Origin of the sequence: uncultured Cocleimonas sp. (genome assembly GCF_947495625.1) — a bacterium.
Classification (GTDB): domain Bacteria; phylum Pseudomonadota; class Gammaproteobacteria; order Thiotrichales; family Thiotrichaceae; genus Cocleimonas.
The window spans coordinates 1-57,671 of record NZ_CANLZW010000027.1; the positions used below are offsets into that span (position 1 = coordinate 1).

General features: G+C 40.8%; 56 protein-coding genes (1 of these 56 running past the window's edge). 34 read left to right on the forward strand and 22 right to left on the reverse strand.

Annotation, left to right across the window (positions count from 1 at the left end):
- Positions 1 to 231: 231 nt before the first annotated feature.
- The gene (locus Q1A31_RS14690) at positions 232 to 1,851 is read left to right on the forward strand and encodes a hypothetical protein (protein ID WP_299878239.1); all 1,620 of its coding nucleotides are present in this window, start codon (positions 232 to 234) and stop codon (positions 1,849 to 1,851) included.
- Positions 1,852 to 1,935: 84 nt separating this feature from the next.
- Here the strand turns inward: Q1A31_RS14690 and ftsY are convergent, their stop codons facing one another.
- Complete coding sequence (gene ftsY / locus Q1A31_RS14695) at positions 1,936 to 2,928, reverse strand: signal recognition particle-docking protein FtsY (RefSeq protein WP_299878422.1); 993 nt, start codon at positions 2,926 to 2,928, stop codon at positions 1,936 to 1,938.
- Between the two features lie 373 nt (positions 2,929 to 3,301).
- Here ftsY and Q1A31_RS14700 point away from each other — a divergent pair, with 373 nt between their 5' ends.
- From Q1A31_RS14700 to rsmD, 3 genes are read left to right on the forward strand one after another with little or no spacing between them, the layout of a single operon-like run.
- The gene (locus tag Q1A31_RS14700; protein ID WP_299878242.1) at positions 3,302 to 4,711 is read left to right on the forward strand and encodes a pitrilysin family protein; all 1,410 of its coding nucleotides are present in this window, start codon (positions 3,302 to 3,304) and stop codon (positions 4,709 to 4,711) included.
- Positions 4,712 to 4,744: 33 nt separating this feature from the next.
- Complete coding sequence (locus Q1A31_RS14705) at positions 4,745 to 6,235, forward strand: pitrilysin family protein (protein WP_299878245.1); 1,491 nt, start codon at positions 4,745 to 4,747, stop codon at positions 6,233 to 6,235.
- Positions 6,213 to 6,833 (forward strand): 16S rRNA (guanine(966)-N(2))-methyltransferase RsmD, encoded by a 621-nt coding sequence (rsmD, locus tag Q1A31_RS14710; RefSeq protein ID WP_299878248.1) that lies wholly within the window; start codon positions 6,213 to 6,215, stop codon positions 6,831 to 6,833. The genes Q1A31_RS14705 and rsmD overlap by 23 nt, the downstream gene beginning before the upstream one ends.
- 42 nt (positions 6,834 to 6,875) lie before the next feature.
- On the opposite strand, the gene Q1A31_RS14715 is transcribed toward rsmD, so the two are convergent.
- The 3 genes from Q1A31_RS14715 to Q1A31_RS14725 all read right to left on the reverse strand — a co-directional run bounded on the left by Q1A31_RS14715 (position 6,876) and on the right by Q1A31_RS14725 (position 9,832).
- Positions 6,876 to 7,979, reverse strand: a complete 1,104-nt coding sequence (locus Q1A31_RS14715; RefSeq protein WP_299878251.1) for a hypothetical protein — start codon at positions 7,977 to 7,979, stop codon at positions 6,876 to 6,878.
- A gap of 149 nt (positions 7,980 to 8,128) precedes the next feature.
- Positions 8,129 to 9,178, reverse strand: coding sequence for a tRNA (5-methylaminomethyl-2-thiouridylate)-methyltransferase (locus tag Q1A31_RS14720; protein ID WP_299878254.1), 1,050 nt, complete (start codon positions 9,176 to 9,178; stop codon positions 8,129 to 8,131).
- A gap of 60 nt (positions 9,179 to 9,238) precedes the next feature.
- A complete protein-coding gene (locus Q1A31_RS14725) occupies positions 9,239 to 9,832 on the reverse strand; it encodes a YdcF family protein (protein ID WP_299878257.1) in 594 nt (197 codons plus the stop codon).
- A gap of 195 nt (positions 9,833 to 10,027) precedes the next feature.
- Here Q1A31_RS14725 and Q1A31_RS14730 point away from each other — a divergent pair, with 195 nt between their 5' ends.
- From Q1A31_RS14730 to Q1A31_RS14740, 3 genes are read left to right on the forward strand one after another with little or no spacing between them, the layout of a single operon-like run.
- Positions 10,028 to 10,369 (forward strand): helix-turn-helix transcriptional regulator, encoded by a 342-nt coding sequence (locus tag Q1A31_RS14730; RefSeq protein ID WP_299878260.1) that lies wholly within the window; start codon positions 10,028 to 10,030, stop codon positions 10,367 to 10,369.
- 12 nt (positions 10,370 to 10,381) lie between these two features.
- Complete coding sequence (locus Q1A31_RS14735) at positions 10,382 to 10,840, forward strand: SRPBCC domain-containing protein (protein WP_299878263.1); 459 nt, start codon at positions 10,382 to 10,384, stop codon at positions 10,838 to 10,840.
- A gap of 11 nt (positions 10,841 to 10,851) precedes the next feature.
- Positions 10,852 to 11,538 (forward strand): DUF899 domain-containing protein, encoded by a 687-nt coding sequence (locus Q1A31_RS14740; RefSeq protein WP_299878266.1) that lies wholly within the window; start codon positions 10,852 to 10,854, stop codon positions 11,536 to 11,538.
- Positions 11,539 to 11,635: 97 nt separating this feature from the next.
- Here Q1A31_RS14740 and fadA read toward each other — a convergent pair whose 3' ends face one another.
- Together fadA and fadB are read right to left on the reverse strand one after the other, a co-directional pair.
- Positions 11,636 to 12,826 (reverse strand): acetyl-CoA C-acyltransferase FadA, encoded by a 1,191-nt coding sequence (gene fadA, locus Q1A31_RS14745; protein ID WP_299878269.1) that lies wholly within the window; start codon positions 12,824 to 12,826, stop codon positions 11,636 to 11,638.
- Positions 12,823 to 14,991 carry a fatty acid oxidation complex subunit alpha FadB gene (fadB, locus tag Q1A31_RS14750; protein WP_299878273.1) on the reverse strand — a complete coding sequence of 723 codons (2,169 nt, stop codon included), beginning with the start codon at positions 14,989 to 14,991 and terminating at the stop codon, positions 12,823 to 12,825. The genes fadA and fadB overlap by 4 nt, the downstream gene beginning before the upstream one ends.
- Before the next feature lie 219 nt (positions 14,992 to 15,210).
- On the opposite strand from fadB, the gene Q1A31_RS14755 reads away from it, so the two are divergent.
- Positions 15,211 to 15,675, forward strand: coding sequence for a PaaI family thioesterase (locus tag Q1A31_RS14755; protein ID WP_299878276.1), 465 nt, complete (start codon positions 15,211 to 15,213; stop codon positions 15,673 to 15,675).
- Between the two features lie 171 nt (positions 15,676 to 15,846).
- Here Q1A31_RS14755 and Q1A31_RS14760 read toward each other — a convergent pair whose 3' ends face one another.
- A complete protein-coding gene (locus tag Q1A31_RS14760) occupies positions 15,847 to 16,287 on the reverse strand; it encodes an Lrp/AsnC family transcriptional regulator (RefSeq protein ID WP_299878279.1) in 441 nt (146 codons plus the stop codon).
- 162 nt (positions 16,288 to 16,449) lie between these two features.
- On the opposite strand from Q1A31_RS14760, the gene Q1A31_RS14765 reads away from it, so the two are divergent.
- The 6 genes from Q1A31_RS14765 to Q1A31_RS14790 all read left to right on the forward strand — a co-directional run bounded on the left by Q1A31_RS14765 (position 16,450) and on the right by Q1A31_RS14790 (position 23,911).
- Positions 16,450 to 17,538, forward strand: coding sequence for an ornithine cyclodeaminase (locus Q1A31_RS14765; protein WP_299878282.1), 1,089 nt, complete (start codon positions 16,450 to 16,452; stop codon positions 17,536 to 17,538).
- A gap of 1 nt (position 17,539) precedes the next feature.
- Positions 17,540 to 18,466: a citrulline utilization hydrolase CtlX gene (ctlX, locus tag Q1A31_RS14770; protein WP_299878285.1), complete on the forward strand. Its 927-nt coding sequence runs from the start codon at positions 17,540 to 17,542 to the stop codon at positions 18,464 to 18,466.
- Positions 18,467 to 18,555: 89 nt separating this feature from the next.
- Positions 18,556 to 19,602: a histone deacetylase family protein gene (locus Q1A31_RS14775; protein ID WP_299878288.1), complete on the forward strand. Its 1,047-nt coding sequence runs from the start codon at positions 18,556 to 18,558 to the stop codon at positions 19,600 to 19,602.
- A 268-nt stretch (positions 19,603 to 19,870) separates the two neighbouring features.
- Complete coding sequence (glyQ, locus tag Q1A31_RS14780) at positions 19,871 to 20,836, forward strand: glycine--tRNA ligase subunit alpha (protein WP_299878291.1); 966 nt, start codon at positions 19,871 to 19,873, stop codon at positions 20,834 to 20,836.
- On the forward strand, positions 20,836 to 22,905 hold the full coding sequence (gene glyS, locus Q1A31_RS14785; RefSeq protein ID WP_299878294.1) for a glycine--tRNA ligase subunit beta: 2,070 nt from the start codon (positions 20,836 to 20,838) through the stop codon (positions 22,903 to 22,905). Before glyQ ends, glyS begins: the two co-directional genes overlap by 1 nt.
- An 850-nt stretch (positions 22,906 to 23,755) precedes the next feature.
- Entirely contained in the window at positions 23,756 to 23,911 is a 156-nt protein-coding gene (locus Q1A31_RS14790) for an entericidin A/B family lipoprotein (protein ID WP_299878297.1), read from the forward strand.
- 96 nt (positions 23,912 to 24,007) lie between these two features.
- On the opposite strand, the gene Q1A31_RS14795 is transcribed toward Q1A31_RS14790, so the two are convergent.
- Positions 24,008 to 24,778 carry an enhanced serine sensitivity protein SseB C-terminal domain-containing protein gene (locus tag Q1A31_RS14795; RefSeq protein ID WP_299878300.1) on the reverse strand — a complete coding sequence of 257 codons (771 nt, stop codon included), beginning with the start codon at positions 24,776 to 24,778 and terminating at the stop codon, positions 24,008 to 24,010.
- 399 nt (positions 24,779 to 25,177) lie between these two features.
- Between Q1A31_RS14795 and Q1A31_RS14800 the strand changes: the two genes are divergently transcribed.
- Entirely contained in the window at positions 25,178 to 26,059 is an 882-nt protein-coding gene (locus tag Q1A31_RS14800) for a Dyp-type peroxidase (RefSeq protein WP_299878303.1), read from the forward strand.
- Between the two features lie 117 nt (positions 26,060 to 26,176).
- Here the strand turns inward: Q1A31_RS14800 and msrA are convergent, their stop codons facing one another.
- Positions 26,177 to 26,671: a peptide-methionine (S)-S-oxide reductase MsrA gene (msrA, locus tag Q1A31_RS14805; protein WP_299878306.1), complete on the reverse strand. Its 495-nt coding sequence runs from the start codon at positions 26,669 to 26,671 to the stop codon at positions 26,177 to 26,179.
- A 349-nt stretch (positions 26,672 to 27,020) separates the two neighbouring features.
- Here msrA and Q1A31_RS14810 point away from each other — a divergent pair, with 349 nt between their 5' ends.
- The 7 genes from Q1A31_RS14810 to Q1A31_RS14840 all read left to right on the forward strand — a co-directional run bounded on the left by Q1A31_RS14810 (position 27,021) and on the right by Q1A31_RS14840 (position 31,508).
- Positions 27,021 to 27,395: a DUF302 domain-containing protein gene (locus Q1A31_RS14810; protein WP_299878309.1), complete on the forward strand. Its 375-nt coding sequence runs from the start codon at positions 27,021 to 27,023 to the stop codon at positions 27,393 to 27,395.
- A 36-nt stretch (positions 27,396 to 27,431) separates the two neighbouring features.
- A complete protein-coding gene (locus tag Q1A31_RS14815) occupies positions 27,432 to 27,785 on the forward strand; it encodes a TraR/DksA C4-type zinc finger protein (protein ID WP_299878312.1) in 354 nt (117 codons plus the stop codon).
- A gap of 129 nt (positions 27,786 to 27,914) precedes the next feature.
- Positions 27,915 to 28,523 (forward strand): rhodanese-like domain-containing protein, encoded by a 609-nt coding sequence (locus Q1A31_RS14820; protein ID WP_299878315.1) that lies wholly within the window; start codon positions 27,915 to 27,917, stop codon positions 28,521 to 28,523.
- A gap of 141 nt (positions 28,524 to 28,664) precedes the next feature.
- Positions 28,665 to 29,156, forward strand: a complete 492-nt coding sequence (locus Q1A31_RS14825) for a DUF302 domain-containing protein (protein ID WP_299878318.1) — start codon at positions 28,665 to 28,667, stop codon at positions 29,154 to 29,156.
- Between the two features lie 157 nt (positions 29,157 to 29,313).
- Positions 29,314 to 30,060: a Crp/Fnr family transcriptional regulator gene (locus Q1A31_RS14830; protein ID WP_299878321.1), complete on the forward strand. Its 747-nt coding sequence runs from the start codon at positions 29,314 to 29,316 to the stop codon at positions 30,058 to 30,060.
- A 225-nt stretch (positions 30,061 to 30,285) separates the two neighbouring features.
- Positions 30,286 to 30,699 carry a phosphate-starvation-inducible protein PsiE gene (locus Q1A31_RS14835; protein ID WP_299878324.1) on the forward strand — a complete coding sequence of 138 codons (414 nt, stop codon included), beginning with the start codon at positions 30,286 to 30,288 and terminating at the stop codon, positions 30,697 to 30,699.
- A gap of 2 nt (positions 30,700 to 30,701) precedes the next feature.
- Entirely contained in the window at positions 30,702 to 31,508 is an 807-nt protein-coding gene (locus tag Q1A31_RS14840; RefSeq protein WP_299878327.1) for a Pycsar system effector family protein, read from the forward strand.
- Between the two features lie 167 nt (positions 31,509 to 31,675).
- On the opposite strand, the gene Q1A31_RS14845 is transcribed toward Q1A31_RS14840, so the two are convergent.
- The 8 genes from Q1A31_RS14845 to Q1A31_RS14880 form a co-directional block, all read right to left on the reverse strand.
- A complete protein-coding gene (locus tag Q1A31_RS14845; RefSeq protein WP_299878330.1) occupies positions 31,676 to 34,294 on the reverse strand; it encodes a heavy metal translocating P-type ATPase in 2,619 nt (872 codons plus the stop codon).
- Positions 34,295 to 34,396: 102 nt separating this feature from the next.
- Positions 34,397 to 35,188, reverse strand: a complete 792-nt coding sequence (locus Q1A31_RS14850) for a c-type cytochrome (protein WP_299878333.1) — start codon at positions 35,186 to 35,188, stop codon at positions 34,397 to 34,399.
- A 2-nt stretch (positions 35,189 to 35,190) separates the two neighbouring features.
- Positions 35,191 to 36,876: a cbb3-type cytochrome c oxidase subunit I gene (locus tag Q1A31_RS14855; protein WP_299878336.1), complete on the reverse strand. Its 1,686-nt coding sequence runs from the start codon at positions 36,874 to 36,876 to the stop codon at positions 35,191 to 35,193.
- A complete protein-coding gene (locus Q1A31_RS14860; RefSeq protein ID WP_299878339.1) occupies positions 36,876 to 37,388 on the reverse strand; it encodes a hypothetical protein in 513 nt (170 codons plus the stop codon). The genes Q1A31_RS14855 and Q1A31_RS14860 overlap by 1 nt, the downstream gene beginning before the upstream one ends.
- Before the next feature lie 12 nt (positions 37,389 to 37,400).
- Positions 37,401 to 37,553, reverse strand: a complete 153-nt coding sequence (locus Q1A31_RS14865; RefSeq protein WP_299878342.1) for a hypothetical protein — start codon at positions 37,551 to 37,553, stop codon at positions 37,401 to 37,403.
- A gap of 370 nt (positions 37,554 to 37,923) precedes the next feature.
- Positions 37,924 to 39,216: an NAD(P)/FAD-dependent oxidoreductase gene (locus tag Q1A31_RS14870; protein ID WP_299878345.1), complete on the reverse strand. Its 1,293-nt coding sequence runs from the start codon at positions 39,214 to 39,216 to the stop codon at positions 37,924 to 37,926.
- A gap of 21 nt (positions 39,217 to 39,237) precedes the next feature.
- Entirely contained in the window at positions 39,238 to 39,858 is a 621-nt protein-coding gene (locus Q1A31_RS14875) for a cytochrome c4 (protein ID WP_299878348.1), read from the reverse strand.
- A 212-nt stretch (positions 39,859 to 40,070) separates the two neighbouring features.
- Positions 40,071 to 40,847 carry a Crp/Fnr family transcriptional regulator gene (locus Q1A31_RS14880; RefSeq protein ID WP_299878351.1) on the reverse strand — a complete coding sequence of 259 codons (777 nt, stop codon included), beginning with the start codon at positions 40,845 to 40,847 and terminating at the stop codon, positions 40,071 to 40,073.
- A gap of 284 nt (positions 40,848 to 41,131) precedes the next feature.
- On the opposite strand from Q1A31_RS14880, the gene Q1A31_RS14885 reads away from it, so the two are divergent.
- The 6 genes from Q1A31_RS14885 (at position 41,132) to Q1A31_RS14910 (ending at position 46,837) form a co-directional block, all read left to right on the forward strand.
- Entirely contained in the window at positions 41,132 to 42,601 is a 1,470-nt protein-coding gene (locus Q1A31_RS14885; RefSeq protein WP_299878354.1) for a multiheme c-type cytochrome, read from the forward strand.
- Positions 42,602 to 42,685: 84 nt separating this feature from the next.
- Positions 42,686 to 43,225 (forward strand): hypothetical protein, encoded by a 540-nt coding sequence (locus tag Q1A31_RS14890; protein ID WP_299878357.1) that lies wholly within the window; start codon positions 42,686 to 42,688, stop codon positions 43,223 to 43,225.
- A gap of 23 nt (positions 43,226 to 43,248) precedes the next feature.
- A complete protein-coding gene (locus tag Q1A31_RS14895; protein WP_299878360.1) occupies positions 43,249 to 43,593 on the forward strand; it encodes a hypothetical protein in 345 nt (114 codons plus the stop codon).
- Between the two features lie 218 nt (positions 43,594 to 43,811).
- Positions 43,812 to 44,900 (forward strand): formate dehydrogenase subunit gamma, encoded by a 1,089-nt coding sequence (locus tag Q1A31_RS14900; protein ID WP_299878363.1) that lies wholly within the window; start codon positions 43,812 to 43,814, stop codon positions 44,898 to 44,900.
- On the forward strand, positions 44,897 to 45,538 hold the full coding sequence (locus Q1A31_RS14905; protein WP_299878367.1) for a hypothetical protein: 642 nt from the start codon (positions 44,897 to 44,899) through the stop codon (positions 45,536 to 45,538). Before Q1A31_RS14900 ends, Q1A31_RS14905 begins: the two co-directional genes overlap by 4 nt.
- A gap of 21 nt (positions 45,539 to 45,559) precedes the next feature.
- Positions 45,560 to 46,837 (forward strand): (Fe-S)-binding protein, encoded by a 1,278-nt coding sequence (locus Q1A31_RS14910; protein WP_299878370.1) that lies wholly within the window; start codon positions 45,560 to 45,562, stop codon positions 46,835 to 46,837.
- A gap of 112 nt (positions 46,838 to 46,949) precedes the next feature.
- Here Q1A31_RS14910 and Q1A31_RS14915 read toward each other — a convergent pair whose 3' ends face one another.
- The 5 genes from Q1A31_RS14915 to cynS form a co-directional block, all read right to left on the reverse strand.
- Positions 46,950 to 47,444 (reverse strand): Spy/CpxP family protein refolding chaperone, encoded by a 495-nt coding sequence (locus Q1A31_RS14915; RefSeq protein WP_299878373.1) that lies wholly within the window; start codon positions 47,442 to 47,444, stop codon positions 46,950 to 46,952.
- A gap of 184 nt (positions 47,445 to 47,628) precedes the next feature.
- A complete protein-coding gene (locus Q1A31_RS14920; RefSeq protein ID WP_299878375.1) occupies positions 47,629 to 48,969 on the reverse strand; it encodes an ATP-binding protein in 1,341 nt (446 codons plus the stop codon).
- 7 nt (positions 48,970 to 48,976) lie between these two features.
- Complete coding sequence (locus Q1A31_RS14925) at positions 48,977 to 49,654, reverse strand: response regulator transcription factor (protein ID WP_299878378.1); 678 nt, start codon at positions 49,652 to 49,654, stop codon at positions 48,977 to 48,979.
- Between the two features lie 279 nt (positions 49,655 to 49,933).
- Positions 49,934 to 50,800: a sulfurtransferase gene (locus Q1A31_RS14930; protein WP_299878381.1), complete on the reverse strand. Its 867-nt coding sequence runs from the start codon at positions 50,798 to 50,800 to the stop codon at positions 49,934 to 49,936.
- Positions 50,801 to 50,854: 54 nt separating this feature from the next.
- On the reverse strand, positions 50,855 to 51,295 hold the full coding sequence (gene cynS, locus Q1A31_RS14935; protein ID WP_299878383.1) for a cyanase: 441 nt from the start codon (positions 51,293 to 51,295) through the stop codon (positions 50,855 to 50,857).
- A 362-nt stretch (positions 51,296 to 51,657) separates the two neighbouring features.
- Here cynS and Q1A31_RS14940 point away from each other — a divergent pair, with 362 nt between their 5' ends.
- The 6 genes from Q1A31_RS14940 to Q1A31_RS14965 form a co-directional block, all read left to right on the forward strand.
- Positions 51,658 to 52,470 (forward strand): ABC transporter ATP-binding protein, encoded by an 813-nt coding sequence (locus Q1A31_RS14940; protein WP_299878386.1) that lies wholly within the window; start codon positions 51,658 to 51,660, stop codon positions 52,468 to 52,470.
- 83 nt (positions 52,471 to 52,553) lie between these two features.
- A complete protein-coding gene (locus Q1A31_RS14945) occupies positions 52,554 to 53,798 on the forward strand; it encodes an ABC transporter substrate-binding protein (RefSeq protein WP_299878389.1) in 1,245 nt (414 codons plus the stop codon).
- A complete protein-coding gene (locus tag Q1A31_RS14950; protein WP_299878394.1) occupies positions 53,795 to 54,637 on the forward strand; it encodes an ABC transporter permease in 843 nt (280 codons plus the stop codon). The genes Q1A31_RS14945 and Q1A31_RS14950 overlap by 4 nt, the downstream gene beginning before the upstream one ends.
- Positions 54,638 to 54,816: 179 nt before the next feature.
- Complete coding sequence (locus Q1A31_RS14955) at positions 54,817 to 56,427, forward strand: sigma 54-interacting transcriptional regulator (protein ID WP_299878397.1); 1,611 nt, start codon at positions 54,817 to 54,819, stop codon at positions 56,425 to 56,427.
- A gap of 182 nt (positions 56,428 to 56,609) precedes the next feature.
- Positions 56,610 to 57,158 (forward strand): OsmC family protein, encoded by a 549-nt coding sequence (locus Q1A31_RS14960; RefSeq protein WP_299878400.1) that lies wholly within the window; start codon positions 56,610 to 56,612, stop codon positions 57,156 to 57,158.
- A gap of 18 nt (positions 57,159 to 57,176) precedes the next feature.
- Positions 57,177 to 57,671 carry the start of an acyl-CoA dehydrogenase family protein gene (locus Q1A31_RS14965; RefSeq protein ID WP_299878403.1) on the forward strand. 639 nt of this gene lie beyond the right edge of the window, so the window shows 495 of its 1,134 coding nt (coding positions 1-495); it begins with the start codon at positions 57,177 to 57,179; the stop codon falls past the right edge of the window.

The following is a 57,671-nucleotide window of genomic DNA, read 5'->3' on the forward strand; positions in this document are numbered from 1 at the left end:
ATGTTAGAACACCGAATGAGGTATTCTACAAAGGAACGAATATTGCATTTAATAGTTGAATTCACCCCCCCCTACTTCAAGGCACTTTTTATATCCCCTTTTTTTCTTTAAAAGATTAAATTAATTTAACTTCTAAAACCCAATACAACCGCTCATCATAAAACTTTCTGATTATTCAAGGTATGCTCTATAGTAAACAATGGTCGAAAATTTATTAAGGAAACTTCAGTCATGGTGAGTGATCCCCCCGTCACACCATTAACTTTTACTAAAGAATATACCCAATTGGTAAACAACCAATTAAAACGTATTCTCGAAAGTAAGCAATTTAGTTCTGCAAAACAAATGCGGAACTTTCTATCCTATGTCGTAAAAAAAGTATTGTCTGGTGAAGGTAGCTCCCTTAAACAATTCACTATTGCTGTTGAAGCACTTGAATTTCCAGATGATTTTGACCCGAACCATAGCCCTGTAGTTCGAATTTTAGGTGGACGTGTGAGAAGTCGTCTAAAAGAATATTATGAAGAGGAAGGAAGCGATGACAAGCTTATCATCAGCATTCCGACAGGCTCTTATTCTCCAGATTTTTGTGAAGCAACTGCTAAACCAGCTTCTTTAGATAATGAACAGAAGAAAAAAATATATAAAAAACATCAACAAGTTGTTGAGTCGTCTGGCCCTTTATTAGCATTAGCTTGCTACTCAGATCAAACGCAAAGTAATGATGTTAATAAAACACTTTTTTTAATTAGCGATAATATTGCCACCAAACTAAGTCATTTTGTATTTTCCAAGCTTTCTGTGTCCATACCTTTTGCTGATAAAAGTAATTCAGAAGGCTCTTTGAAAAAGATTAAAAACAAATACCATTCAGATTATGCTTTAACGATATTTCTTCAAGAGTTGCCAGATAACAAAAACAATCTGATTTACAGATTATACGAATCTAATTCTGAAGAAGTTTTATGGTCAGAAAATTATAAAATTAACGCAAAACTATCGACTGACGAACTGTGCAAAATTAGCGGAAAGATTACGGCTGAAATTGCCGATATTTATCAAGGAATTATGCAAGTTCACTGGTCTAGAAACTTGCTTAAAAAACCTGAAACCATTCCTTTAGAAAATCAGGCTCTCGCTTACTATCGCTATTATTCAAGTCATCTAAATAAACGTTCAATGGCCAAAGCCATTCAAGCCTGTGAAGCTATTCTTATACAAAATCCGGGGGATTTGATAGCTAATACATTATTCGCTGAATATTGCCGTAGAGACTTTGTATATAATTACAAATTAATTAAACAGCCTTTGCAAAGAGGTAAACTTTGCGCAGAAAAAGCCATACGCATTAGACCTAATTCTCATGAAGCACATTACGCTCTGGGGCAAATTTTATTTTGTTTGAATGAGTGGCCACATGCTGCCGAAGAGTTTTCTAAAGCGCGTAATATTTGTAAAAATCATCCGGTTGTTGAATATGGCACAGGCTTTCATCTTTGCATGATGGGAAAGTGGGAAGAAGGGATGACGCTCGTTAATACGACAATGGAATTACCCTATATTCCAAGCTGGTTTCATACCACCCCTTTCCTCAACTACTTTAGACAGGAAAAGTATCAGGAAGCATTAGCAGAAGCTAAGAAGATTACTTCACCTGGCATCATCCATGGTCCTTTAGCTCGAAGTGTTGCTTTTGCTAAATTAGGATTCAAAGAAGAAGCAAAACTGGAACTTGATGAAGTAATTTCAAGATACCCGAATTTTTTGGAAAACGGTAAAAAAGGGTTAGTGCGTTTTTTGGGTTCCGATGAATTGGCAGAAAAAATTTGGGAGACAGTTAAACTGATCTAGCTATTCAACCAAGATCAATCAAACCCAAGCAATACTTTAAAATTCCCTGACCTCAAAATTATGCCGAGATAAGAACGAAAATTACTATTCATCTTCCGCTAATAAAGCACCTGCGAATTCATAAGCATCGAATTCTTGCAAATCATCAATAGACTCACCAACACCAATAAACCTGACGGGAATACCTGTCTTTTCCGCCATTGCAAACAAGATTCCGCCTTTCGCTGTGCCGTCTAACTTAGTAACTGTTATACCTGTCACGCCCAAAGCAGCATTAAACTCGGTAGCCTGTGCCAGTGCATTTTGCCCAATACTTGCATCAACGATTAACATGACTTCGTGCGGTGCATTTGCATCGATTTTTTGCATCACTCGTTTAACTTTCTTAAGCTCTTCCATCAAGTTAGTCTGAGTGTGTAATCTCCCCGCAGTATCAGCGAGGAGGATATCAATGTTTTTGGCTTTAGCGGATTCCATTGCATCATAGATTACCGATGCACTATCTGCTCCAGTACCTTGAGCAATTACTGGAATATCATTTCTCTGGCCCCAAACCTGCAATTGCTCTACGGCAGCCGCTCTAAAGGTATCACCCGCCGCCAGCATCACTGATTTTCCTTCATTCTGGAATTGTTTTGCCATTTTACCGATGGTTGTCGTTTTCCCTGCGCCATTAATTCCCACTAGCAAAATTACGGCTGGCCCATCAATATCTTCTACATCTAAAGGCTTGGCAACTGGGCGTAATATTTTCACCATCTCTTCATACAATGCGGTCATTAGTGCATCATAATCACTTAATTCATTGCGAGAAGTACGCTTGGTTAAGTCATCGATAATTCTTTGAGTGGCTTCGATACCCACGTCCGACATTAAAAGTCGGGTTTCTAATTCTTCAAGAACATCGTCATCGATTTTCTTTTTGCCTAAGACAAGTGCGCCCATTCCTTCTGTTAAGGTGTTACCTGTTTTAGATAAACCTGATTTTAGGCGATCAAATAACCCTTCTTTTTTAGGCTTTTCTTTAGGGGTTTCTAAAACTTTTTCTTCAGGCTTGGAAGCGACTTCATCAGGAATAGTGTTATCTATTTCCGCGACTACTTTTTCTTCGATAACTTGTTGTTGTTCAGGAACTTTTTCAGCAATTACTTGCTCTAAGTTTTCTGTTTCTTGTTGATTTTGGCTTATCGTTTCCGCAGCTTCAGCCGATAACGTTGAAGTATTTGGGTCCTGACCGGTTTCCTCTGCGTTTAAACTAGAGTCGACATTTGATTCTATGAGAGAATCTGTAGATTCTGGCTCAATTGGCTGATTTGCATTTTGCTGATCTTGCCCCTTGTCCTGATCAATTTTACTTTGATCACTAGAAGTTTCTTCAACTGGCTTTTTTTTCTTAAATAGTCGGAACATTGTTATACTTTAACTTTTTTGGGTTTATATGCGAAAAATAATGAATAGAAGTTTATCACCTGCGACACCAGCTCGTATTAGTTTTTTATCTATCCTATTGTTGTCATTCCTAAGTCTTGCTCAACCAGCGTTAGCAGAAAATGAAAACCCTGTTCATGAGTATGAACTCGATAACGGTTTAAAGGTTTTAGTTAAGCAAGATAAACGCGCCCCTGTTGCCGTTATCCAAGTCTGGTACAGAATTGGTACAAGCTATGAATACGAAGGGATTACCGGCTTATCTCATGCTCTTGAGCACATGATGTTTAAAGGCACTAAAAAGTATAAATCCGGCGAATTCGAAAAAATGGTATCTGCCATCGGTGCTCGTAACAACGCATTTACATCTCAGGATTACACTGCATATTACGAAGTTCTGGCTAACGACAAACTCGAAGATGCGATGGAAATTGAAGCAGACCGCATGAGAAACCTGGTTTTTGATCCAGCAGAATTCAAAAAAGAGATCGAAGTGGTCAAAGAAGAACGTCGTTGGAGAACCGATGACAAACCCAGCTCACTAACACGTGAACAGTTTAACGCAGTAGCATTCTTGAACAGCCCATACCGTGCACCTGTAATAGGTTGGATGGTAGACCTTGAAGGCATGAAACTGAAAGATGCCAAAGAATGGTATAAAAAGTGGTACACACCGAATAACGCAACATTAGTTGTTGTAGGTGATGTTGAACCTGAGAAAGTATTCAATATGGCGAAGAAGTATTTCAGCGTTTACGCCAGCAATGATTTACCTGAAGTTAAAGCCAGAACAGAAGTTGCACAGAAAGGTAAGAGAAACATCGAATTAAAGCTACCGGCAAAATTAGCAAGTTTGCGCATGGGCTTCAAAACACCCGGAATGATCAGTGCCAAAAAAGGCAAAGTCCCAGCCTGGGAGCCTTATGCACTGGAAGTACTTGCCAACATTCTTGACGGTGGCGACAGCGCAAGATTTGCCAAAAACCTGGTTCGTGGTAAAGAAATTGCCGCTTCTGCAGGCGCTGGATATTACGGCTACGGCAGATTAGACAATCTATTAGTGGTTTCAGGCGTTCCTGCCAATGGCGTCAAAACCAGCGATTTGAAAAAATCACTCTTGGATGAAATCAACATCTTAAAAACTGAATTAGTGAGCGAAGCAGAACTTAAACGCGTAAAAGCTCAAGTAATTGCTGGTGAGGTTTTTGAACGCGATTCAATTCAACATATGGCAACCTTACTAGGTTCTTTAGAATCAGTGGGGCTTGGTCATAAATACATCGACCAATACGTACCTGGTGTTCTTGCCGTGACCGCAAAACAAATTCAGGAAGTGGCAAATAAGTACTTGATTGAAGACACATTGACTGTCGCAGAGCTTATTCCACTTCCCTTAAATGCTGCTAAAAAATCTGCATTTAAAGTCAACTAACAAGTGAAAAATATTCAAGAGAGCAACAAGCTAATGACAATAAAAATCATGACTAAAATTCTTTTCACTGGGCTAGCACTGTTATTCGTACAGTTGAGTTTTGCTGCACCAAAGATTGAAAATTGGACAACAGATTCTGGATTACGTGTCTATTACGTTAATGTACCAGAATTACCAATGCTAGATTTACGCTTAACCTTCGCAGCTGGTAGCGGCTACGATGGCGAGAAAATGGGAATTTCAGGCATGACCACCAGCATGCTAAGCAAAGGAGCGGCAGGTTTAAATGCTGACCAGATTGCAGAAGCATTTGAAACCGTGGGCGCTGAGTTCTCAACCGGTAATGGTTTAGACTCTGCATGGATAAACTTACGTTCTTTAACCTTTGAAGAGCAATTAGAACCTGCTTTACAAAACTGGTTAAAGGTCATCCAGAAACCTAATTTTCCAGAAGCCGATTTCGCACGCTTAAAGAAACAGGCACTGGTTGGTTTAGAGGCTGAGAAACAAGACCCTGGCTCCATCGCCAGTAAAGCGTTTTACGCTAATCTGTTCGCGGGGCATCCATACTCTCAACCTCAAAATGGTAATGAGAAAACCATTGATGCTCTTACTATCGATGAACTAAAAGCATTTTTTAAGCAGTACTTTGTGAATAAAAACGGGCAACTGGCATTAGTCGGCTCAATCAGCAAAGAGCAAGCCAAGAAGATCGCACTACAAGTATCAAACGCACTTCTGGATGGTGACAGAGGCGTTGGCGAAAAAGCCGCTGATATCCCACCAGTTAAACCATTATCAGAAGCGAAAGTCGTGCATATTCCTTTCCCTTCATCACAAGCACACGTAATGATCGGTCAACCAGGCAATAAGCGTGGTGACAAAGATTACTTTTCGCTTTATTTAGGTAATCATGGTTTAGGTGGCAGTGGCTTTACATCACGTTTAATGAAAGAAATTCGCGTTAAACGCGGCCTTTCATACAGCGTATACAGTTACTTCATCCCGATGAAAGAGAATGGTCCATTCATGCTAGGGCTACAGACAAAACTTTCTCAAACAGATGAAGCCATTAAAGTCGCAAGAGACGTACTAAACACCTTTCAGAAAGATGGCCCATCTGAAGAAGATCTTGCTGCCTCTAAACTGAATATTACGGGTGGTTTTCCTTTACGCACCGCAAGCAATAGCGACATCATTGGCTATATTGATATGATTGGTTTCTATGGTTTACCGCTTGATTACTTAGATACGTTTACTAAAACCATCAACGACATCACTAGAGATCAGGTTGTCGATGCATTTAAACGCAGACTAGATACCGATAAACTGCTTACTGTTATTGTGGGTGGCGAAGCGAAAGATAAAGAATCTTCTGCAAGCAAAGATACCGCTGAAAAAGCACCTGATCTTACAAAAGCCCCAATCCAACTTGCTGCTAATAATGTAACTGCTGAAGAAAAAAGCAAAGATAAGGCCGAAGAAACAAGTGCTGAAGAAGATGAAGAGCCGGACTGCGACTAAAAAATCCGGCAACCGTAAATCTCCTCACTCTAATAAAAAAGGGCCTAACACCCTAAGAATTATTGGCGGAGAATGGCGCAGTAGAAAGCTTCAATTTCTAGATGCGCCGGGTTTACGCCCTACTCCTGATCGCATCCGTGAAACCTTGTTCAATTGGTTACAAGGCTCCATCTATGATTCCAACTGCCTCGATTTATTTGCAGGCAGTGGCGCTATTGGCTTAGAAGCACTTTCCCGAGGTGCGAAGTCAGTAGATTTTATTGAGAAAAACGCCGCAGCCAGCGAGCAGTTAAACGCGAATCTACAACTCTTAAAAAGTGATTCGAGCGTATTCAAAATGGATGCTTTAAGCTTTTTAGATAAACATTCGGCTGAACAACCCTATGATATTATTTTTCTAGACCCGCCTTATCGACAAGGCTTACTGGATAAGTCCTTAGAATTACTCATTGCTAAAGCGTTGATAAATAAAAATACGTTGATTTATCTAGAGCACGAATCTGAAGAGTCATTCGACTTTACCAAGTATGGCCTTGAAGAAATTAAACAAGCATCAGCAGGTCAAGTGCAAAGCTACCTATTACAAACCATTCAATAAAAAGTGCCCAAAAGGTGGGGGGTGACTTACAGTCTTACTCTATCAATCCACAGTACGATTAATGCGATAACTCTGGTCAATCACAATACGTTGCTTCAGTCCTTTTCCAACAATGGCAGGGATATTATTATATAAACTCTTATGCATCGCCTTTATCGCTGGGCTTTCAATTGATAAACCTAATTTTACCGCAACGTATTCAGCCTCTAGCGCAAACAGAATCTGTTCGAGACTGTCATTACTGGAATCTTCCAGTGCTTTCCAGTCACTGATAATTTTAGTCAATGGCTTTTCGAGATCACGGTTTTTGTACAAATGATCCTTCAATATTGCTTCCTGTTGTGCAGACAAACGAATCAACTGTTGAAGCGTTTCTACTTCATTTTTAAGACGTTCATCCAGGGTCGCCAAAAAATTCATCAACTCACTGATAGCAAAATTATTGAACGGTTTTATGCTCTCGCGTAGGGCTTCATTCAAGGCCATTTGTTTTTTGGATTTTGGCGGATTTCTATTCGCATCTAATAACTTTCGCGACTGATCGAGACTTTTAACCATCACATCCTGCACACTATAAATATGCGCCTGATAGTTTTGTTCTGCTTTTTTTAGCTGGGATTCTATCTGAACCGCCTGCTTGGAAAACTTAACCAGCACATCCTGACTATCCATCGTATTGTGCGCAATCCACGCGCGCCTAACTTCCTTATCGGATTCAAGATAGGCCTGATGAAGATTTTTATAGGCAACACCCCATTGATCTTTGACATGCCTGATAACATCCGCATGATTGGGGTGTTCAATCTCCATGTTTTCCACATTACGAATCAAACCATTCATTGAGGAAAGCTTATTCAATAAAGAATGTCTAGATTTGGTAAGTGGCTCGTAAACACTCGTCACGAAAGACTCTAATTTGATTTGATTATTTTCTTGCTGAATATCCGCACGCCAGCTTGATATCCCTTTAAAGATAAGCGCGAAAATAATGATGCTGGGGATGAATAAAATCCCCGCAAGTGTAGACATTTTATCCGGAGGTAAGCGACCATCCTTCTTGATTTGTCGCATTAGCATCACTAAAACGGCAAAAACCAAAAGCGATAACAGCAGGAAAATAACTAAAATGAAATTAGCAAATGTCAAAAAATAACACCCATATTTGTCGAATTACTAACGTGATGAATTACTGGCTAGAATAAGGCTATGAAAATTTGATCATAAGGTTATTCTTTAAATAACTCAAAGATTAATCATCGAACAAGACTAACGTTGCCAGTTTATGATTTTCCAGACTAAAGCATCCACTCTTTATTGATTTCATTATCTTTCAATGGCTTCACTTTAAACTCTCTTTCTTCTTCACCTATCAAGCCCACACCAAATGTAACTTCTTCAGCATCTTTGCCTTTTCCATATCGTGCCGCAATAGACGCAGCTAAATGGATATCTTCCGCAGAAATATCACTACCATCAATTAACGTTAATGGGCCACCATGGCTTAATGTAGAAAGGTAAGTGAACTGCTTTTTATAACCTTGCAAGAAGCGAGATTCGCCTTCTTCACGCGCTATGATGATTTTAAAATTATCACGCGGACGGAAATGACGACCAATCTTAAGCATCATCACATCATCAAGCTCATAGGTCTTGCCTTCTGCACGATGCCCTAATAAATCCTTCATCTTTTTAGAATAGTTTGGATCCGTAAGGAAACAACAACCACCCGCTGGTTGTGCGTAATCATCAAGCTTCCATGTTTGAGCAAGTGCAATTTGTGGTTTACGATTACGTCCGGAGAAGCCGAAGAGTTGTTCGCGGTCTACCCATCCTTCTTTTTCTGGCTTAGTTAGTGGTAGATTTTTTGCACACAGAGGACGCAGCAATAATTCATCAGCACCAGACTCATTAGCGATAATAGGCATAGTTTGTTTGCGCTGAGACATCGGGCGTTGCCCCATGACTTCACCCGTTATGATAAAGTCAAAGTCGTTTTCTTTAATCCATTCATGGGCTTTTTTAACCATGAAGATCTTACAATCCAGACAAGGGTTAATATGCGCGCCATAACCGTGCTTGGGATTGATCACAACATCTTTGTATTCTTCCACAATGTCAACGATATGCAGTTTTATACCTAATTGTTCTGCCACCCATAACGCATTGTTTCTTTTTGGCTTCGAGGTCTTCTTCTTGCGGATAGCATGAGTATGCCCTTCCACACAAAACCCGGTGAAGAAATTTACCCCTTCAACATGAATACCCTGTTCAATCATAGCTTTGGTCGCTAATAAAGAATCTAGACCACCAGAAATGAGTGATACTGCTTTGCGTTGTTCTGACATATCAATAAATATAGTGCATAAAACGCGGGATTATTACAGCGTTACCCCTATTTGTCACATTTACTCATTAAAAACCAAGTAATGTAGATAAAAATAGACTTCTCGCAGTAAAAACGGGACTTTAGTCTTCAGACTTTGATAGCGAGTGGTGGGTGTAGCAGAGGGCTTAACCTCAACCAAGCCAATGTCTTTCGCCATCATCATGGCGCGTTTGCTATGCAACGGGTCACTGACGATCAAAGTACTGGCTAACCCGGTTGTTATTAATAACTGTTGCGCCTCAAGTAAATTATCCCGTGTGGTGTCAGATTCGATTTCCGTCAATATATCTGTTTCCGGAATACCTAAGCTCATTGCATATTTTTTAGCGACTAACGATTCGGCGACTGTTTCACCTTCACCCAATCCACCGGTGAAAATTATTTTCTGGATATTCCCTGCCTGATATAAGTTTATCGCGTGATTAATGCGCTCCTTAAATACGGGAGAAGGCTTATCAGCATTTACCGCCGCACCTAAAACTATCGCTACATCGGCTTTATCAGTCAGCTTCCCCAATGGAAACGTAGCTATCTGAAAACCAAGAAATAATATCCATAATAAGAATAAGAAGGTTAACCACTGGGTGATTTTTAATAATCGAGAAAGAAACATGAGCGCTAGTTTAAACGAATTATTAACCCATAGAAAAAGTGCTTCGCAAAGCATAAATTCTATTTACGTTTTCAAAAAACAAAAACGTAATATCATTCAAAGGTAGGGGGTGACCTTCACATTTAACAAGGCACTATTGACAAGATACCAAAAGGTATCATATATTATAGTACCATTTGGTATTACATTAAGAATATGACTGACAACTTACAACAATCTTTTAAAGCACTTGCCGATCCTTCTCGACGTGAGATTTTGATGCATTTAAGCAAACAGGATATGACCATCAAAGAAGTTTCTGAGCACTTTGATATGACTCGTGCAGCGGTAAAAAAGCATTTAACGATTTTGCAACAGGGAAACCTTATAAACATTCAGAAAAATGGACGAGAACGAATCAACTCACTAAAACCTGAAGGTTTACAAACAATCACTGAATGGATGGATTACTTTAATAAGTTCTGGGATCAGAAACTCAATAACTTACAAACCGCAGTTGCGAACTATACCGAAAAAGATGATGTCAAAAATAAATAGAAGGAAAAAACAATGAGTAAAAGCACACTTCATAAAACAGCTTTTTTTGCTGCACCTCGAGAAACACTTTGGGCCTTCCTAACGGAAGCAGACAAGCTCGGTCATTGGTATCACCCTGCCCGTGAAGACTTAGAGGAAAACCAGGATTACGAGTTATTTGATGCCGAAGATGATGACGGTGAAACAGCGATGATCTGGGGTAGTGTTCTCGAATGGCAACCCGTTTCAAAACTCGTCTATACCTTCAATATATTTCCACTTGAAGGCGTTAGCACCACCGTGACCTGGCAACTGGAAGAAGCCTATGGCGGAACATTACTTACCCTCACACATGAAGGTGTCGGCGACATTACTGAAAACCCACTAAACTTATTAATGGCTCTCGATGATGGCTGGGATGAGCATATCGGTAAACTAAGAGCACAATTGAAAAACAAAGAGCATCAGACCCCGAGTTGCTCGGATCATTAAAGGATTCGATCATGAATAAAATTAACAGTGTTACTCGTGAAGAATGGCTAAAAGCCCGAAAAGACTTCCTGATTAAGGAAAAAGAATTCACTTACGCCCGCGAAAAGTTAAGCGAAGAGCGTCGCAATCTACCGATGGTGAAAATCGAAAAAGATTATCAATTTAACGCTGAAAGTGGCAGACAGACTTTGAGTGAGTTATTCGGCGATCACCAGCAACTCATTATTTACCATTTTATGTATGGTGCTGATTGGGAACAAGGTTGCCCGAGCTGTTCTTTCTGGGCAGATAATTTCGACGGAATAGATACTCATCTAGCTGCTAGAAATACATCTTTTGCCGTGACATCAAACGCGCCATTAGACGCTTTACTTAAATATAAAAAACGCCTTGGCTGGAACTTCAACTGGGTATCTTCAACAGACCTTGAGTTCGGTACAGATTTTGGCGTGAGCTTCTATGATGAGGAAAATGATGGAGGTTATAACTATAGCGACTGGACACCAGAAGGAGAAATGCCGGGAATAAGTGTTTTCATTAAGCAAGACGGCGATATCTATCATAGTTATTCCACGTATGGACGAGGACTAGACATGTTAAATGGCGCTTATCATTACCTAGATTTGACACCCATTGGGCGAAATGAAAAAGACCTTGAATATACTCAGGCGTGGGTCAAACGGCATGATGAGTACTAGAAAAACCATGAAATATAAGACACCCCCCTACTTTAGGGCACTTTTTTAAAAAAGTGCCCTAAAGTAGGGGGGTGTCAAATTAATGCTAAATGATTAACTAAACCCTTTCAAAGACCGTCGCAATACCCTGACCATGACCAATACACATTGTCGCTAAGCCAAAGGTTGCGTCTTTCTGCTGCATGACATTCATCAAGGTTGTGGAGATTCTTGAACCAGAACAACCCAGTGGATGCCCGAGTGCAATTGCGCCACCGTGGAGATTCACCTTCTCGTCCATCACATCCATAATGCCTAAGTCTTTCAGGACTGGCAGTGATTGCGCGGCGAATGCTTCATTGAGTTCGAACACGTCAATATCCGCTACCGTTAAACCTGCTCTTTTTAGTGCTTTGAGCGAGGCTGGTACTGGGCCGTAACCCATAATAGCTGGATCAACTCCTGCTAATCCCATTGAAACAACGCGTGCGATTGGCGTTAGCCCAGCCGCTTGTGCTGCTTCTGCCGACATAATCACCATTGCTGATGCGCCATCGGATAATGCGGAAGATGTTCCTGCCGTAACCGTTCCGCCTTTGGGATTAAACACTGGGCGTAGTGCAGAAAGTGTTTCTACTGTGGTTTCTGGACGAATGACTTCATCAGTATTAGCCATCATCGGTACGCCTAAAGCATCGTGGCCTGGTGTTGGGACGATTTCATTGGCGAATTTCCCGTCAAGCGTGGCTTGCTGTGCGAGCCTGTGCGATCTTGCGCCAAACTCATCTTGTGCTTCGCGCGTGATACCGTGTTGTACTGCCAGCATTTCAGCGGTCATGCCCATCATATTCGATGCCATTGCTGCGTGCTTTGCAAAACCGGGATTGATATCGATACCGTGATTCATCGGTACATGACCCATGTGCTCTACGCCGCCAATAATGTAACAATCACCCTGCCCTGACATAATGCTTTGAGCCGCTGTTTGTAATGCCTGCATTGATGAGCCACAAAGACGATTGACTGTTTGCGCCGGTACTTCATGAGGCAAACGCGTTAACAAGGCCATGGTTCTGGCAATATTTAAACCTTGTTCCATGGTTTGATAAACACAGCCCCAGATCACATCATCTACTTTTGCCGGATTGAGGTTTTCATTGCGATCGAATAAGGCTTCAACCAAATGCGCGGATAGCGTTTCGGCGCGTGTGACTTTATATATACCGTTTTTAGATTTGCCCATTGGCGTTCTAACGCAATCGACGATTACGGCATCTCTCGGATTACATTTATTACTCAAAGTACTCATGCTTCACCTCCAAAGAACTGGACATTATTAACAGCCATATCGGCCAATAGTTTTGGTACTTCGTAAGCCGCACCTAAATCAGAATATTTATTTGCCATTGCGACAAACTCTGCGGTTCCGATCGAATCGATATAGCGCAACGCACCTCCTCTGAATGGTGGGAAGCCGATACCCCAGATCAAGCTCATGTCTGCCGCTTCTGGTGAATCAACAATCTTATCTTCAAGACAACGAACCACTTCTAAACACAATGACAGCATCATGCGTTCGGTGATTTCTTCATCGCTGAAGTCATCTGCGGCACGTTTGTTGGTGGAGGACTTTGCTACCAGCGCAATCGCCTCTTTATCCACTTTCTTTTTCGGTTTACCACGTTTATCAGGTTCGTATTGATAGTAACCACTGCCAGATTTTTGACCTAAGCGACCTAGTTTGTACATTTCTTCTGTGGCAGCTTCAAAATCGATTTTCATGCGATCGGGGAAACCTTCTGCCATTACCGCAGAACCATGACAAGCAACATCCAGTCCCACAACATCCAGCAAATACGCAGGACCCATTGGCCAACCGAAACGTTCCATGACTTTATCGATATGCATAAAGTCTGCACCATCGCTAACCAGTTTTTCAAACGCATTTAAATACGGGAATAATACGCGGTTTACCATGAAGCCCGGGCAGTCATTAACCACAATCGGCTTTTTACCAATCGCCAATGCATACGCGACTGTTGTTGCGATGGTTTCATCAGAGGTTTTTTCGCCACGGATGATTTCAACCAACGGCATTAACGGCACAGGGTTGAAAAAGTGCATGCCACAAACGCGTTCTGGTTTTTTCGTTGCTGTTGCAAGTTCTGTAATGGAGATAGTGGAAGTGTTTGATGCGAGAACGGTATCTTCATCGACGATATCTTCCAGCTCTGCGAGTACCATTTTCTTGATTTTTACGTTTTCGACAACGGCTTCAACCACGATATCGGTATTCGCTACATCACCATAAGTCAGCGTTGTATTGATGCGAGCTAGCGTATCTGCCATCACGTCAGTCGTCATAATGCCGCGACCCACACGTTTAGCCAGAAGCTTTTTCGCTTCTTTCATGCCTAATTCCAGGGCTTCGTTGTTGATGTCTTTCATGATAATCGGCGTGCCTTTCAGCGCACTTTGGTAAGCGATACCGCCACCCATAACGCCTGCACCCAAGACAGCTGCGGATTCAATTTTTGCCGCAGTTTTTGTGAGTTTTCTCGCCTGGCGATTCAACGCCTGATCATTCAGGAATAAACCAACCAGATTCGCCGCAACTTCGGTTTTGGCTGCTTTAACAAAGCCTTTAACTTCGACAACCATCGCTTCGTCACGATGCATATTGGCGTGAGTTTGCATCGCATCTAGTGCAATTTTTGGTGCAGGATAATGGGGTCCTGCTTTTGCCAGAATCATGCCTCTCGCTGTTTCGAATGACATGAGTTGTTCGATTTTATTCAGTTTTATACCGTTACGTTTTTCTTCGCGACGCGCTTCATAATCCATCGAACCATCAATGCATCGTTTCAATAAGGTCATCGCTGCATCATGTAACTGATCAGGCTCTACAACGGCATCAACCGCCCCTTTTTTCAGTGCATCATCAGGGCGTTGTGGCTTACCTGTCGCAATCCATTCCAGTGCATTATCCAAACCAATCAAACGCGGCAGGCGGAAACTGCCACCCCAGCCCGGGAATATGCCCAAACTAATTTCTGGCAGACCGACTTTGGATTTAGTGGTGATTACGCGATAGTCTGTTGATAGTGGTAATTCAAACCCACCACCTAATGCTACGCCATTAATGGCACAGACTGTTGGGAACGGTAAGTCTTCAATCTCTGCGAATGCTTTTTGTATATCGAGCAAGCGCTGTTCGAAATCTTCATCTGGCAGGGCGAACCAACCTAGGAATTCAAAGATATCTGCGCCGACAATAAAGTCTCTTTTACTACTGGTAAACAGTAAGCCTTTGATTTCAGATGCTTTCGCCGTAATAGTGGCAACCGCTTCGATCACTTCAGAAATGGTGGCGAGATTTAGTTTATTAACCGACGAATCTTGCAGATCAAAATTTAGCTCTGCTATTCCATCGGTATTTAGTTTAACGGTTAGGCATTTGCCTTCGTAAATCATGCTTGCTCCTTTTTTTGTTATAACGTGCAATGCGTTTTAGATTAGAAACCACACCCCCTACCTTTACGCTCTTTTTTATTAGATAAATAGGTAGAGAAGTTGAATTTAATTTAACCTCTGAGTGTAGTTCATCTGAGGAAATAGTTATGTAAGATAAATGAAATTTAATGTTACTCTTTCTCAAAAAAATATAATTCATATACAAAAGACGAGGTAAAAATGACAGATACAGCTTTTCAAGATGCATACCCAGAGCCACTCAAACATTGTTATGGTTGCGGCAGTAATAATGATCACGGTTTACAACTAAAAAGTTATTGGGATGGTGATGAGACTATCGCTAGATACAATCCACGCCCTGAACACACTGCGATTCCTAATTTTGTCTATGGTGGCTTGTTAGCATCTATTATTGATTGTCACGGCACCGGCTCTGCATCGGCTGCGGCAACCAAAGAATACGGCAGCGAAGGCGAACCTGCTTTGCGTTTTGTGACGGCTAATTTGAATGTGGATTTCCTCGCACCGACACCAATGGGGGTTGAATTAGAAGCACGCGGAACTATTCGTGAACTCAAGGAAAAGAAAGTAATTGTGGATATCGTGGTTTCTGCAGATGGCAAACCTTGCGCAAAGGGATCTGTGATTGCGGTGAGAATGCCAGATTCGATGATGCCAGATTAAAGAATTTCAGATCAAGACTGGAATTTTCGGTGGCACTTAATAGCACTTAATAGCAGTCATCGAACATAGTCCCATATAGAGTTGCATAATACTTCAACTGTACTTTAAAAGTGACCACTGAGTATTAGGGTTTTGCCTAATAACAAACACCCTAATCTCTTCAGAACCTTTCTATACTGTAGTCAGTAATATACTCGTTTCACTATTTAGTACGCCATCAATGATACGCACACTACCTAGTACACGATCAAATTCGGCCAAGCTGGAGGTTTGTATCTCTGCCACCAAATCCCAAGCACCATTCGTCGAGTGCAAAGCCACCAACTCCGGAAATCCTCTTAATTCTCGAATAACTTGAGATGCTGACTTACCAACCACCTCAATCATCATGATCGCGCGGATAGTATCTAGACCTTGGTCTTCCCTTATTCTTACGGTAAACCCCAACAATACTCCTGAGGCCTGTAATCTATCCAATCTATTTTGCACGGTTCCACGAGATACTTTCAGTTTTTCCGCCAGATGCGTTAACGAAGCTCGACCATCCTTGCGCAGCAAAGAAATAAGTTCTCTATCAAGGTTGTCATAAGTATGTGTATTTGTTGGTGTCATATTTCTCACTAAATTGTCATTTTGTACAATAACAGCTAGCACTATGATAATTCATTGCTAAATATTTGTATACTTTTGCTATTTTGATTGAAATTTCTTTTCTTTATACTTTTTCTATACCGAAGAACTATCCCTACTTGAAAGAAATTGGAGAGCATTAAAATGTCTGACAACGAATTACAACTTAATAAAGATTTGAATATTGTCCCTTTTGTTAGTGTTGATCACATGATGAAAATAGTTGGACGTCTTGGCATGGAAAACATGCTTGAAGGAATGGCTGCGTATATTGAAGAGGACTTCAAACGCTGGGAGTTATTTGATAAAACCCCTCGCGTTGCGGCACATTCTGATGAAGGTGTTATTGAATTAATGCCAACTAGCGATGGTGAACATTATGGATTCAAATATGTAAATGGCCACCCTAAGAACATGAAAGAGGGCTTACAAACTGTAACAGCGTTTGGCGTACTATCAAAAGTGTATACCGGTTACCCTATTTTATTCTCAGAGATGACTATCTTGACAGCATTGCGCACCGCTGCCACTTCAGTGGTAGCGGCCAGATACCTTGCTCGTAAAAATTCACGCTGCATGGCGCTCATTGGAAATGGCGCACAATCTGAATTTCAGGCACTGGCGTTCAAAACCATGCTGGGTATTGATCAATTAAGACTTTACGATATTGATCCTGTCGCTACTGAAAAATTTATAGGCAATATGCAAGGTTACGGCTTTGAGATCGTTACTTGCAACTCAGCTCGTGAAGCAGCCAAGGGCGCAGATATCATTACAACCGCTACTGCAGACAAACAAAATGCCACAATCCTGACTGATGATATGGTCGAAGCGGGTGTTCATATAAATGCTGTGGGTGGTGATTGCCCTGGCAAAACAGAGTTGGAAAAAGCACTCGTTTTACGCTCTAGCCTTTTTGTCGAGTACCCACCACAAACACGTATCGAAGGTGAGTTGCAGCAATTAGATGCTGATTACCCAGTGAATGAAATGTGGCGGGTGATTCGCGGTGAACTAGTAGGCCGTAAAAATGATGAGGAAGTCACATTGTTCGACAGTGTTGGCTTCGCCACAGAAGATTTTTCGGCGTTACGTTATATCCGTGATATGTTGGATCGCCCGGGAATGACTGGCATGTATGAAAATCTCGACATGATTGCCGACCCTGATGAGCCACGCGATCTTTTTGGTATGGTTCGCCGTTCTGGTGCTATGTCTAAAGTAGCTGCCTAAAATGTCTACATCAAGTATTCAAGCTCCTGCTGCGGTCGTGATGATTCGGCCTCACCATTTTAGAGTTAATCCGGAAACCGCTGGTGATAATGTATATCAACAAGATACTGTCGCTATGGATCAAACCAAACTTGCACGGTTAGCTTTTCAAGAGCTAACCGTTGCAGCGAAGCTTTTAGAAGAGGCTGGTATTCGCGTTCATATATTTGAAGACGAGGGGACCGATACACCAGATTCCGTTTTCCCCAATAACTGGTTTTCAACACATTCAGGTGGACACATAGCACTGTACCCAATGTTCTCTGAGGCACGTCGTAAAGAGCGCCGCCCAGATGTAATTAACATGCTGAAAAGCAGCTATAGGGTACAGGATGTTATTGATTATTCAGGACTAGAACCTGACGGATTATTCCTTGAAGGCACAGGAGCTATGGTTCTGGACCATATAGATCGAGTCGCTTATGCGGTCAAATCGAATCGTACTGATCCAATTGCACTGGAACGGTTTTGTACTCACTTTAATTATGAACCGATGGTATTTGAAGCCGAAGATGAAAATGGTGTCCCCGTTTATCACACCAATGTATTAATGTGTATCGCTACATCGTTTGTAATGATCAGCCTGGACATGATAAAAAACCTGCAGCGCCGGAATGAAATCGTCAAACGCTTTGAAGCTTCAGGCCGCACGGTGATTGATTTAAGTCCTTCACAAATTGCAGATTTCGCCGGCAACGCAATAGAATTACATGGCGCAGAGCAAAATATTCTTGCATTATCGTCTAGGGCATTAGCCGCGCTAACTACCGAACAAATCAATATAATTGAGCAATCTGTAAACATCTTAGGGTTGGATATTCCCAGTATAGAATTAGCAGGTGGATCTGTTAGATGCACACTTGCCGGAATTCATCTTACGCCGCGCTAACTTTAGTATGACTAAAATTAACCTATAAATATTACAAACCCAGATTCATCAGTGATCAGCACAGATAATAAAAAACAGGGAGTTGTATCGTGAAAATTATTTATTCAGACAAACATTATCATCAAAGTCCAAAGCTAGAGTTAGCAGGCGGTGACTTAGTTCCTTCTTTTGAAAATCCTTCACGCGCTGAACACGTTTTAGAACGTGCTAGAACTGTTGGTTTAGATGAAATTATTTCACCAGACGAGTTTGGCATAGAACCTCTTTTAGCTGTGCATGATTCTGGGTATATCCAGTTTTTACAAACAGCTTGGCAGCAATGGATAGAAGCTGGATTTAAGGGAGAGATAATTCCATTGTGTTGGCCTGCTGGAAAAGCATCCGATATTTTACCTCAACATATTAAAGGAAAGGTAGGTTATTACGCTCAAGGTACCGACAGCAATATTACAGAAGGTACCTGGACTGCCGCGTTGGCTGCTGCACAATCTGCATTAACGGGTGCTTCTCTAATTTGCAAATCAGTAAAAAGTGGTAATAAGGCCAGAGCATTTTCACTAGGTCGACCACCAGGGCACCATGCCGCAAAAGCTTCTTACGGTGGCTATTCGTTCTTAAATAATGCCGCCATTACTGCACAATATTGCCGCGATCAAGGTATTGCTAAAGTGGCTGTGCTGGATGTCGATTTTCATCACGGGAATGGCACTCAGGATATATTCTATGATCGTGATGATGTGTTTTTTGCTTCCATCCATGGTGATCCAATGGATAACTTTCCATACTTTTGGGGACATGCATCAGAACAAGGTGAAGGGATCGGTGAAGGTTTTAATTTGAATTTTCCATTAAGCAATGGCACAACATTCGCGGTATGGAGAGAAGCGTTAAAATCCAGTCTTTCTGCAATTAATGAGTTTGGAGCTGAAGTATTAATTGTTTCTTTAGGCGTAGACACATTTGAAGATGACCCGATCAGCTCTTTTAAGTTAAAAACTCCGGATTATCTGGTCATGGGCGCAGACATTGCCGACTTAGGCATCCCCACACTATTCGTGATGGAAGGTGGGTATAACGTAGAAGCACTTGGCATAAATATGGTAAATGTATTACAAGGCTATGAAGCCTCTTTATAACTAAGCCAAACGACTCACCATTACTGAAATACTTAATGTTAGTGGATCTGATTTAAGTATCTATAGTCTTGGTAAAGGCAACCCAGTTCCTGCTATAGAGAGACTATTACTTAATTGAGCAAAAACAGAATGAGGTGTTAAGGGTGAAGGGCTGCGTTTAATCTATGAACCAATCAAATTACACTATGATTTGGTAGTGCAAGTCATCGCGCTATTACAGTATACTTTCCGCCTTTAAATAATCACTACTTATAGGCGTTCGTAGAACATGTCGCAGCAAAATATACAACAGTACGACACATCAACATTCCAAGGTTTAATTTTTGCCCTACAGGATTACTGGGCAAAGCAAGGCTGTGCGATTTTACAGCCTTACGATATGCCGATGGGTGCGGGCACTGATAACCCAAATACGTTTTTACGTGCGATTGGCCCTGAGCCATGGAATGCAGCGTTCGTTCAACCTTCGCGACGCCCTACTGATGGTCGCTATGGTGAAAACCCAAACCGCCTGCAACGCTATTACCAATTTCAGGTATTGATGAAGCCATCTCCACTAGAGATTCAGGATTTATATCTGGGTTCTTTAAAAGCATTAGGCTTCGATCCGCTAGAGCACGATATTCGTTTCGTTGAAGACAACTGGGAATCACCCACACTTGGCGCTTGGGGTTTAGGCTGGGAAGTTTGGCTAAATGGTATGGAGGTGACTCAGTTCACCTACTTCCAACAGCTCGGTGGTTTGGATTGTAAGCCAGTTACGGGCGAGATTGCTTACGGTTTAGAACGCCTTGCGATGTATTTGCAGGATGTTGAAGTGGTTTACGATTTGGTTTGGACGATCGATCCTGCTGGTAACAAAGTCACTTATGGTGATGTTTATCATCGTAATGAAGTTGAGCAATCAACCTACAACTTTGAAGTGGCAAATGTTGAAGAGTTATTCCATCACTTTGACGCGGCAGAAAAAGAAAGTCAGGTACTTATCGAAAAAGGATTGCCATTACCGGCATACGAACAAATGCTAACGGCTTCGCACGCGTTTAATCTACTGGATTCTCGTAATGCGATTTCGGTAACAGAGCGTCAGCGTTATATGCTGCGCGTTAGATCATTATCACGTGCTATTGCAGAAGCTTATTATGCGTCTCGTGAGGCATTAGGTTTCCCTCTGGTGAAAGACAAACCTGATTCAGATGCTGCAAACGATGTCGAACAAAAGGAGGGCGCGTAATGTCAGATACAGCAAATCTACTGATTGAAATCGGTACTGAAGAACTTCCTCCAAAAGCACTGAAAAAATTATCAGAAGCATTCACTTCTGGCGTAGTTGCTGGTCTAAAAGAAGCCTCTTTAGAAGCTAGCGAAGTAATTTCCTATGCTGCGCCTAGACGTCTAGCGGTATTACTAAAAAATATTCCGGTTAAACAGGAAGATCAATCGGTTGAACGCAAAGGCCCTGCGAAAAAAGCCGCATTCGATGCCGATGGCAACCCGACTAAAGCCGTTGAAGGTTTCGCACGATCTTGTGGCATCAGCCCACATGACCTAGAAGAGATTGAAACACCTAAAGGCATCTGGCTAGTATTCCGCCAAGATGTTGCGGGCAAAACAACCAGCGAATTAGTACCAGAAATCGTCAGTAAATCACTGGCTAAACTGCCTATTCCAAAGCGTATGCGTTGGGGTAGTAGTGATATCGAATTCGTTCGTCCGGTACACTGGATTGTGATGATGCTCGGTAGCGATGTTATCAACGGTGAAGTGCTTGGCATTCAATCAGGCAAGCAAACCTTCGGCCATCGTTTCCATCACCCTGAAGCTATTACGATTAATTCTGCCGAAAGCTACGCGCAACAGTTACACGATGAAGGTTATGTGATTGCGTCGTTCGAAGATCGTCGCGCTGAAGTGCGTAAACAAGCCGAAGAAAGTGCTCAAAAGTTGGGGGGTGTCGCGCATATTGAAGATGGATTACTCGACGAAGTCACGGCTTTGATCGAATTACCTATTGCAGTCAGCGGCAGCTTTGGCGAAGAGTTCTTGGAAGTGCCTCAGGAATGTTTGATCACCAGCATGCAAGATCATCAGAAATACTTCCCTGTGGTTGATAGTAACGGCACATTGATGCCTTACTTTATAACAACCAGTAATATCAAAAGCTCGAATCCAGCTGCGGTTAGTCAGGGTAATGAGCGTGTCATACGTCCCCGTTTTGCAGATGCTAAATTCTTCTGGGATCAGGACTTAAAAGTAAAACTTGAATCACGCAGAGATGCGACCAAGAAAATCGTGTTCCAGCAAAAATTGGGAACGCTTTATGAAAAAACCGATCGTGTCTCTAAACTTGCGGGCTATATCGCTGGAGAAATCGGTACTGATCAGCAACTAGCAATGCGCGCTGCTGAATTATCTAAATGTGATCTACTCAGCAATATGGTTCAGGAATTCGCTGAACTTCAAGGCATTATGGGCAGCTACTATGCAAAACACGATGGTGAAGATGCTGGCGTGGCTGCGGCAATGCAGGAGCAATACCAGCCCGGTTTCGCGGGAGATGTGATTCCAGCAGGCGAAGTCGGCAAAGTGCTGTCACTGGCCGATAGAACAGATACATTGATGGGTATATTCGCTATCGACATGAAGCCAACGGGCAGTAAAGATCCGTTCTCTTTACGTCGTGCGGCGTTGGGTTTGCTTAGAATCATTATCGAAGGTGATCTAAATCTAGACCTGAAATCGATGCTGACTGAAGCGGCTAAAGGCCTGTCGGATAAAGTCGATGCAACACTAGCAATTGACGATACCTTTGCCTTCATCATGGAGCGTTTGAAAGCGTATTATCAGGATCAGGGGATTAGCGCCGATACAGTAAACGCGGTTGCCAGCTTGAGCCCAAGTCATCCATTAGATTTTGATCAGCGCGTTAAAGCAGTTGCTGAATTTGCGAAAATGCCAGAATCAGAATCGTTGGCTGCGGCAAACAAACGTATCAGTAACATCTTGAAGAAAGTTGAAACAGAGATACCTGCTGAAGTCGATCAGTCATTACTCAACGAACCGCAGGAAAAGGCATTGTTTGATGCTATCAGCGCACAGCAAATGATCGTACAGCCATTATTTGCCAATGGTGATTACTCAGAAGCACTGTCATCGCTTGCGGTATTGCGCGAAGACGTCGATAACTTCTTCGACAACATTATGGTTATGGATGATAACGAAGCGCTAAAGAAAAACCGATTAGCGTTGTTATCGCAGTTACGTAATTTGTTTTTAGACGTTGCCGATCTGTCTAGACTTTAATTAGAGAAGAAATTTCTAACGCTGTTTTGAAGAATCTACATAAGTCATAATCATTACTTATGTAGATTCTGATTTATTCGGTCGATGATTTTTGACCGTTCATTTCAAATCGACACTTTATAGCCTAGATCGCACGCACTATCTTTTTGGTGTTGGCAAATTTCTGATTGAGTTGCTATGATTCTTCCAAGTTAAGATAATAATTAAAATTAAGACAGATACTCTACACCTCAGGATTACCTTGCTAAGTTAACTGAACTAGCGTCTTATAAATTAATTAAGTTTTTTTAAATATCTTACTGAAATGTTTGTCAGGTTTTGTACGTTTGGGGAAATGTATTTTGACTGGATGAACGCTTATGCAGAAAAACGCATAGGCCAAATAAAGTTGTACCCCTCTGCCGGGGAAAGCAGAGAGGTACGGGGTAGAGACTGGTAGTTATTTTATTTTTATTTATTAACTAAACTACTCTTCGCCTCAGGGGCTTGCTAAAAAATTCCATTCGAGCTTTATTAAGCTTCTTTGTTTTCTGTTTGAATTATTATTAATCCATTTTGTTATGCCTAATATAATGCAAACACAATGCCAACTTTTCAAAAAAACACCTAAGTAACTGTTTTAATTACAAACAATTAATTATAATTTGCGCGCAATATTATATTTTAGATGCCAAAGCACTGTCACATGCTGACAATTTAACGGCATAAATGTCACTAATGTCATGTTTAAACGTGTCACTTGAATCAAGTATCAGCATCGTAGGAAAACAATTAAAAAATAACGATTTGCAATTCATACCAAACTCATTTAAAACGCAGTTGTCTAAACGATAAACAGAGGGCCAAAAATATGAAGAAATTATTAGTAGTGACGCTTATCACAGCATTTAGTTTATTAACGTTAAATGCCTGTAGCACCATAGCCGGGGCTGGCAAAGATATTCAGGATGTAGGCGGAGCGATTACAGATAAAGCTGAGAAAGCCAAAAAGAAAGACAAAGAATAACGATTTAGCATTTATTTCACGCATAAAAAAAGCCCTTTTATAAAGGGCTTTTTTTATGCGTTTAAACTGGTCTTAGATTATTTATCGAATCAAAAATTAGTGCATAACTCTCGCTTCAGCCGTATAGAAAGGCACGATGTTCTCAACCATAAACTGACTGATATCTGGGTCATCCTGATCTACCACATAGAAGTCGACAGTCTCGTACATCATGTCATCTTCAAGTAATGATATTTTCTGGATAGCGGTATCGATGATTTTATCGAACTTACCTTTACCTTGAATACCCACCATTAAATGCTCTTTGTCATCGTCATCTGGAATTTGAATGGTTCCCAGGTAAGCAGCTTCCACTTCTTTTTGACGCGAGAAGTATTCTGTCAAAACACCTGTAAAGCTATCAGAGACATTCTCAGGCACTCCCAGTAGCACTTCTGTATGCTCATCCAGCGTCAATTCATTATTCTGCATTAGATCGGTATCCAGCAACACAGCGATATCTTCAGGATCAAACTCCATGCCAAATTCAGAATTAGGATTCAAAACCAAGGGTGCACCCATAGTTAACTGAAACAAATCAACCGTTGTTAATTCAAGATATGGCTCATCGGTGTCGATTGCCTGTTGCAACATCTGTAACGATGTAAAGAAGGGTACAACGGGGCTTTGGTCCGTTTCACGCTCCCAATGCTGGATGATGACGGCTTGTTCTTCTTCTAAAGTGAAGTTACCCGTGTCTTCCTCTTCTGGTTTACCCAAAACGAATATTTTAGATTCCATAAGTGCTTCGTAAAAAGCAGGAGCTTCATTATGATCTGCAGCTGCTTTATGTAATGCTTTTTCAAGATCGTTAGTTGGAAGTAACATCTATTTTCTCTTTTATTAGTAGTGTTTCAGTCAAAATTATACAGTTAAATAGCAAGAGTCAACCGATTCAAGATAAATGCTCAGAGCAATCTGATCATAGTCATGAGCGGGCTATTAATTGCATGCAAAGATTATTCTGTAGGGCATTTTGATAACTCTGCTTATTTATTATACACCCCCCTACTTTAAGTGACTTTTCATTTTGTTGTTTAAAATGAGCTAAGGAACTTATGCAGAGCTCAGTCACTTTTTTTAATCACAGTAACCGAAAGTAAATTTTTTATAAAGTTCTCTGTCATTACACTTCTCTTATTATCTATCTCTTATAAACAGTCGATCAGCACTGCTTTAATTTTTAGCTTTTGATATGATCTAGTTTTACGCATTATGGAGCAATGAATGACTTATCAAACTGGTATTATCGATGAAATCCCTCTACTTGCCCGTTATCAATACTATCGTTTGAAACCAGGCGCAAACGCCAAAGAGGTTTTACAAGAGCTTGCCGATATTGCGGTCGAAAAGAATATTGTCGTTGGTTTAGGCCAGTCATTAATTTTAGCCATCGATGCTGAAATTCCTAATATGAGAAAAATGCCTGAATTTAGCGGCAAGGGCATTGAAATCCCAACCACACCTCACGCTTTATGGTGCTGGATTCGTGGAGAAGATCGTGGTGATCTATTACACAAAGCCCGCTTGATAAGAAACACGCTGGCACCAGCTTTTGTACTCGATAAAGTAACCGATGCCTTTAGATACGATAAATTCCGTGATTTATCAGGCTATGAAGATGGCACTGAAAACCCACAAGGCGATGATGCACTGGCAGCAGCAATCTTAGAATCAGACCAAGCCAATTTAAACGGGTCGAGCTTTGTTGCGGTTCAACAATGGACACACGATCTGGATACATTTCAGGGGATGTCTCGTCTGCAGCAAGACCATACCTTCGGTAGAGATCAGGTCAGCAATGAAGAGCTTGATGACGCGCCAGAATCAGCACATGTAAAACGCACGGCACAGGAAGATTTCGAGCCAGAAGCATTTGTCATTAGACGTTCAATGCCGTGGGCTAATGAAACGGAAGAAGGCTTAGTATTCGTCGCTTTCGGAAAATCCTTCGATGCTTATGAAGCGTTGATGCACCGTATGATTGGCAATGACGACGGCATTATTGATGGATTATTTAGTTTCACCAGACCCGTCACTGGAAGTTATTTTTGGTGTCCACCAGTGACTGATGGAAAACTTGATTTAAGCGCTGTATTAAAAGACTAGACTTACCCTATTAAAGGTAAGTTTCCTAGTTAGACAAGTAGCTAGCCGAGGTTACCCAAGAGGCTAACTACTTGTCTAAATTACGCTGCGAAAAAAGAGCATCTAGCGATTAGAGGACTAGCTTGGTAATTTCCAATCTGGTCTGATCGCATGGCAAGTGTAGCCAGTCGGGTAACGCTCTAGATAATCCTGATGATCTGCTTCTGCCTCCCAGAAATCTCCCGCTGGCTTAAGTTCTGTAACAACCGTACCTGGCCATATTCCTGAGTTATTCACATCTGCAATAGTCTGTTCTGCCACCGCTTTTTGTTCATCGCTGGTGTAGTAAATGCCCGAACGATAGGATGTGCCACGATCATTACCTTGTTGATTTAAGGTCGATGGATCGTGAATCTGAAAGAAGAATTCCAATAGAGTGCGATAACTAATCACTTCGGGATCAAATTCAATTTCAATACCTTCTGCATGTGTTCCATGATTGCGGTAAGTCGCGTTCTCTACATCACCGCCGGTATAACCAACGCGTGTAGCGATAACACCTGGACGTTTACGGATAAGATCCTGCATTCCCCAAAAACACCCACCTGCTAGTATTGCTAATTCTGTACTCATGGTTCACTCCTGTTATTCTAGTCTGTTATTCCTAGTCTCTATTTCCAAGAAATGTTTCTAAGAAATAATAATATGGTTAAGTCACCCCCCTACTTATAGGCTATTTTTTCTATATCAATGACGCTGGGGGCTATTGATAATTACAAGCACATCATATCCAAATTAATAATCAACGCGTAATACAGTTGATACGCAGCTAGATTACAAAAAGATGAAATAAATTTGATAAACAATAGTGCTAATATAAAACACCTCTATAAAACGTTAAAAACATTTACACTAGTCTCATTTAGCTGAAATAAGACACTTCACTGTAATAAGATATTTAACTCATTCTGGATATATAACGATGAAAAAAACAACCATTAAACACAGCGTAGCAGAAGCTGCAGATCTCGTAGTAAACTCCTTAAAAGAAAAAGGTTTTACCATTTTTGCCGATATCGACCATCAAGCGAATGCTAAATCTGTTGATCTTGAAATGCCTGCATCACGAGCAATTATTTTCGGCAACCCACTGTCTGGTACAAAGCTGATGCAGACGGATATTATGATGAGTCTGGATTTGCCTTTACGGCTGGCGATCGTCGAGAACGAGGGTGAAACACAACTCATTCATCAAACTCTGGATGATTATACGCCGAATTATCAAGTCAAAGATCATCCGGTTCTGATAAAGATTAAAGGCTTATTCGCGACGCTTGCCGCTGAATTAAATGTGTAAGTATTATTATTTTGACTAAAAATATGACTAACTTATATGGCAATCGATAAAGCGACACGAACCTCGGATACAAAAATAGCGCTTGAGAAAAAACTGCTAGAGCAACAAGCCATTCTACAAACTGCACAAGCGGATGCGGATTTTATACGTCGTCCACATTGTAGAGATGCCGGCGAAATTGCCGAAGAAAGAGATCGCGCGGTGATTATCGATAATACCTTGCAACAAGCCCAGCAAAGTATCCGCCAGATTAAGATTGCTCTGGCTAAAATCGCAACCAATGAATATGGTTATTGCGATCGTTGCGGTGATGAGATTTCCCCGCAACGATTAAGTATTACCCCCGAAGTGGCGTTTTGCCTGGATTGTCAGGAAAAAAGCGATAACTGATCCATCTAAAATATAACAAAGTCACCCCCCTACTTTAAGTGACTTTTTTATTTGGTTGTTTAAAATGACCTAAGGAACTTATGCAGAGCTGGGGCTGTTTTTTTAAACTAACCAAGGTGTTGATATAGCATGCACAAATACTTTTTCATTTTATTATTGATCACCATTAGCATGCCTTCAGCCGCTTACGATAAAAGTAAACTCACAAAAAAATGGCAACACACACCTTATGATTTATATCTCAGTGCGAAAGAAGCTTATGAGATGAAAACCAGTAATCCTGAAGCGGTATTGTTGCTGGATGTCAGGAATGAAGCAGAAATACACTACACCGGAATCCCCGATACCGTTGATGCCAACATTCCCTACCGCTTCGATTCCAATCAATGGAAGATGAAGAAAAAAGGTAAATTTGGCACCTTTAAAATGCCTAAAAATAAACACTTTGTTGCCGCCATTAAAAATGTATTAAAGGCAAAAAACATGAGCACCGATCATCCCGTGATTATTATGTGTGCTTCGGGTAATCGTGCCCCATTTGCAGTGAAAGCATTGCATGAAGCTGGCTTCAAAGAAGTCTATTCTCAGGTTGAAGGCTTTGAAGGTATAAGAGCTAAAGATGGAAAAGATAAAGGAACACGCACCGTCAGTGGCTGGAAAGTCAGTGGACTGCCCTGGTCTTACGATCTTGTACCCCAGAAAATGTATTTCAATTTTGCGCCCGCTAAGACTAAATAAATCAGAATCACCCTAACAAACGACAAAGTAAGATAAATCTATCCCATAAAAGGATTGATAGAAAAACTAACCTAGATTAAGAACTGCCATTTTAGAGCTGTTAGGATCGATCACTTTATATAGCAACCATTGATTAATCTTATGTCAAAACTCTTAACCATCCTAATCTCTATGATTGTTGGAGCTGCACTTGCAGCATTCATCGGCGCTAAAATGTTGCCCGGATTCATGATTAAGGAAGTCCAAAGTCCTCTGGGTTTTGAAGCAAGTATTGAAAAAGTCATAGAAAACGCAAAGTCCATGGGATGGAAAGTCCCCAAGACCTGGAAGATTAACTTCCAAAAAAACCTACTTAAAGTCGTTAAAGTTGATGTTGGACCTAATCAGGTTATAGGCATGTGTGACCCTGATGCCGCCGCTAAAATTCTGGTTCATGATGAGCTTAAGCAACTCTCAGTGATGATGCCATGTAGCATTGCCTTTTATGAAAAAAGTGATGGAAAAACATATATTTCGATTATGAATATGACGATGCTGGGGACTTTATTTGGTGAAAAAATTAGTGGCATTACTTCAGAATTAGCGCCACAAATGGAAAAAATGGTGACCCTTGAACCGATAACCTCGAACTAAGCGTTTTTTGTAAAACACGCAAACAGACCATAAAAATTAAGTAATAAGACATACATCTATAGTGGTATTGCGCAAATTTCATTTGTTTAACTATACTCATTACTATAATAAGTTATAAACATAGATTAATTTTTGCGTTGCGAGCGCCTAAATAAAAATGAAATCGATAACCCAGAATTTACCTAAATGCCAGGATTGCGCGGTACGTAAGTCTGCATTATTTGGTGAACTGGAAACCGATCATTTAAACAAAGCTCGTGAATTGAGATCCCACCAAATTGTAATCCCCGCAGGCGAGCATCTCTATCACGAAGGTGATGAATCAGATAAAGCATTTACCATTTATTCCGGCTGGGTAAGTCTGTTCAAAAATCTTGAAGACGGTAATCGCCAGATTCTACGTTTCGCCTTACCCGGTGATTTTCTCTGTTACAAAATGGGCAAAAATAAAACACTGGACCACAGTGCTATTGCCTTATCAGAGGTCACGCTTTGTGCTTTCCCCATTGATCGTTTTCATACGGTCATTTCTGAATTACCCGAATTAGCTTTTGCCATCAGCGCGATGACTGAGCTGGTTACAGAGCGTTGCCATACTGTTTTAACCTCAATCGCCAGCCACACCGCCGAAGCCAAAGTGGCTTATTTATTGTTGAGCTTGTATTTAAGAGAGCGCGTTCTTAATAAAACTGAAGAAAAATGCGTGCAATTTCCTATCACTCAGGAAGATATTGGGGATGCCCTCGGCCTAACCTCAATTCACGTAAACCGTGTATTTCAAAGCTTGCGCAAACAAGGCCTGATTGAATGTAAAAGTAAATGCCTGTGGGTACCTGATAAGGCGAAACTAGCCGTAGTTGCGAAAGTCAGCTTGCCTGAACTTGAAAGACTAATGTGCAAATAGCTCGGGCAAAAACTAACATACGTTAAGTCACCCACGACCTCTTCAATCTATCATGCGAGACAGGATAAAGAAGGTAGGTCTTTATTCTATCCTCCTTAATACCCTTAAGCCATGATTTAACTCCTTGGTTTAAGGGTATTTTTTATCATTATATATCCTGTATTATTAGCTTTTGTAAAATTCAATACGCGTTGTTATCAATCCGGCAAGTAAAGGAAAACAGCCATGGATACGAATAAACAAGTACATTCTTTCTTACATTTTGTTGAGCAAGTCGGCTTATTCATCATACTCATTGCAACCATAATTGCAGTGGGTCAGGAAGTTATGGTGATGATCGACAAGATGAAAGTTGAACTCAAGGATCTGTTGTTATTATTTATCTATCTTGAAATTATAGCGATGGTTCAAATTTATTATGAAGAACACCGCTTACCCATTCGTTATCCTATTTATATCGCCATAGTCGCCCTAGCCCGATTCATAATTCTCGATTCTAAATCGTTTGAAATGTGGCACTTATTAGAAATAGGCCTGACTATATTAATACTCACAATTGCCGTGTATGTCGTTCGCTACGGTCATGTAAATTTACCTTATTCATCCAGCAAGTCAGATGATAAGAAAAAAAATGAATAATCATGACTGAATCAGATAAGACGAGCATGGTTGATAAGACAGTTACAACAGACAAAGTAGTAGCAACAGATACTACGAGTGAAGCTAAACCTAAGCTTAAAAAGAAATCCAAAAACAAAAAAACATCGGGTTCTGCCAAGGGTATAGAAACCATGTTCCGGAATGCCTATCGGGCACAGCTTGATATGCTTTCTTTGGCCGCTACCAAAGCTAATATTATGATTTCATTGAATGGTGTGATTGTATCTATTCTGATGGTTACGGGTGGATTCATTTACGCGAGCACACCCATTTTCTTACTGCCTGCGATCGTCTTTCTTATCACTTCGGCAATCTCAATTTACTTTGCTTTATCTGCCGCATCTCCAGCACCTGCGCCAGCACATACCCGCGTACTTTGTTGCTTTCGTGATGTTATTAAAGGAAAAGCCAAAATTAGAGATTTAAGAAACTACGTAAAGTTACCGGAAGCGCGTTTTAACAATCAGTCATCTAATATTTTGATCTTCGAAGACTTTGCCACTTTACCCAGAGAAACGTATCTCAAGCACATGTCTGATTTATTAAAAGACCCGGATGAAATCTATAGAAAGATGAGCGATCAATTATATCGTTTAGGCCTTGAGGCCAATACTAAATACGCCATGTTGCGTTATTCGTATTCGGTTTTTCGCTGGGGACTGATTCTTTCTATTTTACTTTTCTTGTCACTCAAAGTACTGCAATTCAAGTACCCTGATTCTATTGAAAGCGGCAGTTTTAGTGACATTCCCAAGAACTCATTGATATTGGATAAAAGCACTAAATAAAAAACCAAATCTAAGGTCACCCCCCTACTTTAAGTGACTTTTATGCGGCTGCGCCTTCCCTACGGGTAAGCATTAAACAGCAATGCTTTTGTCACGATAAATCTCGACTCATGTTGTTGTTTAAAGTGATCATAGGAATTTATGCAGAGCTAATGCTTTTTTTAAAACTATTTCAGTCTTAATGAATTTAACACTACCAATAACGAACTTAAAGACATACCAATTGCTGCCATCCATGGCGTAACGAATCCCATCACAGCTGCCGGAACGGCAATAATATTATAAGCAATCGCCCAGCCTAAATTTTGTAATATGATTTTACGTGTCTTTCTCATTAGCTTGAAAGCGGGTGCAAGTTGCTTAAACCCTTTCGACAGCAATATAAAATCACTGTGATTCTTTGCCAGATCGGTCGCATTTGAAAACGTCATAGAAACGTCTGTGGCAGCCAAAGTAGGCGCATCATTGATACCATCACCAAACATCATAATTTGGCAATCAGGAAAAAGCTGGCGCTGCTGTTGCAGCCATTCCAACTTATATTCAGGGCTTAGGTTTCCGTATGCTTCTGTAATACCCAGTTGCTCGGCAATCGCCTTAACACTTTGTTGATGATCACCGCTGATAATCGCTGTTTTTTTAATCCCTAACTTGATAGCTGATTGAAGAAATTCAGCAATTCCTTCTCTCAATGGATCAACAATTCTAAACACCGCTTGCAAGCCTTGTTCATTGCTCAAATACAGCACTGAATTGCCCTGGTTTCTCCATTGCTCAATATTATGTTTTAGCGCTTTATCCAGCGATGCTTCCTCAACCTTGGTGAAAGACATATTCCCTAAAAACCAATTTCCTGACGGACCATGTTTATCTGTCTCCAATTGATTGAATTCAGCTTTAACACCCGAGCCTGAAACGTGCTCAATATTGCCAGCGATATATGAATGACTGAAAGAAGACTTTTCACTGACCGCATGAATAATCGCCTTTCCAAAAGGATGATGAGAACCGTGCTCCATGGCTGCTGCGATACCGAGACACTCATCCGCTGATAGATCAGCCGTGGGAATAATTTCCTCCAACGTTGGTATACCAGAAGTCAGCGTTCCGGTTTTATCAAAAACCAGCGTATCGATATGACTCAGCTTTTCGATGGATGACATGCGCAACGGCAGCAAATGAAATTTACTCAAACCCGCAGCGCCCAGCGATAAAGAAACCGGTGCCGCAAGTGCCAAAGCGCAAGGACAGGTAACAATAAGTACCGCAATGGTATTGGCCAATGCATCGCCAGAACCTTTCGAGGCCCAAAATGCCCAGAAAATATAAGTCAGGACAGCGATGGTTATAATCACCGCTACAAACTTAGTCGCTACCTGCTCGGCAATATCCACATAATAAGGACGATGACTGACGCTCCTCTGGGTTAACTGATGGATTTCATTGATAGTTGATTCTGATCTGCCAGAGGTGACTTCAACCTCAATCACCTGATCGATATTGATCGATCCACCCATCAACAAATCGCCTTTGTGGTGAATGACGGGTTTTGATTCACCCGTTATTAATGATTCATCAAAGCTACTGCTTGAAGATTGCATAATGCCATCTACCGGCAAGGTTTCTCCGGGAGATATTTGTATAAGATCACCCGGATTAAGCTCAATGACTGGTATTTCTTCTACAGGTACCTCTGTTAAAGGTCCTTTAGTCACCCCCCCACTTTTATGAGGTTTTTTATTCTTTGTTAAGCAAGCCTCACCCTTCGAGCTGTCGTCGCTACGCTCCAACATTGACTCGGCTGCGCCTCGGCTAGCCAATAATATTGCTGTTTGGGGAATGATTTTGGCAGCGCGATCGAGTAATGCCGTCGCTGTAATTCGTGTTCTTAGTTCGATGTATCGAGCTATCAATAAAAAGATTACAAACATTGCGATGGATTCGAAATACACATCATCCTGCTGTTTGATGGTACTTAACAAACTGCCGAACCACGCTACCGATAAACCCAGAGCAACAGGAACATCCATGCCCAAGGTCTTGTTTTTTAAATCACGCCAGGCATTGAGAAAGAATAATTGCCCGGGATAAGCCAGCAGTAAGAAGGTGCTACAAACATTGACCCAGCGTGATATTTTTATCCATAGAGGAAATTCACCAGCGCTATCTGGACCGCCATAAAAATAGCCACCAATAGCGGATTGCATAACCCCCATACCCAGGATCAATGCAAAAATAATACGCTGCAAGCTGCGATGCTTTTGTTCTTCGTTAAGCGCTTCTCGCTGAGTCGGATCAAACGGGTGAGCGTGATAACCGATGTTTGTAATCGCCGTTAAAATATCGCTAAGTTTGACCTGTTCAGGATTCCATCTGACCCTGACTTGCTGGCCGGTATAATCCATCTGTACATCAATCACGCCGGTTAGCGCACGCAGGGTTCTTTCATTGAGCCAGAGACAAGCTGCACAGCGAATCTCTTCTAATATCAGCCACGCTTCTTTCCAGTTATCGGTTTTATTAGTAGAGACAAACTCGCGCTGAATTTCTTCGTTGTCATAAATTTTGAGTTTATCCAGTAGCTCCGGCAAGGCAGTATTATTTAACGAAGCCGCATTGCCTTCGCGGTGTTTATAGTAATCAGCATTACCCGACTCAACAATGACACGACAAACAGACAAGCAGCCATGACAACAAAACTCACGCTTTTCCCCTAAAACCTCGTAAAAGTGGGGGGGTGTCGTTTTAGTGGATAAACCACAATGGAAACAACTTTTATCTGGCATTTATCACTTCTATATTAGAGTTAATAAATCATAAACGAATAAACATAAAAAAGCCCTTCTAATGGAAGACCAGAAGGGCTACTAAAAAATATGATTAGGTTATTAGGAAGACGGTTCTGCTGGAGCTTTTGGTTCCTCTGGCTCTACAGGCGATACTTCTTCTTCGTCTGATTCAACCATAAGGAGTTCGGTCCCTGTACCTGTAGACGCATAGTAATCAGCCAGTTCTTCGATTTCTTTTTCAGTCAAAATACTGGCGATGAATCGCATACGACTATAAATATCGTTTTCGCGATCTTCATCCTTATAAGCTGTCATTGTAGTGATAAAGTAAGAGGTATTCTGACCAGCCAACGCCGGCACATCAACAATAGATCCTTCTCCATTCAGACCATGACAACCCGCGCATGGAGGTAGAAAACGATCGCCATCACCTCGTGTCACTAGCCTGATTGCTTCGGGTGTCACTTTGGCTGCATCTACACTTGGCATCGGTAAGGCCTGAGTGGCATAAAATGCTGACACATCGGCAACATCTTGCTTCGAAAGGCTTTTCACCTTCTTCAGCATCATCTTGTCATCGCGTTTCTTATCCTGATAATCAATAATTTGCTTGTAGGTTGCATGTGCGATCTGACCAGCAAGAAATGGTGTATCTTCTTCCTCTATCGGGGTTGCATCGGTTCCATCTTCGCCATGACACGAGCCACATTTATTGGCAATTTTTTCTCCATTTGCAATGTCAGCATTCTTCAACAAATTACGTGTCTCAGATGTCCACGCCACATTTGATGAAGGCTCCGCATTAGCCGAAGAAATACCTACAACGACAAGAGCCAGCACGCCAAATAAAGCAATAATAGTTTTTAGCTGATTATTTAATGTCTTCTGCATGATTATATACTCCATGGGAATGTGCCATTCGTTTCCATCAGGAAGAACTGCAAAATCGGATAGCCGTAACTCGCAATCATGTAAACCACGATGACCGCCGTCCAGAAGCCAAAACCATTCAGCAGCTTTGGTATATTCAGCACCGGATGCATTGGTTCCGCATACTCCATAACTGGCATAATAGCTGCCTTAGCGGTGAAGTGTGAGAACAGCAAATTCACAACAAATATAACTGCCGAGAAGAACAAAATCACACCGCCTACAAACATCAAGAACTCATAAGGTCCCCAAGCGGCAGTAAACTCTTCTGAGTAAGGTGCAACACCAATTCTACGTGGCTGACCAAGGAGACCAAGGATGTGCCATGGAAGAGTAAGCACCAACATACCGATAAACCATGTCCATAATTGCAACAAAGCTAGTTTAGTTGAGAAAAGGGGTCTACCCGTCATGCTTGGCCACATGTAATAAGCCGTCGACATATACATGATGACTGTTGTTCCAGCAAAAATCAGATGGAAATGACCAGTGATCCACTGGGTATTATGTACAGCGACATCCATTGAGTAACTGGCATTCACCATGCCACCCCAACCACCAACTGTAAGCATTAATAGAGAAAGACCACCGGAAAGCACCATTGGATTGCTCCAGTTTAGCGCTGTAATCCAGCCAAACAGACCTTTACCGCCGCGCAATCGACCTGCAACTTCCATCGATGCAATAACGGTGAAACCGGTAATCAACGTTGGAATCGCAACCATAAAGGTTCCAATCATGTGAACGAATTTCCATCCAGCATCCTGGAAAGGATCGACATAAAGATGATGCATACCAATAGGAACACTGAAAACTAATAGCATTAGTATCGATATACGTGAGAACTCATCACTGAATAGCTTTCCATTGGCGGCTTTCGGCACTAATGTATAGAAAGCGATGTAAGCAGGTATCAACCAGAAATATACGATTGCATGCAAGGTCCAAGAGAACAAGGTTCTTGCTAAGCCAACATCAATCTTATCAATCCAACCCATTGACCAGGGAATTAACTGAAACAGAACTTCCGAAGCTACACCGAGACTAGTAATAAACCATAAAATAGCATTCGCCGTCATAGCGTACATGGCTAATGGAACCGCAGCCCCAACGTTCAGTTTTTTCCAGGCATTCATGGTCATGACCATTTGCAAACACCAAACCCATGAGCCTACAACAAGAAATGTTGCGCCAAAGTAAAATATTGGATTCGCTTTCAATGGCGGATAGAACGTATACATCACCGATGCTTCGCCCATGAACAACATGACTGCTGCGGCGGCTGTACCACCTAGACTAATCAGAAATCCTAACCAACCGAGACTTTTACCACCCCATAGCGGTATTTTGAGTGTGGTATGAGATATCCAGTAACCAAAACCCATGATGAAGAATGTGGTTAAAACAAACCCCATAATCACACCATGACTTGATACAGATCGGTAATACAATTCGATAAATTCGATTTTCGGGAACAAGCCACTACGTTCTGCGACCTGATACAAACCCATGAAAGCGGCAAGCGCGAATGTGATAAAAGCAATCCACAGATTCGCCAGACAAAGACCACTAACACTTTCAGTGTAAGTGCTCTTACTCGACTCAGAGGTGGACATATTTAAGGTACTAGCTTCTACTTGAGCGTGCATTAGTCAGCCTCCTTTAAACTTTTTTCAAAATCTTCCATAGATACAACGTTTAATCGAGACCACATATAGTCATGGCCCAAGCCACAATATTCATTACAGTACATTGGGAAACGCCCGACCTTGGGAAACGTTGTGTTCACTTCTGAGATATAACCAGGTACCACCATGGTATTCATATTAGTGTTTGCAGTATGAACCCCATGAAGAACGTCAGCGCTGGCAATACGAAATTTGATTGGCTGACCTACAGGGACTTTCAAATCATGAGGGAAGAAACCATAACGAGCGGCAACCATCGTCACCCGATAGCTACCATCGTTTTCTTTTTCGATGCCAAGATTATCCTCGTTAAACTCTTCGGATAAGTGCAACGTGGTGGAATCTATGGTTTCAACATTACTTGGAGGATGAATGTTTTTGTTAATTGCGTAAGCGGCGAGTATTCCCATCATGGCGAATGCCATCATAAATGAGAGTATCACCCACTTTTTTTCTGTGCCATCTACATGCATTTCGATTTCCTCCTAGTTCACAGGGCCGTGAGGCAGGAAGAAGCCATAAAACATATATAGCCAGCCTAATACCATAAATACAGCGTATACCAATAAAATTGCCCAGGTTCCTTTAGGCGCTTCTGCTATCGCCTTTTCTTGTTCTTCCGGAGTTAATTCAACCATTGATACTCTCCTTTATCAGGTTGTTATTCGAAGAAGAATCCCTCTAGAGTCCTCTTTAGAGTGAAACTCGTTCGATAGATAATTACACTTATTGATAAGCTAATAATTAACATAAGTTAGTTAGCGGATTAGATTACAGATAAGTAAATCGATTTTTTAACCGCTTTGATAAACAGATCGTTATCAAAATAACGCGACCCAACAAAACGTTTTAATGTTAAAAACTAACCAAGCAAAAAAACTGCCTATAAGTGGGGGGGTGTGTTTTCAATCTAAAAAACACTGAGAAATGAATGATAAGGTTTGCTGGAAAAAGAGGAGACCCACGAAGGCCTCCCCAAACCACCTACACAAACTTTATACGTTTAAATTAACCACCCGCGAAAATGTCGCTAGTAATATTATTCAACCAACTGTATGCATTCTCAACGGCACGTCTATGTGCTTCATCAGAGGCATCCATTGGTGTCAAACCACCAGACATGGAAACAATTTTGGAACGATCTTCCGCAAGGCGATAAACAGCAGCAACCGAAATACCCCAATCTTCAGCAATAACTGAATAACAGGTATTTACGAAAGCTGGAGTTCCAGGTTCTTTACCATTGAGCATTGCTGCAACCGCTGCTGCACAAACTTTCGCTTGTGAGTTGGCTGAATAGCCTGACTTTGGCATTCCGGTCGCAATACTTGCATCTCCAATTACATGGATGTCTTTATGAATGGTTGATTCAAATGTACCAAGATCAATGGGACACCAGTCACCATCACCGGTAAGGCCTGCATCAAAAGCAATTTGTCCAGCTTTTTGCGCAGGGATAATATTGAGTACATCCGCTTTTACTGACTCACCAGTGGTGGTAGAGACGGTCATTGCCGCTAAATCTAACTCTTCAACACCATCGCTTTTGATGTATTCAATTAAAGAATTATCTGTTTCATACCCGTAAAATTTCTTCCAACCTTGCACGAACAGACCATACTTAGAGAATTTGGCTTTAGGATCGACATAAACCACTTTTGATTTAGGCTTCTCTTTCTTTAAATACTGCGCTATCTGACATACGCGTTCTGGTGGACCCGGAGGGCAACGGAAAGGATTTGGTGGAGCAGCAATTACCACAGTTCCGCCATCTTTCATGTCGGTTAACTGCTTACGTAATATGGTTGTTTGTTCTCCCGCTTTCCACGCATGTGGAACTTTGGCTATCATGGATTCATCGTAACCTTCGATGCCATCATATTTAAAGCTGATACCTGGCGCTACAATACAACGATCATAATCAAAACTAGAGCCACCTTTAACGGTAACTTTTTTCGCTTTTGCATCAATACCAGTCACATAATCATGAACGACTGTAATACCTTCTTTTTCTAGGCCAGAATATCCATGTTTAAGTGAGTCCAATGTACGAGCACCACCTAAAACCTCGTTACTTAGATAACAAGTGTAGTAATCTTTATTAGCTTCTATGAGTGTTACTTCAACACTAGGGTCAGCCATCTTTAAGTATCTAGCAGCTGTTGCGCCAGAAGTTCCACCACCCACTACTACTACTTTTTTAGCGGCACCTAATGCGATAGATGGAATGCCAACGACTCCAACTGCTGTTGCTGCACCAAGGCCTTGAACAAATCTTCTACGGCTTTTATTTGTATTCATTTTACTTCTCCTTGATGTCAGTTATTCGCCACTACTATAGTATTCGATTAACTCTTCGATACCTGAGGGGCCATGTTTCTTATGCATTTTGGTCAGTTGTTTTGCCATTTTCTTGGTCGCTTTACGGTCTTTATTTTGATAGTCCATCATTTGCGCCGCAAGGTATGACTTCCACTGTCCTTTTAAGAAACCAGAATCATCTTCTGCTGCCATTCCACTCTCGCTATGACATTTTTCACAGTACTTCTCATGAAGTTCAGCACCTTTCGCAGCTTTATCAGCATCAACTTTTTGTCCCTTTGCGGCGACAAATTTCTGTTTAGCAAAGTACTCACCCATAAGGTTTATTTCATCATCGGTATAACCTTTCGCTAAACGACCCATGATGGTAGATGGAATTTCACCACTCTTATAACCCAACATCGTTTCAACTAGATAAGCCGATGACATTCCGGCTAGTGTCGGAATTGATGGTCCATTACTGGCGCCATAAGTCCCATGACACCCGGCACAGGTATTTGAAAGCATAGATGCACTTGCACCAGCTATAGTCTTGGGTTTTTCATCAGCAGCCATGGCTGTTTGAGATAGAAACATTGCTAAACTGCCAATAGCAATGATTCTTAGCGGGAATCTCTTCATTTTACTCTCCTATGTTTAATGACATGCTTGCATCCAGTTTCCTTATGTTTTTTTGAATTTTCTTAACGAAAGAATTATCAAGGATAATGTCATTTACTGAGAAATAGACATTGGACGATTTTTTTTAGCCATTCGACTATATGTGGAATTCAAAAAAATAAAACTAACATAAGTTAATTTTAGATTATTGCCTGCAGAGAGACTTTTAACTGTTATCCAAGTGGGTGAGCAATGACCATATCGGGATTGAACTCAGCGATTTGACTAAGCTTTTCTTTATTTAGAATTGTTAGGCGCTTTTTATTGCAGTGAATTAATCCTTCACTCATTAATTCTTTGATGACTCTATTTACATGGACATTGGTTAAACCAATAGCGTCTCCAATGTCTTCCTGTGTAATGGGAAAATCAAACGCATCATTAGTGTTTTTAGAGCTACTGGGTACTTGTTGTTGCACCCGATAAAACAATTCAAGAATAATGAATGCGATACTTTCTTTTGCTGTTTTTCTACCTGCCGCCATTAGATGATTCTGGCATAAAGTAACATCACGAGAACGCATATCTACCATTTGCACGGCAACTTCAGGGTTCTTTTGAAGCATTGGCTTAAGATGATTACGAGGATATGCACAAAGTATTAATTCAGTCACCGAACCTGCCGAATGCGGCATTACTCCACTTGCGCTAGTCTGAAAACCGATTAAATCTCCTGGTAGTAGAAATTGTAAGATCTGGCGCTTACCGGTATTACTTGCGGTTTTATAAATTAATCCCCAGCCACTGAAAACGGTATACAGATAGTCATGTTGATCGCCTTCCTGAAAAATTCTAGTTCGAGGTGGAATGATCAATTGCTCTTTACGAAAGCCTTCCGCTTCACCCAGAGAACTATCAGATAACTTTTTAAATAACGATGAATGCCTGACTTCGCACTCGCTACATTTCGTCATCGAAGATTGAACTTTTTCTATCGCATTAAAATTCATAATAGGCTCATAGATTTTTTAGTATCCCTATCAGTCTAAACTTTTTTAAAAAATAATAATTAACCTAGATCAGTTAATAAAAGTTAAATTTTAGTTGTTTTAACTTCCATCTACGCGCAAAAAATCCTCAGTTTTATTTTTTTCTTATTAATCTAAGTTAAAAAGAAATAAGAATTGTCTGGGATACACTCGGTCGAATCTCGTGGAAAAGAATCAAAAACCATGAGCATAAACGTCTCTCACCGCTAGGGAGATTTATATAAAAAAATGAGGAGATTAAAGCCATGACACCAAGTCAATTATGGAAGATTATCCTTGCTACATTAGTTTTGATGATTTCAGCTAACAGCTCTGCCGCAGTTAAATCCCCACCCGCTGAAATGTCAAAAGAAACCAAGCAATGTGTAACTTGTCACAAGAAAAATAACCCCGGAATTACCCAACAATGGGGCGCTAGTAAACACTATAGAGCCAATGTCGGCTGTTACGAATGTCACCAGGCTGACGAAGGTGACGTAGACGCATACATGCATGATGATAAGAAAGTTAAGAAATTAATTTCAATCATCGTTTCCCCTAAAGATTGTGCTAACTGTCATGAAAAAGAAGTAAAACAGAACAGCGAATCACACCACGTTAAAGCCGGTCGAATTCTTGGCTCACTGGATAATTTGCTCGCAGAAGTTGTTGAAGGAAACAGTGATATGATCACTGAAGGCTTCCCTCAAGGCAACTCAGCAGCTGCTGTAAACGGATGTTGGCAGTGTCATGGTTCACAAGTTAAAGTGAACGAAGATGGACAATTAGATCCAGCCACGTGGCCAAACACAGGTATTGGAAGAATCAACCCTGATGGTTCAGAAGGTGCTTGTTCCGCATGTCACTCACGCCATATGTTCTCAGTTGCGCAAGCACGTGAGCCCGATACTTGTGGCAAGTGTCATTTAGGCCCAGATCATCCGCAAAAAGAGATCTATGAAGAGTCTAAACACGGTATCGCGTTCAAGGCAGCAAACCATGCTGGCAAGATGAACCTAGACAACCCAAAATGGATTCCGGGCGAGGATTATTACACTGGCCCTACCTGTGCAACATGTCACATGAGCGCTACTCGAAAACAGGATGTTAACCATAATGTCGGTTTACGCATCTCCTGGAATAACCGCCCACCGGTTTCTGTAAGGCCTGAAATTACCGATAAGAAGATGGGATCTCCTACCGCTGCTATCGGATGGGAAGAGCGTCGTGACAATATGAAAGATGTATGTTCTGCCTGTCATACCGAAAACTATATCGATAATTTCTACGTTCAATACGATGGCATGATTGAGCTTTATGGTAAGAAGTTTGCCAAGCCGGGACTGGCTCTAATGGCGGCAGCTAAGCCATTACTCAAGCCTGCTAAATTCAGTAATAAACTGGACTGGATCTGGTTCGAGTTATGGCATCACGAAGGTCGTCGTGCTCGTATGGCTGCATCTATGATGGCGCCAGATTACACACATTGGCACGGTACATACGACCTTGCGAAACACTTTTACACCAAGTTTGTTCCAGAAATGGAAAAGCTTATTCATAAAGGTGAAGCTTCACCAGACACTAAAATGAAAGATGCGTCCAAAGCATTACAAGCCAAACTTGATGAGGTTTTGAACTCCTCAGATCATATGTGGTATCTGGATAAGATGACTGACAAGCAAAAAGCGATTCGTAAAGCTGCGACAGAAGAGTTTAAGAAGAAATACTCTAAGTAATTACTTTTAGCTTTTTAGTTAACGCCTCGTCCATTCAGTGGACGAGGTGTTGCTTCCCTACAAATTAATACACTGTGAAATATTATGAATAAAAAACTAATCGTTCTAATTATCATGCTCTTATCACCACTATGGTTGAACGCTCAAGAAGCGAATACAAAAGCACCCCAACCATTCTGGTCAGATCAACAAACCAAACAGGCTGGACTTGAAAAAAAGTATTTGCAGGCAATTTCTGCTGAACCAGAAAACAAGAAAAATTATGCCTATCTAGCGGGTTTATATTTAACCAACAATAAAACAGCTAAAGCCATTGATGCCTATCAGGATGCAATTACACATGATGCTGACAACCCAAAACTATTTGCAGGAATCAGCATTGCTTACCTGCATCAATCAAAATACGATATGGCAAAAGCCATGGCAGATTACGCGATCGTATTAGACCCAGAGTTAAAACAAGTTAAAAAGATCAACGAATACATCACTGTTAAGCAAGAAGCATTGAAAGCTGCTCAAAGCGCACCGCTTTCAAAAAATAGCAAACAGATGGGGCATTCAGCTGTTAATCTAAACCTGTCGGCTGGCAAACCTAATGATGCAATTCATGGAAAAACCAAATGAAGCTAAGGATTATTTTTACTTTCGTGAGCGCTTTTTTCCTCACTTCTTGTGGGGAACATTCTGATTATACGGTTAGTGAATTCTCAGGGGATTACCGATTCTATTCTGGAATCGGGGAATTCTTTGACTGTAATAAGAAGAAGAAATTCTATGTGGCTGATGCAGGAATATCATCCAAACTTCAAGAAACTTATCTCAAACTTCAAGTAAAACCCAAAGAAGATGTCTTTATAAAAATAAAGGGTTACCTAAAAGAAGAAGCCCAAAAAGTAGAAGGTATTAATCCAAATTTAGTTTTCGTTCCGGTAAAACTAATCAGTGTCGATGAAGACAGAGGATGCACATATCCCATTCGTGAAGGCGAATAGCTCTGAAATGGTTTTGAAATAACTCTCATAGATAGTTCTAATACGTCTTTCTGATTTTTGTATTCTAATCCTTCCCCAAACCCTTTAGTATAAGCCTCAGGCTGTTATCACAGGCCATTTACTGACAAATATCAGCTTTTACTGTTTGAATAACCCCTCTCATTATAAAAGTTAGTACTATAATTAACGAGATAGAAATAAATATTGAGCATTTGATTATGACAAAACTAAAACACTTCTGGTTTCTGGGCATTATGCTAATGCTTTTGAGTTTCAATATTAACTCCTTGTCAGCTGCTGAAAATGTACAAGACTCTAATGCTAATTTAGTTAATGCCGTTTCTGCACAACAGGATGGCGTTAAAAGTCCGGGTAGCGATTTGTGGCGTAACGTTCGTCAAAGAAATGCGACCATATCGGGACGTACTCAAGTAAAAGGGGCTAAATCTGGCACGCTGATTGATACGAAGGGTAACGAATGGCGAAAAGTCCGAAGAGAGATGCTAGTACCTTATGGTGGATACTTTCTTTTGGGGGCATTAGGCGTAATAGCACTACTATTCATCTTTATAAAACGCCAAAGAATACCCAACGGCAAAAGCGGTAAAACCGTCACCCGAATGTCCAGTATGCAAATGATTACACACTGGTTTTTAGTTGTAATCGTTGGTTTTATGTCCATTACTGGATTGCTGTTATTGTTTGGACGCTTTGTGATAATCCCTATAATGGGTTTGGAGGCATTTTCACCTATCGCTTCCGCAAGCAAGGAAGGACACAACCTTATGGGTCCATTGCTAATTATCTCACTACTGATGATGCTATTTTATTACCTGCGCCATAATTTTCCTGCCAAAGGTGACCTCAAATGGTTATTTACCCTTGGAGGCATATTCAGCAAAAAGCATTTAGAAGTTGGCTATTTTAATGCCGGCGAAAAGATTCTGTTTTGGGCAACTATCATTCTCTGCACATTGTTATCAATTTCAGGCTTATTACTCCTTTTCCCCTATTATGAGCCCACCATCGAGCGTACCCAATTAGCCTTACTGATTCATGCAATTGCTGCTCTGGCAATTATTGCTATGGTTTTTGGCCACATCTGGATGGTTTACACAGTAGAAGGAACTTTTGATGCGATGAATACAGGTGAAGTTGATGAGAACTGGGCTAAAAGTCATCATTCTCGCTGGTATAAAGAAAAAACAAATACTGCGGAGGTAGAAGACACTGATGCTATCTCAACAAGTGAAAACGACGCTGGTGGTAAACCATCAAGTAAAAACGAAGAAGGAGCATACTCATGATTGCCAATTTTATTGATGGGCCTTTATGGTACTTCTCATTATTCGTTTTCTTTGCTGGTGTGATGTTAAGATTAGGTAGCATCATATTTAGCAAACACAAAGTTGATTTATCGGTTGCCAGAGGTCCAGAAGCACCCGGTGCTTTTAGAACAATTTTTAGTCGCTTTCTCCCCGATAAAGGCATGTATCCTCATATCAAATTACAAGTGATTGCAGGTTATATATTTCATTTAGGTTTATTTGCTGTGATATTTTTTGCAGCACCACATATTAAATTCTTCGATGAACACTTTCTCGGATTTTCATGGACAGCATTACCCCATTGGGGCTTTATCTTTGCTGCTCAATTAGCTTTTCTTGGATTAATCTTGTTGTGGCTACAACGCGTTATCAATCCTGTTAGTCGTTTAATTTCTAAAACGGGAGATCATATCTCCTCAATTCTTACCTTTATCGTACTGTTAACCGGTTGCCTGGCGTTACTTGAGTCTTTTAGCTCATTACGATTACTGCACCGATTTAGTGTTGAATTGTTTCTGATTTATTTTCCATTTAGCAGCTTAATGCATGCTTTCACCTTCATTCCGAGTCGAGCGTTTACGGGCGCATGGTTTGGTCGTCGTGGAATTAAATCCTAATCACAAAAATAAGAGGTCATTATGAGCGAAAGACTTGAAAAGGGATTAACAGCACTTCGTGGACAAATGGATTCTAAAGTCGAATCTTTCTTTTCCAGCTGTGTAAATTGCGGCATTTGTGCTGAGTCTTGCCTGTTTTACACAGAAACCAAAGACCCTCGTTATACCCCAATTTATAAAACAGAACCTCTGCGTAAGTTATGGAAGCAGGAGTATTCGTTCTGGGGAAAATTCTCAAGTAAATTAGGATTCACCAAAACATTCAAGGAATCTGATTTAGCGGATTGGGAAGAGTTAGTCTACGACGGTTGCTCAATGTGTGGACGTTGCAGCATGGTCTGCCCTATGGGTATTGATATTGCTGATATCATCGCCAGAGTTAAGCAAGGCTTGTCAGCGGCAGGTTATACACCGCAAGATTTGGTTGGTGCTGCTAATAGAACACTCGAGTTCGGCAGTCCTATGGGGAATATCCTTCCCGCACTTAAAGCGCATATCAAACATATCGAAGCAGATACGGGTCTTACCGTTCCATTTGACATTGAAGGCGCGGATTATATGGTTACTATTTCTGCCAATGAAGTGGTGACTTTTCCTGAATACATTGGTGCGATAACTCGTATTTTTGCTCACGCAAATGTTAGCTGGACGATTTCATCCGAAGCTTTCGAAGCAACCAACTCTGGTTTGCAAATGGGTAATAACACTATAGCTACTGAATTAGTGGGAAGAATTGTTGCTGCAGCAGAAAAGCTCAAAGTAAAAAATGTAGTGAGTCCCGAATGCGGTCATGCCTACGCTGCTATCCGTTGGAATGGACCTAACTACTTAGGCAAAAAATATACCTTTGGCGTGGTGCATATACTGGAATTACTGGATGAGCTTTATCGTAGCGGAAGAATCAAAACGTCTGGCATGGAAACCTCACGAATGACTTTCCACGATCCTTGTCAAATTGTTCGTCGTGGTGGTGTAGCAGCTCAACCAAGAGAATTACTTGCTTCTGTAGCATCAGATGTGACAGAAATGTCAGATCATGGTCGTATGAATTGGTGTTGCGGCGGGGGTGGCGGTGTAAGTGCCAATGAACGCGCTGAAGAGCTTAGAATTCAAGTATTCAACCGCAAGAAATCTCAACTCGATGAAATAAAAGTAGAGACTATGGTTACTGCCTGTTCAAATTGCCGAACGGTTCTTGAAGATGGCCTTGATGCCAATGATATGGACATGGAAGTACTAGGTCTAACTGAGCTTATTGCTGATCATTTAGTGGAAAATGAGGCATTGGTTGGTTCTTAATAGAATTTTATTGTATTAAGGTCACCCCCCACCTTTCGGGCACTTTTTTAAAACATAAAAAAAGGCGGATCTAATGATTCGCCTTTTTCTTTTGTACTTCTAATTTTTCAATTTATTCAGCATACTTTCTTTTCTTACCGTGTCTGGATTTACGATTTTCATGCATTGCTTTTTTCGTAGCTTGTTGTTCTGGAGTAAGGATTCCAGCCATTTGCTTGCGTTTGTTTGCTTTTGCAATCGTTGTTGCTCGAACGTTATCAGACTCTCTATTTGCTATGCCTGCCACTTTTGCATCGTAATCATCAGCAGTTGGATCAAGATTCATCATCTCAGTACGTAATGCGCGTTTTTCATCTCTGAGCGGCTTCATCACATTTCTATGATTCTGCATGAGTTCTTGAACTTTAGTCTTCTGCTCAGCAGTTAGACCCAGCTTGGTAGACATTCTGTCAAAACGCTTCTGCATAAATTCTGATTTATCCATGCCTTTCTTGCCATGCTTTCCACTTTTATTACACATGGAATCAGCATTTGCCATTGTGCCCATCGCTAATGCGCCTGCAACTATTGAGCTTAAAAATACTCTTTTTGTCATTCTGTTTTTCATGTTTTCTCCATTTAAATAACGCTGAACTTATTAGTACTAAAATTAGTAACGTTAATTACTCGTCAGCTATTAGTTTATTCGTTGTTTATTCGTAGTTTGTTTCGATGAATTAATTATGCGATTAAATGGTGTAAATAAGGGTTTAGTCTTTGTAAATTTGTGTAAATTATATTTGCACAAATTGTTAATCTTCTACGGGTAAGATCACATCAATACACAAACCACCCTGTTCGCGGTTACTGGCAACAATCTCCCCTTGATGAAATACAATAGAACGTTGTGCTATCGCTAAACCTAAACCATACCCGCCACTATCCCTATCTCTTGCTTGTGAAAGCCTTACAAAAGGTTCGAATAGACGCTCTAACTTATCTTCTGGAACACCAGGGCCTCGATCACAAATAGAGATTTTTATTTGAGACTTATTCTTGCTAGTTATCGACACCGAAACTTCTGTGCCTTCCTTTGTGTATCGGATCGCATTTCTAATGATATTTTCTAAAGCACGGTGCAAAAGCTCTACATTGGCATTTAAAGTCCATGATTGTGAATGCTCGAAAACTACTTTCTTATTTTTACTGCTCGCTTCAAAATCACAGTCGTTGATAATTGCATCCAATAACTCAGCAATATCAATGAAGTCATCTTTTGGATATTGTGCTCCGGCATCTAATCTTGAAAGTGTCAGTGATAGCCCAACCAGTTCATTGAGACGATCCGTTTCGTACTCAATTCTCTGCATTTCAGTCTCTACTTCTGAACCGGTTTTCTTACGAGCCAACGCTAATGCAACATGCATACGTGCTAAAGGGGAACGCAATTCATGAGAGATATCACTGAGCAATTGTTTTTGATTGGTAATTAAGCTTTGAAGCCGTGCAGCCATTTGATCAAAGTCTCTGCCAAGATCGGCAATTTCGTCACGACGACCACCCATTTCCTGGGCTACACGCGTATCTAACTTGCCCTGCGAAAATTCTTTTGCGGCTGATTGTAATTTCTTAATTGGTTTAGTTAAGTACCAGGCTAACCAGAAACATACTAGGCTACTCAGTAATACTGCGATACCAAACCACAAAATGAAAACGCCTTTTGAGCCACGAAATTCTTTATACATTCGCGAGACAGTACTCTGATTTTGAAGTTTTTTCGGCGCAGCTGTAAATATTCTGTAAGTAACACCATCAATAGATTCAACGGATTCAAACTCAGTTAAGTCTGGAGCATCGACTGAAAATGAACGACCTAAAACATCATTGCCAAAACCATCTACAACAAAAAAATCAAGGCGGCGTGATGTGAGTTTTTTATTTTCGAGGAATTCAATCGCAGCTTCTTCCCCACCGTAATACAGAATTTGCCGCAACGACTCAACACGGTTATCAATAAAACGGGAACGGTATTCCTGTTGCGTATTGTCATCTGAGTTTTTGATATAAATGGCTGTGCCCCAAGACGCACCGACACCAATCAAAATCAGTGTTAGCCAAAACCACAGAAAAATTTTCCAGAATAAACGACCCATTACTGGCTTACGATTGAACCGTTAATTGATAACCGATGCCGCGAACGGTTTGAATCATATCCTGATCTTCATCACCCAGTTTCTGGCGTAACTTACTCATGTGCATATCGATACTACGATCGTAGGCAGTCAGCTTTTTACCTAAGGCTTGCTCTGAAAGTGTTTCTTTATCAACCACTTGACCGACCTGGCGAGCGAGCGCCTCTAATAAATTATATTCGCTACTGGTTAACGGCAAAGGCTCTGATTTGTAAAAGGCTTTTCGTGATTTAGGGTGTACTTCCAATTCACCTGTTTTAATTTCTTCTTGTACTTGCGGGGCAAATTGAGTTCTACGCAACACGGCTTTTAGTCGAGCGACAAGCTCTCTTGGATTACACGGCTTAGGTAAATAATCATCAGCGCCCATTTCAAGGCCAACGATTCTATCTACATCTTCGCCTTTAGCGGTTAGCATAATCACCGGCGTTGACTGGCTTTGACGTAATTCACGTAACACTGAAAAACCATCCATTTCTGGCATCATCACATCTAACACAATCGCATCGTAGTTTTTGCTACGCGCCTGATTCAAACCTGCTAAACCATCATTAGCCTGATCGACATTAAACGATTCAGAAGTGAGGTATTCACTTAACATACTCGTTAATTCTGTGTCGTCATCTACAAGTAATATATCAGCCATAATTATTATCTAATTTGAAAAGAAGTTGTATTTTGCCATAGGATGAGGCTTTAACGCTTTCTTTTACATAAAATTACAACGTAACTAGATAACTTTGATAGTTGATAGTTGATAGTTGATAGTTATAAACTAGAAAGGTCACCCCCCACCTTTAGGGCACTTTTTATCATTTAGAAAAATAGCCTATAAGTGGGGGGGTGTATCAAATATATGAATTCAAAAAGAATATTTTATTAGAATAATTAAAGTGATCTTATGAATTAAATACACTTTATCGCCTTATGCTGCAGCCCAGATTTGATGACCTTCTTCTATGGGTAATTCTGGATCTCTTGACCACTCATTCCATGAACCAAAATAAATCCTAACATCTTTAACACCCGCTTCCTTTAAAGCGATATAAGTATTTGAGGCCCTGGCGCCTTTGAAACAATACACATAGACGGTAGAGTCTGGGCCTATACCAACCGTTGCACTTTCTGCTTGTAACTCTTCTTTAGATTTAAATACCGGTACTTCTTCACCCGGTTTCATCATGCGATACCACTCTAACCATACTGCGCCTGGAATACGTCCTTTTCTTGGGCAAAAATCGATTCCATATGGAGATGAACTTGTAGCTACCCATTCATCAACATCTCTGACGTCTAATTTTATAATCTCAGGTTTATTAAGGGATTCAAGCATGTCATCTTTTGTAAGCATGACATTTGCAGCAGAGGTATCTACCGGAAACGTTTTGGCTTCTGGAGTTGAAGTAACATCTGAAATAGGTAACTTTTCTGCCAGCCAGCCCTTATAGCCACCGTGTAAAATTGCTGCTTTTGGATAACCAAGAAACTCTAGTAAAAAATAACCTCGGCAAGATTGACCAAATCCTGTGTCCATCGAATCTTCATAAATGACGGCTACCTCTTCACCGGATAATCCAGCATCACCAAAAGCTGAAGCAAACTTTCCACGTAATTCCTCAAGTCCCTCTTTTGTAGAAGTGGCTAGGAATGTAAAAATATCATGCAGGTTTACGGCACCCGGAATGTGACCAGCAGCATAAGCTTCAGGTGATCGGGTATCAATGATTACTGTGGGTAATGATTCCGCCATTTGTTGCAACTGGTGAGGCGAAATTAATATTTTATCTGTCATAATGTTATTCTCCTGAGACTGTTTGTGAGTAAAGTTATGGTCTAAAACATTGGTTCACCAAGACTTATACGGGAGGAATTTTCCATTCATGGTTATTACTACGCGATCACCCATTGGGTTCTCTTCTTTATCGATATGCATTGAATAATCAATTGCACTCATAATTCCGTCACCAAACTTTTCATGGATAATTTCTTTGATAGTTTCACCGTATACACCCACTATTTCATAGAAACGATAAATAACAGGGTCTGTCGGAACCAACTTATCCCAACTCTTGTGGGGGAACTCTTGTAAGGTTTCAGCAACATCTTCTGAGAGTCCAAGTATTTCGGTGACTTTATATGCTGCTTCTTCACTTAATGAATTCATACCTAGACAGGCTGAAGTAAGAAATACCGGAGAAATTCCAACTTTTTCACTCAAGGTTTCCCAACTTGTATTCGTAGATTTTTTAGCTGCCATTATTTCTTCAGTCATTTCAATTTTTTTCATGTTAACTCCTGTTTTTTTTAAAATTAAATAGCTACCAATCCATCAAAACATCGTACTTTCAATTGAAGTTCTTCCGGCTTGCTACCTATTGCATATTCCTGATTTATCTCATGCGTCTTCGATTTTGAGGGAGCAATTTGCATGCCAAAATAGATAAGTTATTGTTTTTCATATATTAAATTAGGTATTCTGAATATAAAGCCAGAATGATATTGAAATAGTGTCCGACATTGTCGTCAATGTCGGCACAAAAACTGCGCTAATTGATAAAGAAAATTAGATTGGCCCCTTTAAACAAGCTGTTACAGGTTTTGGCACAGTGATTGCAAGATAACTCAGTAATTGAACATGAGTTATTCACTATGAGCGCTAATATAAATATTGATTTCATTTCGCATACTTTTAAAGGTCAGGAAAAACCAACCCTCAAAGATATCGCGTTAAATATCGCTGCAGGTGAGAGAGTAGCCTTAATTGGCCGGAGTGGATGCGGCAAATCCACCCTGCTTCATATGCTCGCGGGTTTGTTGATACCCAGTGAAGGTTGTGTGCGAATTAAGAGTCACCAGGTTACAAAACCAAGCGCTAAATGGAATATGATGTTTCAGAAACCATCACTATATCCATGGATGAATGTCAGAAAAAATATAGAGCTTGGCTTAACCTTTGCGGGTGTGAAAGACCCAGAAAAAATCGACTATCTCCTAGATCTGGTTGATTTAAGTGATAAGGCCGATGCTCACGTACAAAGCTTATCAGGTGGACAACAACAACGTGTAGCGCTCGCTAGATCGTTAGCAACATCTCCAGAAGTACTATTACTCGATGAACCTTTTTCAGCGCTTGATGCTTTTACCCGAGCCAGTCTTCAAGATGAAGTAGCGGGTATAACAGAAAAAGAAGACCTCACAATGGTTCTTGTTACCCATGACATCGATGAAGCTGTCGCCATGGGAGATAGAGTATTAATCATGTCTGCCAACCCTGGAAGTATCGTTGGAGAAGTTAAAGTCGACCTACCATTTCCTAGAGAAAGAAGCAGCAGTGAATTCAATCTTGTGAAAGAGCAATTGATGAAGACTTTCGAATCTCTTGTTGGAGATTCTGCCCCAGTTAATATTTCTCCCATAGAGTCGCATGCAACTGAACCTGAAGATAAAGCAGATGCTGCTTAAATATTTTTGTAGTCACTTACGCTAATTAATCTAGCCCACTTACCTAATACGAAACTAGACAAACCATAAATCAGGAGTTAACCATGAGCAAATACGAAGATGATAAATTAGATTTAGATTATTTGAATAAATATGAAATGAGTCGCCGTGATTTCATGATGGATATGATGGCGATGGGAGGACTGGCTGCAGGAATGACTATGCCAGGACTTGGTTTTGCCAATGCTACACCGCCTGATGATGAAGTAGTTAGAATTGGTTATCTTCCTATTACTGATGCAACCGCATTATTAGTTGCTCATGGAATGGGATTCTTTGAAGATGAAGGCCTTAAATCAGAAAAACCTACATTAATAAGAGGCTGGTCTCCATTAGTGGAAGGATTTGCCGCTGGAAAATTCAATTTGGTGCATTTTCTAAAACCTATCCCTGTTTGGATGCGTTATAACAACGATTTTCCTGTAAAAATTATGTCATGGGCTCATATTAATGGTTCCGCTTTAGTCGTTGGTAAGCACACTGGCGCAGAAGACTTTAAAGATCTGGGTGGTATGCAAGTTGCAGTGCCTTATTGGTACTCTATGCACAATATTGTTCTGCAGATGGGTTTACGAAATGCTGGATTAAAACCTGTAATTAAAGACCAAAGCGAAAAACTGGCTAAAGATGAAGTCAATCTCACTATCATGCCACCTCCTGATATGCCACCCGCATTAGCAGCGAAAAAAATTGATGCATTTATCGTCGCAGAACCATTCAATGCATTCGGAGAGATGAAAGCAGGCGGAAAAATATTGCGCTTCACTGGTGACATGTGGAAAAACCACCCATGTTGTGTCATTTGCATGAATGAAAATACGGTGAAAGCCAAACCTGAATGGACACAGAAAGTTATGAACGCCATTGTTAGGGCAGAAGTCTATGCACAAGAAAACAAAGAAGAAGTAGCAATGATGATGTCCAGAGACGGCAAGAAATATTTACCTATGCCGGGTAAGGCAGTAGTTCGTGCAATGACTGCTTATGATGAAGCTAGCTACGAAACGCCCAATGCAATTCGTAATAAAACCGAGTTTGAAAATGGAAGAATCGACTTTTCACCCTACCCTTATCCTTCAGCGACAAAGTTAATTATTGAATCGATGAATGAGACGCTTGTCGGTGGAGATAAAACCTTCCTCAAAAAACTGGATCCTCAGTTTGTTGCAGATGATCTGGTTGACTATAAACATGTAAAAGTGGCTATGGAAAAATATAAAGGCTGGGAAAAAGCACCGGGAGTTGATCCCGCCAATCCTTTTGAAAGAGAAGAAGTGGTGAAGATATGAGTTCTGCACAGCCATTCAGTACTACCACATTTGATATTGCAGAAAGTGGCATAGATTGGAAAAAATTTGGTTCTACTTTACTTTCTCAAGTCGGATACCCAATAGCAGGAATAGTAATTTTAATATCCATTTGGTGGCTCGGTGGCTGGGCAATTGCCAGCAACCCAGATACAGAGTCATTTGCAGATTTTGCACCTGCTCCAGCATTTAGTAAATTACTTGAACTGTTTACCAATGGTTATATTTGGGAAGCCGCAATTCCAAGCCTTGAACGTATAGGCCTGGGTCTGTTGTGGGCAGTAGTAATTGGTGTTCCAGTTGGTGTTGCAGTTGGCTTGTACAGTAATCTTCAAAAGCTAACGAATATCCCTTTTCAATTATTACGTATGATTAGTCCATTGGCATGGATGCCTATAGCCGTTCTCGCTTTTTCAACATGGAGTGGAGCGATTGTTTTTCTAATTGCTATAGCAGCTGTGTGGCCAATTCTATTTTCAACAGCTCAGGGAGTACGCCGTATGGATCCTCTCTGGTTTAAAATAGCCAAGAATCTTGGAGCAGATAGTTTAAAGATGTTAATCAAAGTTATCCTTCCTGCAATCGGTCAGGATATTTTTGCAGGTATTCGATTAGCCGTTGGTGTCGCCTGGATTGTTCTTGTACCGGCAGAATATCTTGGTGTAACGAGTGGTCTTGGATATGCAATAAATGATGCACGTGACACACTTGAATACGACACCTTGGCAGCCATGGTAGTAGTAATAGGTGTCATAGGTTTCTTTCTAGATGGAATATGTGTTTTCCTGATAAAGAAATTTAGCTGGCATCAGGAAGGCTAAAATTCTAAATACCTTGTTTAAACTGAAACACTTCTACAACAATGATTAAATCCAAGTAAACATAAAACTAACAGTTCCAAAGCGCTTGTAACCAATTTAATTTTAAGTAAGCGCTTTGGACTACTTGGCTTAAATCTTGCTTTGTCCTTTTTACACAGTAATAGAATTGGATATCAAGCATGATTCAAAAAACCCCAAACACTTCAACAGAATCAGAATTATTAGTCATAAGTCAGGCAGCAAAATTGATAACTGATGCCTCGAATCCCCGACCTGCCATTGAAGGAATATTAAGATTACTCTCTGAGTTACTGGGACTTAATCGCGGACGAGTCGTTTTACCTTCTGAAAATTCTGAACATCTATCTATTACTTATTCCTATGGTTTGACTGAGGATGAAAGGACAAAAGGTAATTATGTTATTGGAGAAGGTATAACCGGTAGAGTATTCAAATCCGCTCAGATTGCACTGATTCAAGATATTGATGATGAACCTATTTATTTAACTCGAGCTGTAGATCGAATAAATTTACCAGAGGAAGCTGTTGCATTCTTAGCTGTACCTATCATCCTTGACGAACTCCCTATTGGCGTATTGGCTACACATCGATTAAGAAATAGAAATCGACCCTTTCAACGTGATCTAACTCTTTTACAAATAATTGCCACATTGATTGGTCAAGTACTTCAAGTTAAAAGCTTGATAGAAGAGCGAACTGCAAATTTACTATCTGAAAACAAATTATTGCGTAATCAGCTAGAAAGCAAAGCTGCAAAGTACGGAATCATTGGAGAAAGTCAGGCACTTCAACAGGTTGTACAACAGGCATTACAAGTCTCAAAAACTAACGCTACCGTTTTATTACTAGGAGAATCTGGAACAGGTAAAGAAAGATTTGCTCGTCTGCAACACCTGGCTAGCGATAGAGCTGATGGACCATTTATTGGAATCAATTGTGCCGCCATTCCAGCTACATTAATAGAATCAGAATTATTTGGTCATGAAAAAGGCGCTTTTACGGGAGCGACTTCGATGAAAAAAGGTAAAATAGAAATGGCGAATGGAGGCACTCTTTTTCTTGATGAAATTGGTGACCTTGAACTTGATTTGCAAGTTAAACTTCTTAAAGTCCTTGAAACGCGCTCGATTCAAAGGGTCGGCAGCAGTAAGGATTTTCCGATAGATGTTAGAATTTTGGCGGCGACTCACCAAAATTTACAAGAAGCTGTAAACGAACAACGTTTTAGACTCGATTTATTTTATCGTTTAAATGTCTTTCCTATTCGACTACCTCCTTTACGTGCGCGACATGGTGATGTGCCACTATTGGCACAACACTTTTTAATTGCGGCAAATGAAGAATACGGAAAACAATTAAACTTCTCCATCAGCGCATTAGACTTATTAGAAAATTACTCCTGGCCAGGAAATATCCGTCAACTAGAAAACCTAACAAAACGAGCAGTATTACTATCCACAAAAAACACAATTGACGGTGGGTTAATAAAAAAAATATTACAAGAGGAACAAGGAATTGTATCGCCAGCTTCAGACAAAAGAATAAAAGTAGATAGCTATGAGCATATGAATAATCTTAGCTCAAATAATTCTACAGAGATGAGCGCCTTACGTCCTTATTCTCGTATTCGGAAAGATGAAATTGGGGAAATTCAAGATGCTTTGCGTCACAATCGTGGGAATAAAACTAGAGCTGCAATTTCATTAGGACTAACTCCCCGTCAGTTAAGGTACAGAATGCAAAAACTCAAAATATCATCTAATCTTTGAATAAACTAGTATGGACAAAATGTCAGCATTCGAATTGACATTGTCGACAATTGATTTGCAAATAGAAAATACAATAGAGTAAAAAACACATAAGCTACTGATTTTTATTAACTTATGTTTTTTGGCACGTTAGTTGCAATTTCCAGTTTAAGAATTTTTTATTAATCTGGAGATCAAAAAACATGTCAACTTCACCACAAACAATCGCAAAATCAATGAGCTGCCTACGCCCTTTAGATGCAGAAGGTCTAAAAGAGTTAGGGGAAAAAGGTAAAGCTAACCCTCAATCAATAGTCACCCTAAAAGCCAAAACAGTCTGTGAAGGTCAGTTTCGTATGCAAACCTATGTCCGCGATCTTGAGCCAATGTTGATTGATGAACCACCACACTTATTGGGTGAAAATAATGCCCCAAACCCATCAGAAGCCGTACTCGCTACATTGGGAGCCTGTCTTGCTGTTGGCGTACATGCAAATGCGACGGCTCAAGGCGTATCTCTTTCAAAATTAGAACTTGAATTAGAAGGCGATATAAATGTAACAGCGGTTTGGGGGACGGGAGATCTTGATGAAGCTAAAACACTAGGATTTTCTGCAGTACGCGTCAAAATTGATGCTGAAGGTGATGGGAGCAAAGAGCAAATTGATGAAATTATTTCGCACGCAAATGTATGGTCACCCGTTGCTAATACATTAAGAAATAATGTTGAAATTGAAGTGGTTCCTGCATAACAAAACTAGGAGTTTGATATGAATAGTATAGCCTCAAATCTATTGAACACAGATACCCCCTTAGATGAACTACTTGATGCGACTCGAAAAATAGTCGATACAGATTTGAAACCCTTAACCGTAAAAATCGATTTAGAAGGTTATTACCCCGAATCTGTAATGCGCAAATTAGGTAGTGAAGGTGTCTATAGACAGCATTTATCAGATATGCGATCCAGCGGCATACCAGACATGGGAGCAGCGATCCAGGCAATGGGTGTTGTTTCGCATGAATGTATGTCTACAGGATTTGCCATATGGTGTCAGGACACCTGTGGCTGGTATATTCAAAATGCTGCTAATTCAACCGTTCGAGACAATTGGTTAGGCAAAGTATCGAGTGGAAACGTTTTAGGTGGAACCGGCATGTCTAATACCATGAAAGCATTTGCTGGCATTGAAGATTTACGCCTAAAAGGAAAAAGAGTTGATGGCGGTTACATTGTTAATGGCAATCTTCCCTGGGTCTCCAAC

What these genes read in the sequence shown, in the direction of transcription:
- Q1A31_RS14690 (WP_299878239.1), top strand. Translation starts at nt 232, where the DNA reads ATGGTGAGTGATCCCCCCGTCACACCATTAACTTTTACTAAAGAATAT.
- Q1A31_RS14700 (WP_299878242.1), top strand. Translation starts at nt 3,302, where the DNA reads ATGAATAGAAGTTTATCACCTGCGACACCAGCTCGTATTAGTTTTTTA.
- Q1A31_RS14705 (WP_299878245.1), top strand. Translation starts at nt 4,745, where the DNA reads ATGACAATAAAAATCATGACTAAAATTCTTTTCACTGGGCTAGCACTG.
- rsmD (WP_299878248.1), top strand. Translation starts at nt 6,213, where the DNA reads ATGAAGAGCCGGACTGCGACTAAAAAATCCGGCAACCGTAAATCTCCT.
- Q1A31_RS14720 (WP_299878254.1), bottom strand. Translation starts at nt 9,178, where the DNA reads ATGTCAGAACAACGCAAAGCAGTATCACTCATTTCTGGTGGTCTAGAT.
- Q1A31_RS14725 (WP_299878257.1), bottom strand. Translation starts at nt 9,832, where the DNA reads ATGTTTCTTTCTCGATTATTAAAAATCACCCAGTGGTTAACCTTCTTA.
- Q1A31_RS14730 (WP_299878260.1), top strand. Translation starts at nt 10,028, where the DNA reads ATGACTGACAACTTACAACAATCTTTTAAAGCACTTGCCGATCCTTCT.
- Q1A31_RS14735 (WP_299878263.1), top strand. Translation starts at nt 10,382, where the DNA reads ATGAGTAAAAGCACACTTCATAAAACAGCTTTTTTTGCTGCACCTCGA.
- Q1A31_RS14740 (WP_299878266.1), top strand. Translation starts at nt 10,852, where the DNA reads ATGAATAAAATTAACAGTGTTACTCGTGAAGAATGGCTAAAAGCCCGA.
- fadA (WP_299878269.1), bottom strand. Translation starts at nt 12,826, where the DNA reads ATGAGTACTTTGAGTAATAAATGTAATCCGAGAGATGCCGTAATCGTC.
- fadB (WP_299878273.1), bottom strand. Translation starts at nt 14,991, where the DNA reads ATGATTTACGAAGGCAAATGCCTAACCGTTAAACTAAATACCGATGGA.
- Q1A31_RS14755 (WP_299878276.1), top strand. Translation starts at nt 15,211, where the DNA reads ATGACAGATACAGCTTTTCAAGATGCATACCCAGAGCCACTCAAACAT.
- Q1A31_RS14760 (WP_299878279.1), bottom strand. Translation starts at nt 16,287, where the DNA reads ATGACACCAACAAATACACATACTTATGACAACCTTGATAGAGAACTT.
- Q1A31_RS14765 (WP_299878282.1), top strand. Translation starts at nt 16,450, where the DNA reads ATGTCTGACAACGAATTACAACTTAATAAAGATTTGAATATTGTCCCT.
- ctlX (WP_299878285.1), top strand. Translation starts at nt 17,540, where the DNA reads ATGTCTACATCAAGTATTCAAGCTCCTGCTGCGGTCGTGATGATTCGG.
- glyQ (WP_299878291.1), top strand. Translation starts at nt 19,871, where the DNA reads ATGTCGCAGCAAAATATACAACAGTACGACACATCAACATTCCAAGGT.
- glyS (WP_299878294.1), top strand. Translation starts at nt 20,836, where the DNA reads ATGTCAGATACAGCAAATCTACTGATTGAAATCGGTACTGAAGAACTT.
- Q1A31_RS14790 (WP_299878297.1), top strand. Translation starts at nt 23,756, where the DNA reads ATGAAGAAATTATTAGTAGTGACGCTTATCACAGCATTTAGTTTATTA.
- Q1A31_RS14795 (WP_299878300.1), bottom strand. Translation starts at nt 24,778, where the DNA reads ATGTTACTTCCAACTAACGATCTTGAAAAAGCATTACATAAAGCAGCT.
- Q1A31_RS14800 (WP_299878303.1), top strand. Translation starts at nt 25,178, where the DNA reads ATGACTTATCAAACTGGTATTATCGATGAAATCCCTCTACTTGCCCGT.
- msrA (WP_299878306.1), bottom strand. Translation starts at nt 26,671, where the DNA reads ATGAGTACAGAATTAGCAATACTAGCAGGTGGGTGTTTTTGGGGAATG.
- Q1A31_RS14810 (WP_299878309.1), top strand. Translation starts at nt 27,021, where the DNA reads ATGAAAAAAACAACCATTAAACACAGCGTAGCAGAAGCTGCAGATCTC.
- Q1A31_RS14815 (WP_299878312.1), top strand. Translation starts at nt 27,432, where the DNA reads ATGGCAATCGATAAAGCGACACGAACCTCGGATACAAAAATAGCGCTT.
- Q1A31_RS14820 (WP_299878315.1), top strand. Translation starts at nt 27,915, where the DNA reads ATGCACAAATACTTTTTCATTTTATTATTGATCACCATTAGCATGCCT.
- Q1A31_RS14825 (WP_299878318.1), top strand. Translation starts at nt 28,665, where the DNA reads ATGTCAAAACTCTTAACCATCCTAATCTCTATGATTGTTGGAGCTGCA.
- Q1A31_RS14830 (WP_299878321.1), top strand. Translation starts at nt 29,314, where the DNA reads ATGAAATCGATAACCCAGAATTTACCTAAATGCCAGGATTGCGCGGTA.
- Q1A31_RS14835 (WP_299878324.1), top strand. Translation starts at nt 30,286, where the DNA reads ATGGATACGAATAAACAAGTACATTCTTTCTTACATTTTGTTGAGCAA.
- Q1A31_RS14840 (WP_299878327.1), top strand. Translation starts at nt 30,702, where the DNA reads ATGACTGAATCAGATAAGACGAGCATGGTTGATAAGACAGTTACAACA.
- Q1A31_RS14845 (WP_299878330.1), bottom strand. Translation starts at nt 34,294, where the DNA reads ATGCCAGATAAAAGTTGTTTCCATTGTGGTTTATCCACTAAAACGACA.
- Q1A31_RS14850 (WP_299878333.1), bottom strand. Translation starts at nt 35,188, where the DNA reads ATGCAGAAGACATTAAATAATCAGCTAAAAACTATTATTGCTTTATTT.
- Q1A31_RS14855 (WP_299878336.1), bottom strand. Translation starts at nt 36,876, where the DNA reads ATGCACGCTCAAGTAGAAGCTAGTACCTTAAATATGTCCACCTCTGAG.
- Q1A31_RS14860 (WP_299878339.1), bottom strand. Translation starts at nt 37,388, where the DNA reads ATGCATGTAGATGGCACAGAAAAAAAGTGGGTGATACTCTCATTTATG.
- Q1A31_RS14865 (WP_299878342.1), bottom strand. Translation starts at nt 37,553, where the DNA reads ATGGTTGAATTAACTCCGGAAGAACAAGAAAAGGCGATAGCAGAAGCG.
- Q1A31_RS14870 (WP_299878345.1), bottom strand. Translation starts at nt 39,216, where the DNA reads ATGAATACAAATAAAAGCCGTAGAAGATTTGTTCAAGGCCTTGGTGCA.
- Q1A31_RS14875 (WP_299878348.1), bottom strand. Translation starts at nt 39,858, where the DNA reads ATGAAGAGATTCCCGCTAAGAATCATTGCTATTGGCAGTTTAGCAATG.
- Q1A31_RS14880 (WP_299878351.1), bottom strand. Translation starts at nt 40,847, where the DNA reads ATGAATTTTAATGCGATAGAAAAAGTTCAATCTTCGATGACGAAATGT.
- Q1A31_RS14885 (WP_299878354.1), top strand. Translation starts at nt 41,132, where the DNA reads ATGACACCAAGTCAATTATGGAAGATTATCCTTGCTACATTAGTTTTG.
- Q1A31_RS14890 (WP_299878357.1), top strand. Translation starts at nt 42,686, where the DNA reads ATGAATAAAAAACTAATCGTTCTAATTATCATGCTCTTATCACCACTA.
- Q1A31_RS14900 (WP_299878363.1), top strand. Translation starts at nt 43,812, where the DNA reads ATGACAAAACTAAAACACTTCTGGTTTCTGGGCATTATGCTAATGCTT.
- Q1A31_RS14905 (WP_299878367.1), top strand. Translation starts at nt 44,897, where the DNA reads ATGATTGCCAATTTTATTGATGGGCCTTTATGGTACTTCTCATTATTC.
- Q1A31_RS14910 (WP_299878370.1), top strand. Translation starts at nt 45,560, where the DNA reads ATGAGCGAAAGACTTGAAAAGGGATTAACAGCACTTCGTGGACAAATG.
- Q1A31_RS14915 (WP_299878373.1), bottom strand. Translation starts at nt 47,444, where the DNA reads ATGAAAAACAGAATGACAAAAAGAGTATTTTTAAGCTCAATAGTTGCA.
- Q1A31_RS14920 (WP_299878375.1), bottom strand. Translation starts at nt 48,969, where the DNA reads ATGGGTCGTTTATTCTGGAAAATTTTTCTGTGGTTTTGGCTAACACTG.
- Q1A31_RS14925 (WP_299878378.1), bottom strand. Translation starts at nt 49,654, where the DNA reads ATGGCTGATATATTACTTGTAGATGACGACACAGAATTAACGAGTATG.
- Q1A31_RS14930 (WP_299878381.1), bottom strand. Translation starts at nt 50,800, where the DNA reads ATGACAGATAAAATATTAATTTCGCCTCACCAGTTGCAACAAATGGCG.
- cynS (WP_299878383.1), bottom strand. Translation starts at nt 51,295, where the DNA reads ATGAAAAAAATTGAAATGACTGAAGAAATAATGGCAGCTAAAAAATCT.
- Q1A31_RS14940 (WP_299878386.1), top strand. Translation starts at nt 51,658, where the DNA reads ATGAGCGCTAATATAAATATTGATTTCATTTCGCATACTTTTAAAGGT.
- Q1A31_RS14945 (WP_299878389.1), top strand. Translation starts at nt 52,554, where the DNA reads ATGAGCAAATACGAAGATGATAAATTAGATTTAGATTATTTGAATAAA.
- Q1A31_RS14950 (WP_299878394.1), top strand. Translation starts at nt 53,795, where the DNA reads ATGAGTTCTGCACAGCCATTCAGTACTACCACATTTGATATTGCAGAA.
- Q1A31_RS14955 (WP_299878397.1), top strand. Translation starts at nt 54,817, where the DNA reads ATGATTCAAAAAACCCCAAACACTTCAACAGAATCAGAATTATTAGTC.
- Q1A31_RS14960 (WP_299878400.1), top strand. Translation starts at nt 56,610, where the DNA reads ATGTCAACTTCACCACAAACAATCGCAAAATCAATGAGCTGCCTACGC.